This is a genomic window from Bifidobacterium amazonense (genome assembly GCF_018555435.2).
GTDB classification, from domain to species: Bacteria; Actinomycetota; Actinomycetes; order Actinomycetales; family Bifidobacteriaceae; genus Bifidobacterium; species Bifidobacterium amazonense.
Window position 1 is genome coordinate 57,672 of sequence record NZ_JAFEJT020000001.1, and the last position, 57,671, is coordinate 115,342.

Consider the following 57,671-nt stretch of genomic DNA (forward strand, 5'->3'; position numbering starts at 1 on the left):
AGCCGGACAATCCGGAGATCGTCGCCGCGCATCAGGCCGGCGCGCGCATCGTGCACCGCAGCGACATCCTCGCGCTGCTCATGAACGGCCGCCGCGCCGTGACCGTGGCCGGCGCACACGGCAAGACCACCACCAGCTCGCTGCTCGCGCACATCCTCGTGCATGCTGGCGAAGGCGCGCTCGCCGACCCGAGCTACGCGATCGGCGGCTCCATCCAGGGGCCCGACGGATCCACGCTCGACGGCGGACACGCCGGACACGGCGACGTGCTCGTCGCCGAGGCCGACGAATCGGACGGCAGCTTCGAAAAGTACCGTCCGACCATCGCGATCATCACCAACGCCGAACCGGACCATCTCGACCACTACGGCGACGCCGCCCACTACCATGCGGCATTCGCCGAACACGCCGGGCACGCGCTCGAGCACGTGATCATCTGCGTCGACGACGAGGGCGCGCTCGGCGTGCTGCGCTCGCTCGACCCCGCCGTCGCAGCCCGGGCGGTCGCCTACTCGACCCAACCGCGCGAGACGTTCGGCGACCTGAACGGCGCGACGTTCGTGCGCATCGAATCGGAGACCGAGGCCAGCGGCAGCGGCGCCGAACGGTTCACGATCGCGCTGCCGGGCACGCTGCTCGGCGGCGGCGACCTGCGCCTGCCCGTCTCGCTCATCGTGCCGGGCATCCACAACGCGCGCAACGCGACCGCGGCCATCACCGCCGCCGTGCTGCTCGGCATGGACCCGCACCGCGCGGCCGAGGCCGCCGGCACGTTCCTCGGCGCGGCCCGCCGGTTCCAGGTGCGCGGCACCGTGGCCGACGTGACCGTGGTGGACGACTACGCCCACCATCCCACCGAAATCGCGGCCCTGCTCGACGCCGCGCGCCGGCGCTACCCGAACGCCGTGATCCGCGTGCTGTTCCAGCCGCACCTGTTCTCACGCACCGCGTTCTTCGCCGACGAGTTCGCGCGGGCGCTCGCCAAGGCCGACGACGTGATCGTCTCCGGCATCTTCCCCGCACGCGAAAAGCAGGAGGACTTCCCCGGCGTGGGACCGCGTACGATCGTCGACGCGGCCGCCGGCCTCGCCCACGAGCCGGACGGCCAGTGGATCCGCGCGGTCGACGACATGCGCGTCGCCGCGCAGATGCTCGCCATGCGCGCGCATCACGGCGACGTGATCTTCACCGTGGGCGCCGGCGACGTCACGCAGATGGATGACGTGCTGCTGCACGCGCTCGAGGCGCATCGCGTGGCGGACGGGCGCTGATGGCGCGACGGATCGTCAGTTCCGGCGACAAGGACAAGGCCTCGGACGGCGGCGCACGCCGTCGCGCCGCGCGTTCCGTTGCCGGCTCGTCGGGTTCCTCCGTCCCCGGTGCGGCGAAGGACGGCGGCGGCAGGCGGGGCGGCGGCTCCCGCACGGTCTCGTCGTCCGGATCCTCCTCGTCCAACGCGGTGCCCGGATCGTCTGGCCGCGGCTCCGGCACGGCGCGCTCCGCCCGCTCGGCATCGGGTGCGGCGGGGTCGGCCGGTTCGTCCGGGTCGGCCGGTTCGGGCAAGAGGCCGGCGACCGGGTCGATGCCCGTGAGCCGTGCCTCGTCGTCGCGCCCGTCGCATGAGGGCACCGGGTCCACGCCGGCCATCCGCAAGTCGGTGCCGGCAAAGCATCGCACCGCTGCCGCCCGGGCCGCGTCCTCGAGCGGCGTGCGCAAGACGTCCGGCGCGCGGCGTGCGGGCGGTCGCGAACATACCCGCGCATCCGGATCCACGAACGTCGCCCCGCGCGCGGACGGGGGATTCATCGACGCGCGACGCATGCCCAGCGAGGACGTGGTCGCCAAGACGTTGCGGGAGACGTCCGGCGCGCTCGGCATCCCCACCAGACCCAAGGTCATCGACTTCAATGCCCGTCTCAAGGAGAAACGCAGGGCCGGAGCCCGTACGATCGCCCTGCGCGTGGTCGCCGTGGTCGCCGCGGTCGCCGCGGTGTGCTCGCTGGTCTGGCTGCTGTTCCTCTCCCCGGTGCTGCGGCTGGAGACCTCCCAGATCAGCGTGACCGGCGGCAACGAATGGGTCAGCGGCGACGACATCCTCGCCATCGCCGACAAGCAGTCCGGCAAATCGCTGCTGCTCGTCTCCGTGAAGGACGTGACGGCCCAGCTGACGAACATTCCGGGCGTCACCGAGGCGGACGTGACCAAGCGCTACCCGCACGGCCTGTCCGTCAAGGTCAGCGCGCAGCAGCCCGCCGCCATGCTCAAGGCCTCCGACTCGCAGATGGTGGCCGTGGACAGCAGGGCCCGCGTGCTCAACACCGTGGGGCACACCTCCACCAAGGGCATTCCGGTGATCGAGGTGAAGGACGTGGAGGCGTCGCTGAAGAACAAGTCGGTCAAGGAGGCGCTCAAGGTGCTCGGCGGGCTTTCGGATTCGATGCGCTCGTCGATCACCAAGGTGACCGCAAGCACGCAGGACTCGGTCACCACCGAGCTCAACGGCGGCGAGCATGTCGTGGTCTGGGGCGACTCGTCCGACCTCAAGCTCAAGATGGCGATCGTCGACAAGATCCTGTCCGATCCCGATGTGATCGGCGACAAGACGCAGGTGGACGTCTCCGCCCCGTCGCGGCCGATCATCAAATAGATCGCGGGATCGATCGCGGGGCGACGGGTCGTGACGACGGAGGTGGGTGAGGATCGGCACCCGCTGCCGTTCCCCCGTCGGACGGCCGTTGCGCAACCGTCGCGCCATCGCCGGCGACACGCTATGCCGTACGCGAAAACTTGCCGTTTCGCCGGTTCGGACGTATATTGAAAAGTCCGCGCAAGCGGAGGCTTGATAATTCAAGATTGGGGTCGATCGGTTTCGACGGTGACCTGTTCGTCGCAGGGAAGCGTGCCGAGAACGCCGGGTCCGCTCGTGGATGTCCCCGGCAAAAGAATAAGTGCTAAATCTAACCGCACTGAGTTCGCTCTCGCTGCCTGAGCTTCGCGCCAGGATTAACCAGTGAGCAGCCGCTCCGTTCACTCCTTCTCGTCTTTGGGAGGATGCTGAGCGTCGTTAAGAAGACTTGCTGATGCAGCTGCGTTGCAGGGCTGCATCGGGACTTTGACTGCGAATATGCCCGCCGTCCGTTGTCTGCGACATAGACGGGGGCAGAAAAACCGCCAAACGGCCAGCAGACTACGCACGTAGAAGACTGCGGGCTCGGTCACCGGACCGGGGTTCAATTCCCCGCGACTCCACCAACCAAAGCGCCACCCTCACAAGGGGTGGCGCTTTTTCATATGCGGCCCCGGCCGTCGCCGGGCGTGGCCGGCGCGTCAGGCGCATCCGGCATGTCCTCGAAACACGCGCGGCGGCAGGGGACTTGACATGTCCGCCGGCGATGTACAGAATGGTACTAAAGCGCTTTAGTTGACCGGCGGCCCCCGTACGATCGGCGAGCGCGCAGCCCAACCCCAAGCACGGGGGACACAACGACGTGGCCGCACGGCCTGCGACATCGGCAACCAAGGGGAGTGAAGACAGACAACCATGTTTCTGAAACCCGAACAGCAGCTCGAGCGCTGCAAGCGCATCCTGCGCCAGCGCGTCAGCCCGCACATCCATCCAAGCGTCGCGCGTCTGAGCGTCGAGGCGTTCGACATCCCGGGCGAGCCCATGCCGTCCGAGGAGTTCTTCGCCAAGCTCGGCCGCGGCGAGATCGAGTTCAAGCCGTTCGAACTCGGCCACGAATGGGGCACCACGTGGGGCACCGTCTGGTTTCGCCTGAGCGGCCAGGTGCCGGCCGGCTATCCGAAGCACGGCGAGGCGCTCGAACTCATCCTCGACCTCGGCTGGTACGAGCACTCCTGCGGCGGGCACATCGAAGGACTCGTCTACCGCCCCGACGGCACCGCCATCAAGGCCGTGCACCCGCTCAACATCTGGGTGCCGTTCATGGATGCCGACGGCACCGCGCACACGCCCATCGCCGAAGACGGCACGTTCACCCTGTATCTCGAGGCCGCAAGCAACCCGCTGCTGCTCGGCGTGCCGCCGTTCATCGAGACCGAACTCGGAGAGAGGGCCACCGGCCGCCCCGACGAGCCGTACGTGTTCCGTTCCGCCGACCTGACCTCGTTCAACCGCGAACTCGACGAATACCGCATCGACCTCGACGTCGCCTGCCAGCTCATGGAGCTCGCCGACAAGTCGTCGCCGCGCTACTGGCAGCTCGCCAAGGCGCTCCAGCGTTCGCTCAACGTCTACGACGAGCGCGACATCGACGGCACGGTCGAAACGGCGCGCGCCGAACTCGCCGGCGTGCTCGCCAAGCCCGCCAACGCGTCCGCCATGCAGGTGAGCGCCGTCGGCCACGCGCACATCGATTCCGCATGGCTGTGGCCGGTGCGTGAGACCCGCCGCAAGGTCGCCCGCACCGTCTCCAACGCGCTCGCCCTCATGGACGCCGACCCCGACTTCAAGTACGCGATGAGCTCCGCCCAGCAGTACGCATGGCTCGAGGAGGACCATCCCGACATCTTCGCGCGCATGCTCGAACGCATCAGGGAAGGCCGGTTCATCCCGGTCGGCGGCATGTGGGTCGAGGCCGACGGCATGCTGCCCGGCGGCGAATCGCTCATCCGCCAGGTCTCCTACGGCAAGCGCTATTTCAAGGAGAAGCTCGGCGTCGAACCCAAGGGCATCTGGCTGCCCGACAGCTTCGGCTACACCGGCGCCTGGCCGCAGATCGCCCGCCGCGCCGGCTACGAGTGGTTCCTCACGCAGAAGATCTCGTGGAACGACACCACCAAGTTCCCGCACCACTCGTTCCTGTGGCGCGGCATCGACGGCACCCCGATCTTCACGCACTTCCCGCCCTCCGACACGTACGCCGCATGGTGCAAGGCGCAGGAGCTCGACTACGCGGAGAAGAACTTCCAGGACAAGGACCTCGCCGACCGTTCACTGCTGCTCTTCGGCTTCGGCGACGGCGGCGGCGGTCCCACGCGCGACATGATGGACCACCTGCACCGCTACGAGAACCTCGAGGGAGTCTCCCGCGTGAGCGTCGAAGGTCCGAACGAGTTCTTCTCCAAGGCGCGCACGCAGCTCGAAGCGAACGCCGGCACGGAAATGCCCGAATACCAGGGCGAACTGTACCTCGAACTGCACCGAGGCACGCTCACCTCGCAGCAGGACATGAAGCGCGGCTGCCGCACGGAGGAGTCGCTGCTGCGCACGGTCGAATACCTCGGCGCCGCAGCCTCGCTCGCCGACCCGGCGTACACGTACCCGGCCGAGGAGATGGACCGCATCTGGAAGACGCTGCTGCTCAACCAGTTCCACGACATCCTGCCCGGCTCCGGCATCTCGTGGGTGCACCGCGAGGCCCGCGAGGACTATGCGCGCGACCTCAAGCGCCTGGCCGAGATCGCCGCCGACGCCTGCGCCGCGCTGCGCGCCGCCGATCCGACGGCCGACGTGCTGCCCGAGGCGCGCATCAGCCAATACCACGCAGACGGCTCGTCGTGGCGGGTGCTGCCGGCCGGCCATGTCACCGGCCGTGTCGCCGGCGCCGCCGCGCACGATGCCGCGACGATCGAAACGCTGCCGGACGGCGGCGTGCGCATCGCGAACGGCCATCTGACCGCGACGATCGGCCCGGACGGCACCGTCTCCTCGCTCGTCGATGAGATCCGTGGCCGCGAGCTCGTACCGGCCGGCGCCGCGCTCGGCCGATACGAGCTGATGAAGGACGAGCCGGCCGTCTGGGACGCGTGGGAGATCGAACGCGAGTCGCTGCTCATGGCCGGCGGACTGTCCGGCCGCGTGCTCGACGCACACATCGACGCGACCGGCACGGCGACCGTCGCCGTACGCACCGACGACGGCGACACGGTGATCGACACGACGATCACGCTGCGTCCGGGGGCCGCGCAGCTCGACTTCCACGCGGACATCGACTGGCACGAACGCGAACGCTTCCTCAAGGTCGACCTGCCGGTCGCGATCGCGGCGGAACGGGCGACCTACGACTGCCAGTACGGTCTGGTCACGCGTCCGATCGTCAAGAACAGCGCGTCCGACGAAGCCAAGTTCGAAAGCTGCACCAACCGGTTCGCGATCATCGCCGAACCCGGCTACGCGGCCGCCGTCGTCAACGGCTCGATCTACGGCTCCGACGCCGCGCCGATCAACGGACATGCGGCGGACGGCTCCGACCGCGGCACGATGTTCCGCCTGTCGCTGCTCAGCGCGCCCACCTATCCCGACCCGCGCACCGACATCGGCCGTCACGCGTTCGACTGGGCCGTCGTGCCCGGCGCGACGCTCGCCGGCACGATCGACGCGGCCTGCGCGATGAACGCGCCCGTGCTGCGCGACGCGCCCGCGATCGACCCGCTCGTCTCGCTCGATGTGACCTGCGGCACTGCGGTCGTCGACTGGATCAAGCTCGCCGACGACGGATCCGGCGACCTGATCGTGCGCGTGTACGAAACGGCCGGCGGACGCGCCGCCGCGACGCTGCACGTCGCCGACGCGCTGCGCGGCGCGAGCGTGCGCGAGACCGGCGTGCTCGAGGACAACGAGCTCGCCGACGACCTGCCCGTCGCGCTCGTCGGCGAGGCCGGACAGCCGGCCGACGGGGCGCGGCTCGACCTCGGCCCGTTCCAGCTGGCCACGCTGCGCATCGCACGATAGACGGGACGCGCCACCGGCCCATCGTCCTCCAATCTGCGGGGGAGCGGGCCGGCGGCATCCCATGCCCGGCCGTCGCGGCACGAACGGCGCGGCGACCGGGCGCACGCATGACCGTTCATCACCAACCGTCAATCCATCATCAACCATCATCAGCAAAGGAGCCGAACACCACATGTTCCTCATGCCCAACCAGCAGCTCGACCGCTGCGACCGCGTCATGTGGCAGCGCGTCGAACCGCACATCCACACCACGCTGAGCGCCTGCACGCTGCGCTCGCACGACAACCCCGGCGAGCCCGTGCCGTCCGGTGAATTCCTCGCCAAGGTGCGCGCCGGCGAGGTCGAGTTCAAGCCGTTCTCCATCCCCGGCACGTGGGGCACCACGTGGGGCACCACCTGGTTCGAGGTCAGCGGCCGCATCGACCGCGAGGCGACCAAGGGCCGCAAGGTCGAACTCATGGTCGACCTCGGCTGGCTCGGCCACCGCGGCCCCGGCTTCCAGTCCGAAGGCCTCGTCTACCGCGCCGACGGCACCGCCATCAAGTCCGCCAACCCGAAGAACCACTGGATCCCGCTCGTCTACGCCGACGGCACCAGCACCGTCGACCTCGACGCGGACGGCAACTTCACCGTCTACATCGAGGCGGCTGCCAACCCGTTCGTCGAAGGCCCCACCCCGTTCTCGCCCACCGAACTCGGCGAGGGTCCGACCGGCAGGTACGACTTCCCGTACACGCTGAGCCGCATGGACGTCACCGTGTTCGACGAGGACGTGTTCGCCTACTACATGGACCTCGAAACCGTCGAATCGCTGATGCGCGAGCTCAAGGACGACGATCCGCGCTACTGGCAGCTCGCCAAGGCGCTCCAGCGCTCCCTGAACGCGTACGACGAGCGCGACATCGACGGCACGCTCGCGGCCGCCCGCGGGGAACTCGCCGGCGTGCTCGCCGAACACGCGTCGTCCAGCGCGATCAACCACATCGCCATCGGCCACGCGCACATCGACTCCGCATGGCTGTGGCCGGTGCGCGAGACGCGCCGCAAGGTCGCCCGCACCGTCTCCAACGTGCTCGCCCTGATGGACGAGGACCCGGACTTCAAGTACGCGATGAGCTCCGCCCAGCAGTACGAGTGGCTCGAAGCCGAACACCCCGACCTGTTCCGGCGCATGAAGGAGCGCATCGCCGAGGGCCGGTTCATCCCGGTCGGCGGCATGTGGGTCGAATCCGACAACATGATCCCCGCCGGCGAATCGCTGGTGCGTCAGATCACGTTCGGCCGCCGCTACTTCAAGGAGCATCTCGGCGTGTCCCCGCGCGGCGTGTGGCTGCCCGACAGCTTCGGCTACACCGGCTCGTGGCCGCAGATCGCCCGCCGCGCCGGCTTCGACTGGTTCCTCACGCAGAAGATCTCGTGGAACGACTGCACCAAGTTCCCGCACCACTCGTTCATGTGGGAGGGCGTCGACGGCACGCGCATCCTCACGCACTTCCCGCCGTCCGACACGTACTGCTCGTCGATGAGCATGCACGAGCTCATGTACTCGCAGAAGAACTTCCTCGACAAGGACCTGTCGCGCAACGCGATCCTGCTGTACGGCTTCGGCGATGGCGGCGGCGGCCCCACCCGCGAGATGACCGCACGCATCCGCCGCGACCGCGACCTCGCCGGCGCCCCGAAGATCGACTTCGGCACGCCCGACGAGCTGTTCGACCGCGTCCGCAAGGACATCGTCGACGATGCGCGCGGCGAGACCCCGGTGTTCAAGGGCGAGCTGTACCTCGAACTGCACCGCGGCACGCTCACCGTCCAGCAGGACATGAAGCGCGGCTGCCGCAACGAGGAGGCCATGCTGCGCGTGGCCGAATACCTGTGCGCCGCGGCCCGCGTCAAGAACCCGGACTACGTCTACCCGCGCGAGGAGATGGACCGCATCTGGAAGACGCTGCTGCTCAACCAGTTCCACGACATCCTGCCCGGCTCCGCGATCGCGTGGGTGCATCGCCAGGCGCGCGCCGAATACGCGCGCGACATCGCCCGGCTGCGCGAGATCGCACTCGAGGCCGGTGCGGCGATCGCCGCGGTCGAACCGGCCGATGGCACGGTCGCGGACGCGGTGATCACACCGTACTCGCGCGAGGCGTGCGACGCGTGGACCGTACGTTCCGCGGCCGCCGTCGCCGGACCCGCCGATGCCGACGCGACGGCCGCCGCGGTGAGCGTGACGCGCGACGGTGAGACGACCGTGCTCGACAACGGCCTGCTGCGCGTGCGCGTCGAGGCCGACGGCACCGTCTCCTCGATGACCGACCTCACCGCGCAGCGCGAACTCGTGCCCGCCGGCACGCGACTCGGCCGCTACGAGCTGCTCAAGGACGAACCGTTCCACTGGGACGCCTGGGACATCCAGCGCGACGCGTTCCTGACCGCGAACGGGCTCGACGACTCTGCGGTCGAAGGCGTGGAGACCGCGACCGACGGCAGCGCGGTCGTCAACGTCCTCACCAAGGCGCCGAACGTGGCGATCCGCACGCGCATCACGCTGCGGCCGGGCGCCTCCTCGCTCGACTTCAACGCCGACGTGGACTGGCGCACCGCCGAACAGTTCCTCAAGGTCGACGTGCCCGTCTCGGTGCAGGCCGTCAACGCGCAGTACGAATGCCAGTACGGCATGGTCGAGCGGCCGATCAACAAGAACACGCGCTCCGACGACGCCAAGTTCGAAAGCTGCACGCACCGCTTCGTGCGCATCGCCGACTCCGGCTACGCGGCCGCCGTCGTCAACGCGTCCACATACGGCTCCGACGTGAGCCCCATCCACGAGGACGCCGCCTACGGCACCGGCCGCGGCACGATGATCCGCCTATCGCTGCTGTCCGCGCCGCTCTACCCGGATCCGCGTACCGATCAGGGCGAGCACGCGTTCGCATGGAGCGTGGTCGCCGACGCGCGCATGGACGCCGTGCTCGCCGAGGCGTCGCGCCTGAACAGCCCGGTCGTGGGGGAGCTGCCCGCGATCGCGCCGCTGGTCTCGCTCGCCGACGTGGCCGGCGCGCCGGTGCTCGACTGGGTCAAGCTCGCCGACGACGGTTCCGACGATCTGATCGTGCGCCTGTACGAGGCCGCCGGCGGCAACGCCACGGCCACGCTGCGGCTTGACGGCGCGCTCGCCGGCGCGACCGTCGAGGAGACGACCATCATGGAGGAGCCCGGACTGCCCGAGGACCTGCCGCGCGCGCTCGCCGCGGGCGACGGACCGGTGTCGGCCGAGGGCGCGGCGATCACGCTCGCCCCGTTCCAGCTGGCCACGCTGCGCATCCGCCGCTAGTCCCGTAGCGGTCGGTTCCTGAAGGCTCCCCTTTCCTGCGCGAGAGGGGAGCCTTCGGCGTTTTTCGCTGTGAACAACGGTGACCTGCCGTATGGCGACACGCCGGGACGGAATATGCCCGGCTGTCGATTTTGCGTTTTCGAGGATGAATGCTAATCTATAACTAAATCGCTTTAGTAATCGGCGATAGACCATGACGGTCTACTAAATCGCTTTAGTCTCAGCGAAGAGCAGAACCACAACAGAGGAGAGCCATGCTGCTGAAAGTCAATCGCGAGATCGACCGCTGCAAGCGCGTCATGCGCGAGCGCGTCTGGCCGCACATCCACCGCACGCTGGCGCAGTGCACCGTCGGCGCCGTCATGAACCCGGGCGAGCCGGAGATGCCGGCCGCGTTCATCACCCGCGCCGTGTCCGGCCAGGTCGACTTCAAGCCGCTCGCCGTCGGCGAACCGTGGGGCACCTCCTGGGGCACCACTTGGATGCGCGTCGAAGGCCAGCTGCCCGCCGACCTGCCGGCAGGCCTCGCCATCGAACTCGTCTTCAACCTCGGCTGGCTCGAATGGCCGGTCGGCGGCCACATCGAGGCCCTGGCCTACCGCGCCGACGGCACCGTCATCAAGGCCCTGCACCCTCGCAACCACTGGATGCCGCTCGTCTCCGCCGACGGCACGCGCGACCGCGTCGTCAACCCGGACGGCTCCTTCGTCATCTACGTCGAAGGCGCATACAACCCGAACGTCCCGTCCTTCACCGTCACCGAACTGGGCACCAAGCCCACCGGCAAGGCCGACGAACGCTACGAGTTCAGCTCCATCGACATCGCCGCGCTCGACCAGGACATGTTCGACTACTGGGCGGACCTCGACGTGATCACCGGCTCGCTCGAAAACATGAGCGACGCCGACCCGCGCTACTGGAAGCTCGCCAAGGCCATGCAGCGCTCCATCAACCTGTGGGACGAGAAGGACTACGCCACGCTCGCCCCGGCCCGCAAGGCCCTCGACAAGGTGATGGCCTCCCCGGCCAACGCCTCCGCGATGACCCTGACCGCGATGGGCCACTCGCACATCGACTCCGCATGGCTGTGGCCGGTGCGCGAGACCGAACGCAAGGTCGGCCGCACCGTCTCCAACGCCCTCGCCCTGATGGACATCGACCCGAACTTCACCTACGTGATGAGCGCCGCCCAGCACTTCGCCTGGCTCGAGGAGCGCCACCCCGACCTGTTCGAGCGCGTCAAGGACCGCATCAAGGAAGGCCGCTTCATCCCGGTCGGCGGCATGTGGGTCGAATCCGACGGCACCATGCCGTGCGGCGAATCCCTCATCCGCCAGATCTCCTACGGCAAGCGCTACTTCAAGGAGAAGCTCGGCATCGTGCCGAACGGCATCTGGCTGCCCGACAGCTTCGGCTACACCGGCGCCTGGCCGCAGATCGCCAAGCGAAGCGGCTACTCCTGGTTCCTCACCCAGAAGCTGTGCTGGAACGACACTACCCGCCTGCCGCACCACTCGTTCATGTGGGAGGGCGTCGACGGCTCGCAGATCTTCACGCACTTCCCGCCGGCCGACAAGTACGATTCCGACATGTCCGGCCACGACATGGCCTACGTGCAGCGCAACTACAAGGACAAGGACACCTCCGACCGCGGCATCCTGCTGTTCGGCTACGGCGACGGCGGCGGCGGCCCGATCCGCGAGATGGCGATGCGCGAGCACCGCTTCGAAAGCTTCGAAGGCATGCCGAAGGTCGAATACAGCACCCCGGACGACTTCTTCGCCAAGGCCGAATCCGAGATGAAGGCCGAGGCCGGCGACGAGATGCCGCGCTGGAAGGGCGAGTTCTACTTCGAGCTGCACCGCAAGACCCTCACCTCCCAGCAGGAGATGAAGCGCGGCTGCCGCAAGACCGAATCCGCGCTGCGCTCCGTCGAATACCTCGGCACGCTCGCCACGCTCGAGAACACGGAATACACGTTCCCGCAGGCCGAGATCGACCGCATCTGGAAGACGCTGCTGCTCAACCAGTTCCACGACATCCTGCCCGGCTCCGCGATCGAATGGGCCCACCGCGTGGCCCGCGAGGACTACGCCCGCGACTTGAAGCGCCTGCACGAGATCGCTCAGGAGGCCGTCGAGGCGCTCGCCGCCGCCAATCCAGACGCCGCGCGCATCGCCAAGGCCCGCATCAGCCAGTTCGCCGAGGTCGGCTCCTCGTGGACGCCGGCCAGCGTGGACGCCAGCGGCGAGCCGGTCGCGATCGACCGCCACGACGACGGCACCGTCACGCTCGACAACGGCCTGCTGCGCGCGCACGTCGCATCCAACGGCACCGTCGACTCGCTGGTCGACCTCAAGACCGGCCGTGAGATGGTCGCCAAGGACGCCTCGCTCGGCCGCTACGAGATCCTCAAGGACGAGCCCGGCGTGTTCGACGCCTGGGACGTCGAGCGCGACGCCTTCCTGTGCGCCACCCCGCTCGAGGACGGCACAATCGAATCGGTCGACACCGCCGCCGACGGCTCCGCCGTGATTCGCACCGCGAACCGCTTCCGCACCGACCGGATCGCCACGACGATCACCCTGCGCCCGGGCAAGAGCCAGCTTGACTTCCATGCCGACGTCGACTGGAACGTGCCCGAGAAGCTGCTCAAGGTCGACGTGCCGATGGCCCTGACCGCCACCCGCGCCCAGTACGAGTGCCAGTACGGCCTGATCGAACGCCCGATCGTCAAGAACACCGAAGGCGACGAGGCGATGTTCGAAAGCTGCTCGCACCGCTTCGTGCGCATCCACGACTCGTCGTACGGCATCGGCGTGGCCAACGGCTCCACCTACGGCTCCGACGTGAACTCGCTGCGCGACAACGACGGCGCGATCGCCGGCACGATGGTCCGCCTCTCGCTCGTCGCCGCGCCGACCGCACCGGACCCGCGCACCGACATCGGCCGTCACGAGTTCGACTGGACCGTGCTGCCGTGCGCCGAAGTCGCGCCGCTGGTCGCCGCGGCCGGGGAGATCAACGCCCCGGTGATCGACGACATGCCCGCCATCGGCTCGCCGGTCACGATCGAGACCGGTCAAGGCACGCCGGTCGTCGACTGGATCAAGCTCGCCGACGACGGCTCGGGCGACGTGATCGTCCGCCTCTACGAGGCGGCCGGCGCCAAGGCCGAGGCTACGCTGCACGCCGACGGACCGCTCGCCGGCTGGCAGGTGCGCGAGACCAACACGCTCGAGCAGGACGAATCCTACGCGGACGAACCCGCCGGACTCGTCGGCGGCAAGCAGGCGGCCGAAGGCGCCAAGCTCTCGCTCAAGCCGTTCCAGCTGACCACGCTGCGACTGTCCCGCGACTAGTCCCGCAGCCCCAAAATTTCGGTTCCGGGCCGCAAACGCCGGCCCGGAACCGGCGCAACCAACCAATCCGACAACTCACCATCACAACCACATAACTCAACATCAACCCGATCCGCGGCGCATCCGCCGCGGGTTTCACCCAACGCGGCCATTTCCGGCCGTATCACAACAAAGACGTTTCGACGAAGAAACAACACCAAGGAAAAAGGAGAACACCCCATGAAGGGAACCATCAAGAAGGCCGTGGCACTCGGCGCGGCGATCGCCATGATGGGCGGTCTGGCCGCCTGCGGCACCAGCTCGTCGAGCGGTACCACCGAGCTGAAGTTCCAGACCTGGAACCTCAAGAACGAGAAGTTCACCTCCTACTTCGAGGATCTCATCGCCCAGTTCGAGAAGGACAACCCGGGCGTCAAGATCAAGTGGGTCGACCAGCCGGCCGACAACTACGAGGACAAGCTGTCCACCGACGCCGCCGCGGGCGAGCTGCCCGACGTGGTCGACATGGGCCCGGAGCCGGCCTACACGCTGGCCAAGGCCGGCGTGCTGCTCAACCTCGCCGACGCCGCCCCGGAGGCCGAGAAGGACTTCCTGCCGGCCGCCTGGTCCGCCGCCACCTTCAAGGGCACTGACCTCGAGGAGGGCACCTACGGCTTCCCGTGGTACCTCAACTCCGGCCCGACCTTCTACAACAAGGCCGTGCTGTCCGAATGCGGCATCACCGTCGACCCGAACGACCCGCCGACCAAGCAGGACGACATCTTCGCGATGGCCGACACCTTCGGCAAGAACTGCGGCGGCAAGTACGCGCTGACCTCCGGCATCCCGTCCATCCAGGACTTCGGCATGTACGGCGTGCAGCTCATGAACGACGACCGCACCGAGTTCACGTTCAACAACGCCAAGGGCGTCGAGTTCGTCCAGCACTACATCGACATGTACAACGCGGGCGCCTTCACCGACGACATGCTCAACAGCTCCACCTCCGGCGAGTCCAAGAGCTTCAACGGCGGCTCCCAGGCGTTCATGAACGGCAACGCGTACAGCGTCGACGACATCCGCAAGAACGCGCCGAAGGTGTTCGAGAACCTCGCCATCACCGACTTCATCGCCAACACCAAGCCGAACATGTTCATGGAGATGCTCACCGTGAACGCCACCAGCAAGCACCAGGACCTGGCCATCAAGTTCGCCCGCTTCGTGACCAACTCCGACAACCAGCTCGCGTTCGACAAGAAGGCCAACGTCTTCCCGTCCTCCACCGGCACCATCGACGACGACTTCTTCAACCCGTCCGACGACACGATGGACGCCGAGGCCATGCGCATGTCCGCCGACCAGATCCGCAACGGCGAGATCTGGGGTCCGCCGCAGTTCACCTCCGCCTGCTCCACCATGCTGCGCGAGGAGATCGCCCAGGCGCTGCAGGGCAAGATCACCGCGAAGGAAGCCCTCGACGCGACCGTCAAGTACTGCAACGAGCGCATCTAAGCGATCAGCGAATCCGTAAGGAACCCCCATCATGGCAAAGACCAAGACCAAGAAGCGCGGCGGCGACGCCGCCGCGCAGGGGGTCGATCCCCGCTCCAGCGGCCGCATCGTCCCCTGGCTGTTCGTCCTCCCCCCGATCCTGTGGATCTGCACCTTCTCGCTGATCCCGTTCTTCAACACGATCCGCCTGTCCTTCACCGACTCCACGCTGCTCAAGCCCGGCAAGTTCGTCGGCCTTGAGAACTACGTGAACATGTTCACCGACCGGCGCTTCCAGACCGCGTTCTTCAACTCGTCGCTGTACGTGGTGTGCATCGTCCCGTTCATGGTGATCCTGCCGCTCATGCTCGCCGCGCTCGTCGCCGAGAAGACCCGCATCATGAACTTCTTCCGCACCGCCTTCTACACGCCGGTCATCATGTCCAGCGTCGTCGTCGGCCTCCTGTGGACCAACATCCTCGACAAGGACGGCCTGCTCAACGGCACGTTCAAGGCCCTCAAGTGGATCAGCACCCCGATCCCGTTCCTCACCGACCGCTGGCTGCTGCTGTTCAGCGCCATGGCCGTGACCATCTGGAGCGGCCTCGGCTACTACATGCTCATCTACTTGGCCAACATCGCCAACATCGACGGCACCCTGTACGAGGCCGCCTCGATCGACGGATGCGGCGGCATCCGCCAGTTCTTCCACGTGACCCTTCCCGGCTGCCGCGTGACGATGATCCTCGTCATGCTCCTGAGCTCCATGTCCGCGTTCCGCGTCTTCGGCGAGATCTACATGCTCTCCGGCGGCTCGGGCGGCGTGGGCGGCGCCGACCTGACGATGACCATGCTCATCAAGCAGGAAGGCACCGGCATCAACGCCCGCACCGGCTACTCCGGCGCACTCGGCATGGTCATGTTCGTGGTGCTCGGCTGCATCATCGGCATCGAATGGATCGTCCAGCGTAGGAGCGAAGACTGATGGCACGCGCAACGGTTATGGAAAACAAGTACAACCACGTCACCCCCGGCAAGGTCGTGCGCATCGTCGTGCTCATCGCCCTGCTGCTCTTCCTCGCGGCGCCGCTGCTGTGGCAGATCTCGCTCGCGTTCAAGGGCCCCAAGGACGACATGTACGCCGCGCCGTACCTGATCCCCGTCGACCCGACCATCGACAACTTCATCCAGGTGTTCAACCGCCTGCCGATCCTGTTCTACGTGTGCAACACGCTGATCGTGGCGGCCCTGAACATCGGCGGCAACATCATCTCCGGATGCTTCGCCGGCTACTCGCTGGCCCTCCTGCGCTTCAAGGGCAAGGGCCTGGTCATCGGCCTGCTGTTCCTGTCGATGCTGGTGCCCGGCGAGACGATCCTCATCTCGCAGTTCCTCATCATCCGCAACCTGCAGCTGCAGAACAACCTGATCGGCGTGGCCCTGCCGGGTCTGGTCAGCTCCATGAACATCCTCCTGTTCATGAACGCGTTCAACGCGATCCCGCGCGAGATGATCGAGGCGGCCGAGGTGGACGGCGCGAACATCTGGCAGCGCTTCTGGCGCATCTGCGTCCCGCAGGTCAAGGGCACGATGGCGCTCGTCGGCATCTTCTCCTTCATGGGCTCGTGGAACGACTTCCTCTGGCCGCTGATCGTGCTCACCGACGACTCGCACTACACGCTCACGCTCGGCATGAGCCGCCTGCAGGGCACCTTCGTGTCCGACCCGCGCGTCGTCGCCGCCGGCACCATCGTCGCCCTCATCCCGATCATGATCTTCTTCCTGGTCTTCCAGCGCTACATCTTCAACGGCCTGGAAGCCGGATCGGTCAAGGAGTAACCGGAGACCACCATGAAATTCGGAGTCAACTACACGCCCTCCGGCGAATGGTTCTACTCGTGGCTCAACCCCGACTGGACCGCGATCCGCCGCGACCTGACGCAGATCGCCGACCTCGGCGCCGACCATGTGCGCGTCTTCCCGCTGTGGACCCTGCTGCAGCCGAACCGCACGTGGATCAGCCCCAAGGCCATCGCCGACCTGCGCCGCATGGTCGAGATCGGCGGCGAAGCCGGACTCGACGTCTACGTGGACGTCATCCAGGGACACCTGTCGAGCTTCGACTTCGTGCCCTCCTGGCTCGTCTCCTGGCACGACGCGAGCATGTTCGCCGACGAGCCGGCCATCGAGGCACAGTGCGACCTCGTCAAGGCGATCTACGACGCGCTCGCCGACGTCAAGGCGTTCGCCGGGCTCACGCTCGGCAACGAGTGCAACCAGTTCACCGACCGCACGCATCCGCGCCGCATGTTCGCCACGCCCGACCAGATCGGCGCATGGCTCGACCGGCTCATCGGCTCGGTCGAAAACCGCGCCCACGAGGACGGCCGCGTGATCCTGCACAGCGAGAACGACGCCGTCTGGTACATGGACGGCCACGCGTTCCGCCCGCAGTACGCCTCGCGCAAGGGCGACATCACCACCGTGCACTCGTGGGTGTTCAACGGCACCGGCCAGCATTACGGCCCGATGTCGCTGGAAAGCACGCACCACGCCGCATGGCTCGTCGAACTGTCGAAGGCGTTCGCCTCGGACCCGCACCGTCCGGTGTGGGTGCAGGAGATCGGCGCCCCCGGCAACGTGGTCGCCCCCGAGGATGCGCCCGCATTCTGCCGCGAATCGATCGAGGCCATCGAGGATTGCCCGGACGTGTACGGCATCACCTGGTGGTGCTCGCACCGCATCCCGAAGACGTTCTCGGACTTCCCGTTCTTCGAGCACGAACTCGGCCTGTTCGACGTGGACGGCACGCTCACCGACGTGGGGGAGGCGTTCCGCGACGCCATCCGCTCCGCGAAGGAGGCTGCACCGGCCCCTGCGCCGCGCACCACGGCCATCGCCGTCCCCGTCGACGGGCAGGGCGACCCGACCCTGCGCGCCGCGCTCGCCCCGGCCGGATCCGTGTTCGAGGCGTGGATGGGCTTGACCCGACAGGGTGAACGCCCGTGTCTGATCACGTCCGCGGACGCCGCCGATCCAGCCAAGCTCGCCGCACGCGGCATCACGCGCGTCGAGCAGGTCGAAGCCGTCGCCGGCAACGCGTACAGCGCGGTCTCCGACCCGGCGTTCGCCGACAAGGGCGAATAGGCGACGCGACGAGGCGAGGGACCCCCGCGAGGGACAATGGGTGTGCGGCACTGCCCGCACGCCCGCCCCGGACGGTGGGCCACACACCAATCCAAGCAAGAAAGGCGGTCGTCATGGTCGACGCAACGCGGTTCACAGCCGAATCGAAGGCGGGCAACCCCCGCATGAACCCCCAATGCGTCGTCCAGGGCGACCGCTGGCGCATCGGCATCCTCACCGACTCGCTGGTGCGTCTCGAATGGTCCGACAGCGGCGACTTCGTCGACGATCGCACGCAGACCGTCGTCAACCGCGACTTCGGCGGCGTGCCGCACTTCGACGTGCGCCGCGACGCCGACGGCTGGATCGACATCGAAACCGACCACCTGCGCATCCAGTACAACGGCGAGCCGTTCAGCGCGGAAGGCCTCGCGATCACCGTCAAGGACTCGCCCTCGCAGCACAGCACATGGCGCTACGGCGACGCGCAGTCCGCCAACCGCGGCGGCACCACGCGCACGCTCGACCAGGTCGACGGCCCCACGCCGCTCGAACCGGGCCTCCTGTCCGGCGACGGCTGGGCGATCATCGACGACTCGGCCGACAATCTCGTGCGCGACATGCCGCAGGTGGGCGGCCGGACCAATCCGTTCGGCGAATGGGTCGCCGCCAAGCCGCACGCCACGCACGACCTGTACGTCTTCGGATACGCGGGCCGCATCCGCGAGGCGCTGCACGACTACTACCGGCTCACCGGCCCGGTGCCGCTGCTGCCGCGGTGGGCGTTCGGCAACTGGTGGAGCCGCTACCACCGCTATTCGGACGGCGAATACCGCACGCTCGTCGAACGCTTCGAACGCGAGGGCATCCCGTTCACCGTCGCCGTGATCGACATGGACTGGCACGTCACCGACGTGGACCCGAAATACGGCTCCGGCTGGACCGGCTTCACCTGGAACCGCGACCTGTTCGCCGATCCGGCCGGATTCCTCGGCTGGCTGCACGACCACGGCATGCGCACCACACTCAACCTGCACCCGCGCGACGGCATCCGCGCGTTCGAGGAATCCTACGGACGCGTCTGCAAGGCGCTCGGCAAGGACCCGAAGCAGGGCAGCGCCGTCGAATTCGACGCGGCCGACCCGGCGTTCATGAACGCCTACTTCGAGCAGGTGCTCCACCCGCTCGAGGACGAAGGCGTCGACTTCTGGTGGATCGACTGGCAGCAGGACGGCGTCACGCGCGTCAAGGGCCTCGACCCGCTGTGGATGCTCAACCATCTGCACTATCTCGACTCGGCCCGCCGCGGCGAACGGCCGATCACCTTCTCCCGCTACTCCGGGTACGGCTCGCACCGCTATCCGGTCGGCTTCTCCGGCGACACGGTCGTCACATGGGAATCGCTCAAATTCCAGCCGTACTTCACCGCCATGGCCTCCAACATCGGCTACGGCTGGTGGAGTCACGACATCGGCGGCCACATGTTCGGCTACCGCGACGAGGAGCTCGAGGCCCGCTGGTACCAGCTCGGCACGTTCAGCCCGATCAACCGCCTGCATTCGACCGACTCGCCGTTCAACGGCAAGGAGCCGTGGAACTTCCACGCCGAAACGCGCGCGGCCATGACGGACGCGCTCAGGTTGCGCCACCGGCTCATCCCGTACCTGTATGCGATGAACCACCGCGCCGCCGTCGACGGCGAACCGCTCGTCGAACCCATGTACTGGGAGTATTCGGGCGGCAACGTGCCCACCGAATTCCGTTTCGGCACCGAGCTCATCGTCTCGCCGATCCTCGAGGCCGGCAGCTGCGAGACGCAGCGCGCCAAGGCCGACGTGTGGTTCCCGCACGGCGACTGGTTCGACTTCTTCGACGGGCGTCATTACGCGTCACGGCCGGAAAGCGGCCGCACGATGCAGGCCTGGCGCGGCATCGACCGGATGCCCGTGTTCGCCAAGGCCGGCGGCATCGTGCCGATGCAGCGGCTCGCCGACGACGCGGCGGACGGTCCGGTCAACTCGACCGACAATCCGGCCGCGCTTGACGTGCTCGTCTTCCCCGGAACGGACGGCTCGTTCGCGCTGTGGGAGGACGACGGCGGCGTCGACGAACGCAATCACTGGACGCGCACCGATCTCACGTTCGATTGGACGCACGGCACGTTCACCGTCGCCGCGGCGGCGGGGGAGCGCCTCGCGATCCCCGCACGTCGATCGTGGCGCATCGTCTTCCGCGGCGTCGCCGATCCGGCCGCCGATCGCACGCACGACCTGTCCGGCATCGTCACCGCGACGGTCGACGGCCGTACGGTCGACTGCGACGCGACGTACGACGAGTCGACGCTCAGCCTGACCGTCGACGTCGCCGACGTGCCGATCACGGACGACCTGTGCGTGAGCGTCGCCGGAGGACTCGCGATCGCGCCGCAGCCGACCGAACGCGACGCGTTCGCCGTGCTGCGCGACGCGCAGATGCTCTACTTCACCAAGGAACGCGCGTGGGATCTCGTGCGGCGCGAGGGCGCGAACGCGCTCGCCTCGCTGCACACGCTCGAAATGCCCGCGGGCGACTACGGGGAACCGCAATGGTTCTCCTCGCACATGCCGCAAAGCGTCGTCGAGGCGCTCGCGGAAGTGCTGCTGCGCGGCTGAACCAATCTCCGTTTTTCCCTCCGACAGCCGGCCCATGCGGCCGGTCGGGCGCAAGCATGCCCAAAAACCGGGCGATGGCCCGTGAACCCCCAGATGTGCCGGCGCAAGGCAGAGCCGGCGACAGGAAAGGAAACCGATGAACAAGAAGACACTGATGTCCGTGTCGCGCCGATTCATGGCGGCGGCGCTGACCGGCGCGATGCTCGCATCGATGGCGGCGTGCACGGCCACCGGCGGCGCATCGGCCGTGAAGTACACGGTCACGCCCGAAAACGAGAACGAGGAGCTGATCCTCAAGAACCAGCCGGAATCCTCCTACTGGTTCCCCGAAAGCCTGCTCGAATGGAACGCCAAGGACGATCCGGACCTCGCGTACAACGTGAGCACCGTGCCGCTCGCCAAGCGCGTCGACAAGAAGGACCTCAAGGCCGTCAACGACACGCAGAACGCCGACACCAAGGTGATGGCCATCTCCATCATGAACTCGTCCACGTCGGGCAATGCGCCGCACGGCCTGAACAACGCGAACGCCAACACGTTCTCCTACTGGCAGTACGTCGACGAGCTCGTCTACTGGGGCGGCTCGTCCGGCGAGGGCATCATCGTGCCGCCCAGCCCGGACGTCACCGACATGGCGCACACCAACGGCGTGCCCGTGCTCGGCACCGTGTTCTTCCCGCAGAACGTCTCCGGCGGCAAGGTCGAATGGCTCGACCAGACCCTCCAGCAGAACGAGGACGGCTCCTTCCCGGTGGCCGACAAGCTCATCGAGGTCGCCAAGACCTACGGCTTCGACGGCTGGTTCATCAACCAGGAGACCGAGGGCGAGAACGAGACCTCGCTCGGCGCCGAATATGCGACCAAGATGCAGGCGTTCATCAAGTACATGAAGGAGAAGGCGTCCGACCTGCGCGTCGTCTACTACGACTCGATGACCAAGGACGGCACGATCGACTGGCAGAACGCGCTGACCGACGAGAACAAGATGTTCATGACCGACGGCTCGAACCAGGTCGCCGACGAGATGTTCCTCAACTTCTGGTGGACCGAGGACGAGCTCGCGGACAAGAACCTGCTCGAGGCGTCCGCCGACAAGGCCAAGGAGATCGGCGTCGACCCGTACTCGCTGTACGCGGGCGTCGACGTGCAAGCCAACGGCTACGACACGCCGATCAAGTGGGACCTGTTCGCCGGCTCCGACGGCACGACCCACACCTCGCTCGGCCTGTACTGCCCGAGCTGGACCTACTGGGCGGCCGGCAACCCGACCACGTTCCGCGCCAACGAAAGCCGCCTGTGGGTCAACAAGGCCGGAGATCCGAGCCAGAGCGAATCCTACGACGGCGACGAGTCGTGGCAGGGCGTGTCCAACTACGTCGTCGAGCAGTCCGCCGTCACATCGCTGCCGTTCGTCACCAACTTCAACAACGGCTCCGGCTACAGCTTCTTCCGCGACGGCGAGCAGATCTCCAAGATGGACTGGAACAACCGCTCCGTCTCCGACATCCAGCCCACCTACCGCTGGATCGTGACCGACGAGGGCGGCAACAAGACCAAGGCCGACTACTCCGACGCCGACGCATGGTACGGCGGCTCGTCGCTCAAGTTCTCCGGCGTGGCCAAGAAGGGCGGCACGACCAACGTGCGCCTGTATTCGGCCGACGTCAAGCTGGCCGACAAGACCGAACTGTCGATGACGGCCAAGGCGAACGCGTCCACCGAACTCGACGCCGTGCTCACCTTCGCCGACGGCTCGAGCGAGACCGTCGCGCCGAAGTCGGACAAGAAGATCGGCGAGGACTGGACGACCGTCACGTACGACGTCGCCAAGTACGCCGGCAAGTCGCTGACCGGATTCGACATCGCGTACAAGAGCGACGAGGACAAGGCCGGCTACCAGCTGCTCCTCGGCAACATCACGCTCAAGGACGGCGCCGAGCAGACCTCGGCCGGCAAGGTCACGTCGGTCAAGGTCGACGACAAGCAGTTCGACGACGACGCGATCTACGCCGGCGTGCGCCTGTCGTGGAAGGCCGACGACGCGGCCGAGGCCTACGAGGTGTACAAGATCAACGAGGACAAGTCCCGCTCCTTCCTCGGCATCTCCAACGTCGACAACTTCTACGCCGCCTCGCTGACCCGCACCGGAGAGACGAACAACACCACGTTCGAGGTCGTGCCGGTCGACCGCTACGGCAACCAGGGCACGTCCGCCACGACCGACATGGAGTGGCCCGACAACAGCAAGCCGAAGGCCGCCGCCACCGCCTCGCGCACGCTGATCGGCGTGGGCGACGAGGTCACGTTCACCTCCGCCAGCTCCAAGAACACCAAGAGCGTCTCGTGGTCGCTGCCCGGCTCCAGCCAGGAGCAGGCGACCGGCGACAAGGTCACCGTCACCTACGACAAGGAGGGCGTGTACGACGTCGAGATCACCGCGAAGAACGACAGCGGCGAGGCCACGACCAAGCTCGCCGGCGAGATCGTCGTCTCCTCGAAGATCAAGTCCGGCGCGGATCTGACGCTGCTGTCGCAGGGCAAGGCCACCGAGGCCGACGGCTTCACCAACGGCAACGAGAAGCCCGACTTCGCGGTCGACGGCGACACGTCCAAGAAGTGGTGCGTCACCGGCCCGGCCCCGCACGAGATCACGGTGGACCTCGGTGACGTCAAGACCGTCAGCCAGGTCGACATCGCCCACGCGCAGGCCGGCGGCGAGGACGCGAGCATGAACACGCAGGCGTACTCGATCGCCGTGAGCGAGGACGGCAAGGAGTTCACCACCGTGGCGACCGTCAAGGGCAACACCGCCGGCAACACGTCCGACGCGTTCGCCCCGGTCAACGCCCGCTACGTCAAGCTCGTCGTCGACAAGCCGACGCAGGGCAGCGACACCGCGGCCCGCATCTACGAGATGCAGGTGCTCGGCGCGGACGGCGCGATCCTGTAGCGCGCCGACGGGCGTGTCCCGGACATGATCCCGTGGGACGGACATACGGTCCGTCCCACGGGATCGTCCCATATGTTGTCAATGTGTCAACGATTGGCGCGGCGTTGCACTATACTGAGATAAACCGGTTTAGTTAATCCTGTCAACGCTATGATGAGGGTGATACGCCGCTGTACGAATGGAAGTGAATCAATGGTGACGAAAAGCCCCGACGAGGCCGGGGGCGGCGCTGGCCGGCCCTCGGGAAAGGCCCGACGCGTGGGCCTCAAGGACATCGCCGACGAACTGGGCATCTCCCAGACCGCGGTGTCGTTCGCGATCAACGACCGCCCCGGCGTCTCCGAGGAGACCAAGCGCAAGGTCAAGCAGGCGGCGGCCAAACTCGGGTGGAGTCCGGTATATGCCGCACAGGCGCTCGGCTCGTCCAAGACCATGACCGTCGGCTTCGCCCCGACGCGATCGACCGACGGCCTGCAGGACGAGACCTTCATGCTGCACTTCATGTCCGGTCTGCACGAATCGTTCAGCCGCAAGGGCTACGGCCTGCTCTACCGTCCCTGCTCATCTCAGCGCGAGGAACTGTCCGTCTACAAGGACTGGGCGCGACGCAAGCGCGTCGACGGCGTGGTGCTCGTCGACCTGCGCGCCGACGACCCGCGCCCGACGCTGCTCGCCGACCTCGGCGTGGCCGCGGTGCTCGCCGGCGGCCCCGATCCGAGCGGGCTCATGCCGTCCCTGTCGATCGACGATTCGGGCACGATGGAAACGGTGCTCAGGCACCTGCTCGATCAGGGCCACCGCCGTATCGCCTACCTGTCCGGCGACTCCACGCTCGACTACAGCAAGGACCGCGAGGCGTCGTTCCGCGCGTTCGCCAAGAAAAAGCGGCTCGAATCCATCCACGTGGCCTTCACTGATTTCGACACGGCCAAGGCCGCCGAATTGACGCTGCAGATGCTGCGCCTGCCCGTGCCTCCCACCGCGTTCATCTACGAAAGCGAGACGCTCGCCGCCGCCAGCCTGCACGCCATCACCGAACGGCTCGTCGACGAGGATCTCGCCGGGCTGTCGGGGGAGCGGCGCTATCCGGGCGGCCTGCCCGCCATCGTCAGCTTCGAGGACAGCTTCGTATGCGAGGCGGCCTACCCATCCATCACGTCGGTGCACCGCGACGCCGGCGAATACGGCGCCAAAGTGGCCAAACTGCTGCTCAAGGTGCTCTCCGGCGAGCAGGTGAGCGGTAACCGCAAGATCCTCACGCCGACGCTCGTCGTGCGCGACAGCACGCTCAAGTCCATCTGAATCCGACGGGCGGCCGCCGGCCGTTCCGTTGCGTCAGGGCCCCGGCGAAGACCATGGGTGACATATATGGAAACGGAAAAAGGCTCCCCACGGGGAGCCTTTTTCCATGTCGCCCTATGACCGGCATGACGCCGGGTCGGCGGGTCGCGTCACTCGGCGTTCTTGACCGCGGTGGCGATGGACGTCGACGGGTCGAGGAACGGGATGAGCGTGGACTGGAACGCGTGGTACAGGTCGGACTTGCCCGGCCACACGGTGCCGATCACATGGTTGTCCTTGTCGAGCTGGTGGAACCAGGATCCGCCCTGGTGGTCGATGACGTGCTCGTCCACGTACTGCGCGAACGTGGCGTACCACTGCGCGTACTCGTCCTTGCCGGTCGCCGCGTACAGCGTCGCGGAGGTGTTGAGCGCCTCGGCCAGCGTCCAATGCATGCGGTCGGTGACCACCGGCTTGCCGTTCCAGTCGGTCGTGTAGGCGAGGCCGACGGTGCCGTCCGCGTTCCACGCGTCGGCCACGGCGCGCGCGAACAGATGCTCGGCGGCCTCGACGTACGGGGCGGCCACGTCCGCGTTCGGGAAGGAGCTCAGCGCCCACTGGGTGATCAGGCGGGCCCATTCGATGCCGTGGCCCGGGGTGGCGCCGTACGGCTTGAACTGGTCGTCCTTCTTGTCGGCGTTGAACTCGAGCTCGACGGTCCAGTCGGAGCCGAAGTGTTCCGGGATGCGCCACTCGTTGTTCTCGGCCCAGCCGAGCACGTGTTTGATGATGCGGCCGGCGCGCACGCGGTAGGAGTTGTCGCCGATGGCGTCGGCCACGGCGAGGAACGCCTCGACGGTGTGCATGTTCGCGTTCAGGCCGCGGTACGGGTCGAGCTCGGTGAACTCGGTGTTCCACGTGTCGACCGCCAGGCCGATCTTCTCGTCCCAGAAGTGCCTGTCGTAGGTGGCCAGGGCCTCGTCGAGCAGCTCCTTGGCGCCCGGGCGTCCCGCGAGCAGCGCGGAGGAGGCGGCGAGGATCACGAACGCGTGCGCGTAGCAGACCTTGCCCGGCTCCGGCGTGCCGTCCTCGTGCACCTGCGGGTACCAGCCGCCGTTCTTGTCGTCGTGCAGGATGCCGGTCAGGCCCGCGAGCGCCTTGTCGGCCAGTTCGCCGGCGCCCGGATAGCCGAGCATCTCGCCGATCGAGTAGACGTGCGCCATGCGGCTGGTGATCCACGTCTCCTCGCCGTGGGAGGGGTCGAGGGTGCCGTCGGCGTTCAGCCAGCCGGAGCCGCCGCACGGTGCAGGAAAGCCCTTGCCGAAGTTCAGTAGCTCATACGTTTCGGAGGCCATGAAGATGCGGTTGGCCTCGGTGCCGAGTACGTACTTGGGATTGGTGGTCATGATGTTCCTTCCTTGGGTTTGGTCGGCCGTGGCCGAAGGGTTGCGTTATCGGAAAGTATTTGGAAAGCGCTTACCGTCCTATGGATAGTATACGCACGTTTCGCGTCAGCGCTTGACGCGAATGTCGAAGTAGTCCATCACCAGCTCGCAGAACATCATGTTCGACCAGCTGAACCATTCGCGCGTGTACTTGGTCGGGTCGTTCACGTCGATGCCCTCGTGCATCAGGTGCGTGCCCGCGTCGGTCGCGACGAGCCGGTCGAGCACCTGCGCCTTGTAGTCATGGTCGTCGCCGGTCATCGCCTCGATGGCGAGTGCGATCGGCCACACATAGTTGGCGGGAGTGTGCGGCGAGCCGATGCCGCGCAGATATTTGCCCTCGTAGTAGTACGGGTTCTCGTCGCTGAGCAGCGTGCGGCGCGTCGCCAGATACGTCGGGTCGTCCGGCTCGCAGAAGCCGAGATACGGCGCGGCCATCAGGCTCGGCACGTTGCTGTCGTCCATGACGTTGTAGTGGCCGAGTCCGTCCGTCTCGTACGCCCAGATCGTCTCGCCGTCGCGGTTGGTCGTCGTCGCGTGCCGTGCGATGCCGTCCGTGATCGACCGGCGCAGATCGGCGGCGCGGGCGACGATCGTGGGATCGTCCAGCACGTCCCCGCCGAAGATGCGTTCCAGATAGCCCATGACCACGGCCGCGAACATGTTCGACGGCACCAGATAGTGGTAGGTGCATGCATCGTCGCTCGGGCGGAAGCCGGACCATGTCATGCCAGTGACGGCGACGGGGGAGCCCTTGCCGTTGTTCTCCAGCGATTCGGTGGGCAGGTCGCAGTCGCGTTCGAAGAAGTACGGCGAGTCCGTGTGGTCGCGTTCGGTCTCGAACACGTCGAGGATGCGCCGGACTCCGGCGACGAACTCGTCGTCGAACTGCGACGTGCGGCCGGTGTTCGCATACAGCAGCCAGGCGAGCTGGATCGGGTAGCACAGCGAGTCCACCTCGTACTTGCGCTCCCACAGCCACGGGCTGGAGAAGTCGGAACGGTCGTCCTTGTCCCAGCTTGCGCCGGACGGCGTCTCGTTGAACGCGTTCGCATACGGGTCGATGGTGATGAAACGGAACTGCTGGCGCACCAGGCCTTCGATCATCGCGGCCAGATCGTCGTCCCCGGCGGCGATGGGCAGGTACGGGCGCAGCTGGGCGGTCGAATCGCGCAGCCACATCGCCGGAATATCGCCGGTGAGCAGGAACGTCGTGCCGTCGTCGTGGCGGTTGACGGTGGTGGTGAGCGTGTTCGCGAAGCATGCGTTGAAGTTCTCCGCCCATCCGGCGTGCTCCTCGCCGCACAGGTCGGTGATGCGCCGCATGAACGCCGCCACGCTGGAGGGGATCTCGGTGTATGCCATGATGGTCTGCCTAACTTCTTTGTTAACGGTGTTAATCAATGTTGTCGGGACTATTCTAAATCGGTTTAGTTCCCGACACGCCAAGCACGCGGAGAGAAGCGGACGGGCACGGGCGCAACGCGGCGGAGAGACGAAGGAGGCATGAAAAAGGGCCCCGCCGAAGCGGGGCCCGTGTCCCTGGAAAGAAAGACTGGGAATCGATTCCGGAGGGAGCCGTCAGTTGGCGATCTCGCCGTCCTCGGTCATGGCCTTGAGCTGGGCCGGGGTGTACTTGTCGCGCTTGAACTCGGAGACGAAGTACAGTCCGACGATGAGCAGCTCGATGGCCGGCAGGATGAACGAGAACTGCATGTTCACCGCATCGGAGAGCGCGCCCTGCGCCATCGGCAGAAGCGCGCCGCCGACGAGCGCCATCACGATGATCGCGCCGGCGGTCTCGGTGTGGCGGCGGTCCTCGACGGTCTTGAGCGTGCGCGAGTAGATCGTCGGCCAGCCCGGGCCAAGGAAGAGCGAGACGAGCACGGCGAGCCAGACGGAGGCCATGCCGGGCACGAACGCAGTGCCGATGAGCACCACGCAGCCGACGATCATGTACACCGCCAGCACGCGCGTCTCGCGGAACTTCGACAGCAGGTAGGATGCGGAGATACGGCCGACGAAGAAGATGATGTAGCTGATCATCATGTAGTTCGCCGACTCGCGGTCTGAGATCGGGGCGCCGGCCTGCTCGGACACGTTCAGCGCCAGGCGCATCGTGAACGACCAGATGCCGGTCTGCGCGCCGATGTAGATGAACTGGACGGCGATGCCCTGCCAGAAGCGGCCGTTATGGCCGAGGTAGCTCATCGTCTCGCCGAGCGTGGCCTTCGCGACGTCGCCCTCCTTGGTCTGCGGGCGGCACTTCGGGAACCTGACGACCGCGAACAGCACGATGAAGACGAGCATGACGATCATGACCACGATGTACGGCTGCAGCGTGCGGCCGAGCTGTTCGGAGGCGAGGTCGAGCGCGCCCTGCGGATCGGTCTTGCGCAGCTTCTCCATCTCGGTGTGCAGGTTGGAGTCCTGGAACACGAAATACTTGCCGAGCAGCACGCCGGTGAGCAGGCCGAGCGCGTTCATGGTCTGCGCCACGTTGAGTCGCAGCGTGCTCAGGCGCTTCGGACCGAGCAGCGTGGCGTACGTGTCGGCCGAGGTCTCGAGGAAGCTCAGGCCGATCGCCTCGACGAAGATGGCGAACAGGAAGATCTCGTACGTGATCAGGCGCGAGGCGGGGAAGAAGATGAAGCAGCCGAGCGCGAAGAACGCGAGGCCGGTCATGATGCCCACCTTGTAGCTGGTCTTCTTGATGAACAGCGATGCGGGAATCGCGATGATGAAGTAGCCGGCATAGAACGCGGACTGCACGAGCGCGGTCTGCATGTCGGTCAGCTCGAACACCGGCTTGAACTGCGTGATCAGCACGTCGTTGAGGCTCGAGGCGATCGCCCAGAAGGCGAACAGCACCGAGGTCATCGCGAACTGCAGGACCGGCGTGCGGTCGAGGTATCCGTCGGGGCTTTCCACCCACGGCGTGGTCTTGTCAGCGGTCTTGCCCATGAATAAGTCCCCCTTTTTGAACGTTAGGCAATGATTTCCGATAGCTGACGTCGGCGGCCCTATGACCTCCCGGCCGCCTGGAAAGTCACATGATCTGGCAGAATTCGATGACCTCGTGGTTGGGGCCGAGCACGTTGAAGTAGCGGATGCCGTGCTCCCAGAACGTGTCGATGTGCTGGATGGAACCCTCGACGAAGTCCAGGCCGAGCTTCTGGGCCTCGGCGAACGAGGCCTCGATGTCGGTCGAATCGAGTGCGAAGTGGTTGATCGCGCCGTTTTCCATCGGGGTCGGATCCATCGTCCACACCTCGAGCGTGAGGTTGTTCAGGCGCAGGAACGTGCAACGGTCCTCGCCGTTCGGGTAGATGCCGAGGCATTCGAATCCGAGCCTCTCGTAATAGGCGATGGTGCCCTCGAGGTCGGTGGTGGGGATGCCGACGTGCTGCACGCCGGTGACGGTGTCGCGAATGCTCATGGGTGTCCTCCTTCGGAAAATGAGCTTGTCGGCCGTCCTTCCGCCGCGCATCCATGCGTGGCGTGGAAGAGACGACCTCGTCAAGTATATGTCGAACCGGTTCTATCGGCGGAATTCGGCGGTTCCTCCCGCGTGTCCGGTATGTCGTTAGCGCGCACATCCGGAGATGCACGGACGCCGCCCCTCGCGGCCCGGCGGTGTATCGCGCTGGGCCGCGAGGGGCGGCGTCCGATGGGGTCGAGCCGGCCGGCAGATCGACGGATCGGCCGGCCGAATCGATCACTCGCCGGCTTCGGCGAGGTAGTCCGGCATGACGTCCGGGTACTTCGGCCAGGCGCCGGCCTGCGTGCACACGAACGCGGCGGTGTTCACGGCGGCGCGGTGCGCCTCGGCGAGGGTGTTGCCGAGCAGGATCTTCGCGGTGAACGTGCCGGAGAAGGAGTCGCCGGCGCCCACGGTGTCGTTGACCTCGACGTGCGGGGTGTTCAGCGTGGAGGATTCGCCGTTCTTGGAGATGATGGTGGAGAAGGTCGAGCCGCCGGTCAGGATCACGTAGTCGAGGCCGTACTCGGACATGAACCAACGGCAGGCCTCGTCGTCGGACGTACCGCGGATGTTGAACATGTCGCGCAGGAGCAGCAGCTCGGCGTCGTTGATCTTGAACACGGTGGCGTATCCGAGCAGCTCCTCGATGAGCTCCTTGGAGTAGTGGTCGCCACGCAGGTTGATGTCGAAGAACTTCATCGCGCTGGCCTTGGTGTGCTTGAGCAGCTCGACGATGGTGTCGTGCGACTCCTGGGAGCGCAGGCCCAGCGTGCCGAAGCACACGGCGTCGGCCTGCTCGGCGACCTCGATGAGCTGACGGGTGAGCAGCAGGTGATCCCATGCGACGCCCTTGACGATGGTGTACTCCGGGATGCCGTTCTTCAGGGCCACCTCGACGGTGGAGGTCGGCCACGCGTTGCGCTGGATGATGGTGTGGATGCCGGCCTTCTCCGCCTCCACGAGCAGTTCATCGCCGAGCGCGTCCTCGCCGACCGCGCTGATGGACCAGCCTTCGGTGCCGTTCATCATCGCATGGTAGGCGAAGTTGACGGGGGCGCCGCCCGCGCGCTTGCCGGTGGGCAGCATGTCCCACAGCAGTTCTCCAAGGGACAGGACGATGGGCTTGGCCATGATGGTTCCTTTCTTGTTTGTCGCCCTCGACCGTGCGGTTTCGGGCACTTGCTCTTTTGATTGTAGTTGCAAATCCTGTTGGCGCGCCGTTCAGGCGCTTTCGAGAAACGCCGACGGCTGTTCGAGGAAGCGGTCGATCGCCACCGCCGCCGCGCCGCCGAGCGCCGCGTCCGAGGGCAGCGACGACAACGTGATGGAGGTCGACTCATTGAGCTCGGGCAGCACGTGCCGGTCCACCGTCTCGTGCACGACGTCGAGCAGCAGGTCGCCGGCCGCCGCGCCGATGTCGCCGATGACGATCCGTTGCGGGTTGAACATGTTGATGATGGTCACGCAGCCGAAGGCGACGTAGCGCGCCGCCCGGCGCACGATCGCGGCCGCGCGCGCGTCGCCGCCGGCGGCCATGGCGAACAGCTCGCGGCATGCCTGCGCGTGCGTGAGCCGTGCCGCACCGTCGATCAGGCCGCCATCCTCGACGATCATGCGGTGGATGGCGGTGGCCGAGCAGTAGCGTTCGAGGCAGCCGACGTTGCCGCATTCGCACGGCAGTCCGTTGACGACGTCGACGCTGACGTGGCCGAGTTCGCTGGCCGCGCCGAGATGGCCGTCGATGATGCGGCCCCGTTCGACGACGCCCAGTCCCACGCCCTCGCCGATCAGGTAGTAGGCGAGCGAGTCGGCCCCGGCGTTGTCCGGGTCGAACAGGCACTGGGCGAGCGCGCCGGCGCGGGCGTCCTGCTCGACGAAGACGGGCACGCGGAACGCATGCGCGAATTCGTCGAGGAAGTTGACCTGCTTCCAGCCCTGCATCGAGGAGACGACCGCGGTGCGGCCGGAGTCCTTGAGGTAGGGGCCGGGCACGGCCATGCCGACGGCCACGATCGCCGCGTCCGATGCGAGCATGTCGCCCACCGCGCGGTGGATGGCGGCAAGCGTGGCGGGGATCGTCTCCTCGGTGACCTTGTCGATCTCGCGCACATCGAGCGGCGTGCCGGCGAGGTCGAACAGGCCGATCTGCACGATGCTGCGCGCGAACTTGACGCCGACGACGTGGAACGATCCGACGTTGAGCCCGAGTCCGATGGAACGGCGGTTCTTGCGCCCCTCCATGCCGCCGGTCTCGCGGATCACGCCGGTTTCGATGAGTCGCGCGGTGATCTTGGTGACGGCCGCGGGGGTGAGGGACAGCGCCTCGGCGATCTGTGCGCGGGAACACACGCCGTTGCGGTACAGGTGACGCATGATGCGCGAGCGGTTCGCTTCGGAGACGGATGCGATGGACGTTGCGGTGGTGCCGTTGTCTGCCATGTCCTGCTCCTTTGCCGGCTCGGTCGCGTCGTCGCGTGGCGCGTGCTGATGTATGGTGCTGTATCGTCGTGCTTGTATCGGCGGTGATGTGTCTCGTCGTTGAAGCTGAACGATGTTTATATATTAACGCCGTTAATCAATGGCTGCAAATCGATTGACGTCCCGGCGTGTCGCCGATTTGCCTCGGGTGCGGGTAATGCGACAATCTGGACGTGACGCGTCCGGTTTCGATGTGTGCCGCGCGTAGCCGAACGAGAGAACATCGAAGGAGATGGCATGACACTGGAAATCGCGGTACAGGACGTCTCGGGGGCGGTGATCGCGCTCGAGGAGGGTGCGGATCGCATCGAGCTGTGCATGGCGCTCGGCGCCACCGGGGGAGTGACCCCCAGCTTCGGACTCATCCAATCGTGCGCGCATGTCGGCGTGCCGCAGGGCGTGCAGGCGCTGATCCGCCCGCGCGGCGGCGCGTTCGTCTTCGACCCCGGCGAGCTGCACGTCATGGCGGTGGACGTGCGTTCGGCCATCCTGGCCGGCGCCTCCGGCGTGGTGGTCGGCGCGCTCAAACCCGACGGCACGGTCGACGTGGCGGCCGCCGAGCGTCTGGCCGACGAGGCGCGCGCGGAGGCGGAGCGTTGCAACCGCAGGGTGCAGATCACCTTCCATCGCGCGTTCGACATGGTGCCCGACCAGTTCGCCGCGCTCGACACGCTCATCGAGCTCGGATATACGCGCGTGCTCACCTCCGGCGGTGCGGCCACCGCGCCGCAGGCGCTGGACCGTCTGCGTGACCTGGTGGCCCATGCGGCCGGGCGCATCCAGATCGAGGCCGGCGGCGGCGTGACGGTCGGTTCGATCCCCGCGTTGCGCTCCACCGGCGTCGACGCCATCCACATGAGCGCCAAGACCACCGTTCCCTCGCCGGGAGGCCCCGGCGGAGGCGGCGCTGATGCCCGCATCGAGAAGACGGACCGCGACGTCGTGCGGGCCGCCGTCGCCGCCATGCGCTAGCGGATCCAAGCCGCTTCCATTCCGCTCCCGACTTCTCGTGAAGTCGGGAGCTTTTTGTTAAGAAGATTTACCAAATGGTAGTTGCATGGGTTGTTGCCCATGGGAAAATGGCCGAATTTCAATGATGTCAGGTAGGACACGCGGTTAATGTAAAGGTAGTTGACATTTAAGCTCCGGAGACGTAGTCTAAACACAGTTGCCACGCCGAGGTGGCAGCCAGACAACTCGAAGAGGAGTGGAACCATGGTGAACAAGAAGAGGCTGATGGCGGGATTCTCCGCGCTTGCCGCGCTGTCGATGGGACTTGCAGGCTGCGGGTCCGACACCAGCACCAACACCAACGCGTCCGACGGCGGCTCGTCCGACGGCGGCGTGGTGAACATCACCTACATGCACCGCCTGCCCGACAACGACGGCATGGTGCTCGTCAACGACATCGTCGCCAAATGGAACAAGGAGCATCCCGAGATCCAGGTCAAGGCCACCAAGTTCGACGGCAAGGCCTCCGAGATGATCAAGAAGCTCGAGACCGACGTCAAGAACGACAACGCGCCCGATCTGGCGCAGGTCGGCTACGCGGAGCTGCCCGAGGTCTTCACCAAGGACATGCTGCAGGACGTCACCGAATACGCCGAGCAGTACAAGGACCACTTCGCGTCCGGCCCGTACTCGCTCATGCAGGTCGGCGGCAAGTACTTCGGCCTGCCGCAGGACACCGGCCCGCTGGTCTACTTCTACAACAAGGCCGAATTCGACAAGCTCGGCATCTCCGTGCCGACGACCGCCGACGAGATGATCGCCTCCGCCAAGAAGGCCGCGGCCGCCGGCAAGTACATCATGTCCTACCAGCCCGATGAGGCCGGCAACATGATCTCCGGCCTGGCCGGCGCCTCCGGCGGCTGGTACAAGGTCGAGGACGACGCATGGGTCGTCAACACCGAGACCGACGGCTCCAAGGCCGTGGCCGACCTCTACCAGCAGCTGCTCGACGCGAAGGCCGCCACCACCAACGCCCGTTGGGACGCCTCCTTCGACGCCTCGCTGCAGGACGGCTCGCTGATCGGCACCGTGGCCGCCGCATGGGAGGCCCCGCTGTTCATGGGCTCCGCGGGCGAGACCGGCGCCGGCGACTGGCAGGTCGCCCAGCTCGGCGACTGGTTCGGCAACGCGGGCAAGACCGGCCCCGACGGCGGCTCCGGCGTCGCGGTGCTCAAGACCTCCAAGCACCCCAAGGAGGCCATGGAGTTCCTCGACTGGTTCAACACCCAGATCTCCGACCTCGTCTCGCAGGGCCTCGTGCCGGCGGCCACCACCGCGGACGCCGAAACCCCCGAGGACTGGGCCAAGTTCTTCGGCGGCCAGGACATCATGGCCGAGTTCAAGACCGCGAACAACAACATGGGCGACTTCACCTACATGCCGGGCTTCTCCGCCGTCGCCGCCGCGATGAACACGACCGCGGCCAAGGCCGTCGACGGCTCCGGCAAGGTCGAGGACATCTTCTCCGTGGCGCAGACCACTTCGATCGACACGCTGAAGAACCTCAACCTGTCCGTCAAGGAGTAGAGGGAAGCCTCTGACCGGTTCTTTCCCGGCAGATGACAGCCGTTGCAACACCATCTGAGAAAGGCCGGAGTCCAAGGCTCCGGCCTTTTCTCGTGAATCACATCGTTTCCATCCGTTATCGTCCGAAAGCAAGGTCGTTCCCATGTCCGCAACCACGCACACGACGAAGGCCCCGGGCGCCGGGGCGGCGGCCAAGCCGAAGCGCTCCGACGCGGCCAAACGCGAGAACCGCACCGGCTGGGCCTTCATGGCGCCGTTCGCCATCCTGTTCGCGCTCGTCTTCATCCTGCCCATCGTCTGGGCCATCTACTCCAGCTTCTTCCGCCAGGTCGCCGAAGGCGGCGGCGCATACGGCGGCGGCAAGCTCGTCAACAAGTTCGTGGGGCTGCAGAACTTCCAGTTCGTCGTCACCTCGTCCGCGTTCTGGTCCGGCATCGGCCGCGTGCTGCTCTACACGCTCATCCAGGTGCCGTTCATGATCATCGCGGCGCTCGCGCTCGCCATGCTGCTCGACTCGTTCATCGTCAAGCGCGTCACCGTGTTCCGCCTCGGCTACTTCCTGCCGTACGCCATCCCCGGCGTCGTCGCCTCGATCATCTGGGTGTTCCTGTACAACGGCCAGATCTCGCCGATCGTCAAGGGACTCGCCGCGATCGGCATCAACGTCGACTTCTTCGCCAAGAACATCGTGATCGGCTCGATGGCCAACATCACCACATGGACGTTCACCGGCTACAACATGCTGATCTTCCTCGCCGCGCTGCAGGCCATCCCGCACGACCTGTACGAGGCCGCGCGCATCGACGGCGCGAACGGCTTCCAGATCGCCATGCGCATCAAGCTGCCCAACGTGCGCGCCGCCGCGCTGCTGGCCATGCTGCTGTCCATCGTCGGCACCATCCAGCTGTTCAACGAGCCGGAGATCATGTCCGTATCCGATCCGAGCATCTCCAAATCGTTCACGCCGATGATGATGGCCCTGTACACCTCACGCGGCACGCTCACGCCGTCCGGCGACGGCCCCGCCTCCGCGGTCGCCATCGTCATGGCGCTCATCGCCGGCATCCTCGCCGCGCTCTACGCCCTCGCCGAAAGGAAGGTGAACCAGGAATGAGCCTCGCCGAAACTCGGAACATGAGCAAGGAGGAGCGCGCCGCCCTGCGCGCCCGCAAAAAGGCCGACCGCATCCGCGACCTGCACGCCAACGACCTGCCCCGTTCCATGCAGCCGTCCGCGCTCGTCAAGACCGTCACCATCATCGTGCTGGTGTTGACGCTCATCTACTTCCTCTTCCCGATCTACTGGGCGATCATCGCGTCCACCAAGACGCCGGCGCAGATGACCGGCAGCAACGGCCTGTGGTTCGCCGTCGGCATCGCCGACCTGCCGAACGCGATCGCCACCAACTACGGCAAGCTGCTCGGCTGGACGCGCGGCAACTTCTGGCGCTGGGTGCTCAACTCCCTGATCTACTCGGGCGTCTCCGCCGCCGTGGGCACGCTCGTCGCCGTCATGGCCGGCTACGCCACCGCCAAGTTCAACTTCCGCGGCAAGAACCTCGCCATCGGCGTCATCATGGGCTGCATGCTCATGCCGGCCGCGCTGCTGACCATCCCGCAGTACTCGATCTTCCACGCGATGCACCTGACCGACACGATGCTCGCCGTGATCATCCCCTGCTGCGTCTCGCCGTTCGGCTTCTTCCTGGGCCGCGTGTACGCGCAGACCTCCGTGCCGAACGAGCTGCTCGAGGCCGCGCGCATCGACGGGGCGAGCGAGGCGAGGATCTTCTTCACCATCGTGCTGCGCATCCTGGCCCCCGCGATGGTGACGATCTTCCTGTTCCTGTTCGTCGCGACATGGAACAACTTCCTGCTGCCGCTCATGATGATCTCCGCCGACACGTTGAAGCCCGTCACGCTCGGCCTGTACGGCATGGTCTCGCTCGCCACGTTCAACGACCGCGGCGCCCTGATGATGGGCGCGCTGCTCGGCGTGCTGCCCGTGATCATCCTCTTCCTCGCCCTCCAGCGCTACTGGCAGGCCGGCCTCGCCGCAGGTGCGGTTAAAGGCTGACGCGTTAAGCGGGAAGCCCGGTGGGCTTCCCGTAGCGTCAGCCTGAGCGAGCCGATAGGTCGAGCGAAGGCAGCATTGAGCCTCGCGCGCAGCGCGAGTCCGTAATTGCAATATCGAAAAACCATATTTACTCTGAAAACGTACAAAGGAGTACCACTTTCATGACCACCACCGGACGATTCACGCTTCCGAGCGAATCGAATTTCGCCGAGAAGACCAGGGAGCTTGCCGAACTGTGGGGCGCGGATGCGATCCGCAACTCGGACGGCACGCAGCTCGACGACGCCGTGCGCGCGCTGGGCAAGAAGATCTACAGCGCGTATTTCCCGACGCGCGCCCATAACGAGTGGATCACGCTGCATATGGACGAGACCCCGCAGGTGTATCTGCTCACCCAGCGCGTGCTCGCGGAGACGGATCGCGTGTCGATCGACCTGATGGAGGGCTTCTTCGCGGAGCAGCTGACGCCGAACTACGATGCGAACCCGGCCAAGTACTGGGAGGTCATCGACCGCACCACGGGCGAAGTGGTCGACCCCGAACGGTGGGAGGTGCATACCGACACCCATACGGTCACGGTGTGCGGCGCGACCCCGATGCACGAGTACACGGTCTCGTTCCTCGCGTACATCATCTGGGATCCGGTCGAGATGTACAACCATCTCACCAACGACTGGGGCGACAAGGAACACGAGATCCCGTTCGACATCTACCATCCGGCCACGCGCAGGTTCGTGTTCGACACGTTCGAGCGGTGGCTCGAAGCCAATCCCGACACCGACGTGGTGCGTTTCACGACGTTCTTCTACCAGTTCACGTTGATCTTCGATCCGAAGCACCGGGAGAAGATCGTCGACTGGTTCGGCTGCTCGTGCACCGTGTCGCCGCGCGCGCTCGACGATTTCGAAGAGCGGTACGGCTACCGGCTTCGCGCGGAGGATTTCGTGGACGAGGGCTGCTACAACTCCGCATGGCGCGTGCCCGGCAAGGCGCAGCGCGACTGGATCGACTTCCTGTCCGGCTTCGTGCGCGAGAACGTGAAGAAGCTGGCCGACATGTCGCATGCGGCCGGCAAGGAAGCCATGATGTTCCTCGGCGACCAGTGGATCGGCACCGAACCGTACAAGGACGGGTTCGGGGATCTTGGCCTCGACGCGGTCGTCGGTTCGATCGGCGACGGCACCACCACGCGCATGATCGCCGACATCAAGGGCGTGAAATACACCGAAGGCCGTTTCCTGCCGTATTTCTTCCCCGACACGTTCTATGAGGGCAACGATCCGAGCATCGAGGCGTGGGACAACTGGCGCAAGGCCCGTCGCGCGATCCTGAGGAGCCCCATCGCCCGCATGGGCTATGGCGGCTACCTGTCGTTGGCCGCGAAGTTCCCCAAGTTCGTGGACGCGGTCACGCACATCGCCGACGAGTTCCGCGACATCCATGATCGCACCGGCGGTGAGCCGGCCGAAGGCGAGCTGAACGTCGCGATCCTGAACAGTTGGGGCAGGATGCGGTCGTGGATGGCGTACACGGTCGCGCACGCCCTGCCCAACAAGCAGACGGTCTCGTATTACGGCATTCTCGAATCGTTGTCCGGTATGCGCGTCAACGTGCGGTTCGTCAGTTTCGACGACGTGCTCGAGCACGGCGTGGATGACGATGTCGACGTGATCATCACCGGCGGTCCGGTCGATACCGCGTATTCGGGCGGCGACGTCTGGGCGAAGGATCCGCGGCTGGCCGAGACGCTGCGCGCGTGGGTGCGTTCCGGCGGCGCGCTGGTCGGCGTGGGCGAGCCGAGCTCGCAGTGGTTCCAGGGCCGGTTCTTCCAGCTGGCCGACGTGCTCGGCGTGGACGAGGAGCGTTTCCAGACCCTGTCGGTCGACAAGTACTTCCCGCCCGTCGTGGCCGACCACTTCATCACCGCCGACGTGCCCGTCGATCCGGCCGTACGCGCGGCGTGGGAGTCGGCCGGCTATCGCATCCCGCTGTCGGGCTGCGGCGGCGGGCAGGGCAGGGTTCCGCTCGGCGGCATCGATTTCGGCGAGCCGATCCTGAACACGTTCCCGGTCAACGAACGGGTGACCCTGCTGCGCGCGGACCACGGCCAGGTGCAGCTCGCGGTCAACGAGTACGGCAAGGGGCGCGGCGTGTACGTGTCCGGCCTGCCGTATTCGGCCGCGAACGCCAGGCTTTTGGAACGCATCCTGTTTTATGCGAGCCGGCACGAGGACCGGTACGCGGCGTACAGCACGTCGAACCCCGAATGCGAGGTCGCTCGCTTCCCCGAGTCCGGCTGGTACTGCGTGATCAACAACACCGACCGCCCGCAAGCCACGGACGTGACCCTGCCCGACGGCACCGGCGAGCACTTCGACCTCGAACCCAGCGCCATCGCCTGGCGCAGGCTCTGACGGCCCGCGTTTCGGACCGGTCCGTCCCGCGCGTCGTTCCCACTCCCGACGCGCGGGCGGACCATACTTACTCCCTGTATGCAAGAACACATGGAAAAAGAGGACATCATGACGGACCATGACGCCGCACTCGCCAACATCGCCGCCCATTTCCAGCTTGAAGGAACGGTCGAAAGCGTCGAACCATACGGCGACGGCCACATCAACACCACGTATCTGGCGACCACCGACCGGCGACGCTACATCCTGCAGAAGATGAACACGTCCATCTTCCCCGACACGGTGCACCTCATGCGCAACATCGAGCTCGTCACCGGCTTCCTGCGCGAACGGGGACAGGAGACGCTCGACCTCGTGCCCACGCGCGACGGGGCTACCTGGATCCGCACCGACGACGGGGGAGCGTGGCGCGTCTTCGATTTCATCGAACGCACCGTCTCCTACAACCTCGTGCCGAACGCCGACGTGTTCCGTGAATCGGGAGCCGCGTTCGGCGCGTTCCAGAACAGCTTGGCCGACTTCGACGCGTCCGAGCTGACCGAGACTATCGCCCACTTCCACGACACGCCCCACCGTTTCGAGGACTTCAAGGCCGCCGTCGCCGCCGACGCGAGCGGCCGGGCCGCGACCTGCCCCGACGAGACCGCGTTCTATATGGGCCACGCCGACGTGTACGCGACCATCACCGACGGACTTGCCGACGGCACGGTCCCGCTGCGCGTCACCCACAACGACACCAAGCTCAACAACATCCTCATGGACGAGGCCACCGGCAAGGCGCGCGCCATCATCGACCTCGACACCGTGATGCCCGGCTCCATGCTCTACGACTTCGGCGATTCGATCCGATTCGGCGCCTCCACCGCGCTCGAGGACGAGCCCGACCTCGACAAGGTGCACTTCAGCCCCGACCTGTTCCGTGCCTACACGGAAGGGTTCGTCGGCGAACTGCGCAGCAGCATCACGCCGCGCGAGGCCGAACTGCTGCCCATGGGCGCGATGATGATGACGCTCGAATGCGGCATGCGCTTCCTCGCCGACTACATCGCCGGCGACGTGTACTTCGCCACCAAATACCCCGAACACAACCTCGTCCGCTCGCGTACGCAGATCAAACTCGTGCAGGAGATGGAGGAGCGGCTCGACGAGATGCACGCCATCGTCGCCGACGTCATGGAAGGGGGCGCGCGATGACGGCCGACGCGACCGCCGCGACCGGCTTCGCGGAACGCGATCGCGACGCGCAAACGGCCGTATACGCGGCCATCGACGCGCTCGTCGACCATGCGCGGCTGCGGCTCGAACTGGATCCACGCGACGTCGACTGGACCCGCAACCGCGTGTTCGCGCGGTTCGGGCTCGACTCCTACCGGCCGACCGGTGAGACGGCGAACGGCAGGAGCATCGACGAACTGCTCGCCGGACTGCGCGACGCGCTCGCCGCGGCCGGCCTGTGCGACGACGTCGACTGGCCCGACGCGGCCGACGACGTCATGGGCGCGCTCGATGCCGCGCCGTCCGTCATCCAACGCCGATTCGCCGCGATCGAACGCGCCGGCAACACCGTGACGGACGACGACGAACCCGCGGGCGCCGTCACCGCGCGCGGCGGCATGGACGCGATGCGCTGGTTCTACGACTACTGCGTGAACGGCAGCTACGTCAAAAAGGCCGTGCTCGACCGCAACCCGCGCTTCGACTCGCATGGCCTGACCGTGACCATCAACCTCGCCAAACCCGAATTCAAGAACATGAAGAAGGCCGCCGCGGGCAACGCCGTCGCCGGCGGATACCCGGCATGCACGATCTGCCACGAGAACGAAGGCTTCGCCGGACGCGCCAAACGCACCCTGCGCACCGTGCCGGTCACGCTCGGCGGCGAGCCGTGGTTCTGGCAGTTCTCCCCGTACGGCTACTTCGACCAGCACGGCATCTGCGTGAACATGCGGCACACGCCCATGCACGTCGACCGCGACACCTTCGGCCACCTGCTCGACTTCGTAGACCGGTTCCCCGGCTACTTCCTCGGCTGCAACGCGGCCCTGCCGCGCATCGGCGGCTCCGTGCTCGCCCACGACCACTACCAGGGCGGCGGCGAGATCCTGCCCATGTTCAAGGCCGCGACGTGGGCCACGCTCACGCCGCCGGACCATACGGACGCGGTCGTCGAAATCCTCGACTGGCCGGGCACCGAGGTGCGCGTCGTCTCCCGTTCGCGCGAGGCGATCGTCGACGTCGCCGACATGATCCGCAAGGCGTGGATCGACTACGACGACACGGAAGCCGGCATCGCCAGCCACGATGCGGACGGCAACCGCCAGTCCGCGCTCTCGCCCAGCGCGATCGTGACCGGACGCGGCTACGAAATGAGCCTGATCTTCCGCAACAACGCGGTCAGCGACGACTATCCGGAAGGCGTGTTCCATGCGCATCCCGAATTCTGGCCGGTCAAGCAGGAGCCGATCGGATTGATCGAGGCGCAGGGCCTGTTCATCCTGCCCGGCCGTCTCGTCGGCCAGCTCGGCCTGATCGAGGACGCACTCGCCGAAGGACGCGACCTGCCGGACGAGGTGGGCGAGTTCACGCTCGTATGGGGCGAACTGTGCGCCGCGCTGGGCGAGTCCCGCGACCGCGACGCGATCCGCGCCGCCGTGCGCGACGAACTGGGGAGCATCTGCGAGCGCATCCTCGGCAACACGGCCGTGTTCAAACGCAAGGAACAGACGCTGGCGTTCCTCGAAGGGGCCGGTTTCACCCGCGTGTGACGACGCGTCGACGGCATACGACAATCGAAGAAGCATCAATCAAGGAAGGGGAGTGCAATGACCGACATCGCAGCAACTGACGCCGTGGCGGGGCGCGCCGGATATCTGGTCGGCGTGGACATCGGCGGCACCAAGATCGAGGCCGTGCTCATCGGCCCGGACGGGCGCGTCGTCGCGTCCCGCCGCGTGCCCGCGCGCCGTGGAGGCGACAACGTGCTCGACGACGTCGCCTCGCTGGTGCGAGGCGTGGCGGGCGACCGGTTCGCCGACGTGGCCCACGTGGGCATCGGCACGCCCGGACGGGTCGATGCGGCGACGGGGCGGATCGCCAACGTCGTCAACCTCGACATCGACGAACTGGATCTCGGATCGCTCGTCTCCGGCCGTCTCGGCGGCATCCCAGTCCACGTCGACAACGACGTGAACGCGGCGGCCGTGGGCGCGGCGCGCGTGCTGTGCGGCGACGATCTGTCCGGCACCGTCGCCTTCCTCAACTTCGGCACGGGACTTGCGGCCGGCGTGCTCGTCGACGGCGTGCTGCAGCACGGCTACAGCGGCGCGGCCGGCGAGGTCGGACATGTGCCGGTCGACCCGAACCGGTTCGACTGCCCGTGCGGTCAGCGCGGATGTTTGGAGACCGTATGCTCCGGCGCGTCCGTGGCGCGATTGTGGCCGACGGCTGACGGCCGGCCGCCGATGCCCGATCTCATCGCTGCCACCCGCCGCGGCGACGGCGAGGCGCGGCGCGTGCTCGCCATGGTGACGCACGCGATCGGCGACACGCTGCAGATCGTCGCCCAATCCGTCGACCCGCGGCTGATCGTCATCGGCGGCGGCATGGCGAAGACCGGCGGGCCGCTGCTCGAGGTGATCCTTGACGAACTGCACGCGCGCGAGTCGGCCTGTCCGTTCCTGAAAGGGCTGGATCTGGGCGCCCGATTGCGGCTGGCGCCGGTGGATGCGCCGGTCGGCGCGATCGGCGCCGCCTGGGCGTCGTAGTCGCGAAACATCGCCGGCTCCGGCTTCTCAGATGTGCGGTGAAGTGGATGTGACCGCGGCGCATTCATTTCGATCGTTCTCGTTGAGACGGCTCCCTCTTCGGTTGAAGAGGGAGCCGTCATCTCATATGTGGTGTTGCGGTCAGTGCGATTCGATGTGGTTGCGCACCACGGCGATCGCGCCGCCGCGCAGCGTGATGTCCGCGCCGCACTGGCACCGGCGGATGACGGTGCGCGCATGGAACGTCGACTCCGTGGTCAGATCGAGCCGGTGCTGCGCGGCCTCGAGGAACGTGTTGTTGACGATGTCCGGCGGGCCGTACACGCACACGTCGGCGATGTCGAGCAGTCCGACCGGCATCGCCAGGGCGGCGGCGAACCGTTGCGCCGCGTCCCGGATGACGTCCGGCCGCTCGTCCTTCGCCACGGCGCGCATCCGCTCGCGCAACGCATCCACCGACAGCATCATCTCCATGCAGCCGCGTTTGCCGCACGGGCACAGCGGCCCGTTCTCCGGATCGATCGAGATGTGGCCGATCTCGCCGCCGGCATGGTGCTCGCCGACCACCGTCACATCGTCGATGAGCGTGGCCGCGCCGATGCCATGGTCGAACTTGACGAACAGCAGGTTGGGTCCGGCCTGGCCGAAGAACCGCTCGGTGAGCATCTCGCTGATCACGTCGTTGGTGATGACGACCGGCACGTCGAAGCGGGCCTCCAACAGGCCGCGCAGGTCGACGTCGTGCCAGCCGAGCGCCGAGGACTCGCGGATCACGCCCGACTGGATCACGCCCGGCACGGCGATGCCGATGCCGATGACCGCCTCGAGCGTGTCGGTGGCCAGCTGGTCGACCAGCTGGATGATCGCGTCCGCGTCGATGCGGTTGTCGGGTCCGAGTGCGATCTCCATGCGCTGCTGGGGCAGGCCGAGCAGATCGGTGACCGCGCCCTGGATCAGATGCGCCTGCGACAGGTCGAGGCTGATGATGCGCAGCCGCGTGGTGTCGATGCTCAGCAGCGTGCCGCGCTTGCCCTTGCCGGTGGACGTCTCGTGGCCGCTCTCGCGGATCAGGCCCTCGGCGAGCATGTCGTTGACCACGTCGGAGACGGCCACGCGCGACAGGCCGGTGAGCCGGCCCAGATCGGCGCGCGAGTACCGGTTCGTGGGGAAGAGCAGACTGAACATGAGCGAACGGTTGTTGCGCCGCACGTCGGAGGGGCTGGCCTTGGCGGTCTTTCCCGGCGTATGCAGCGGGAATGCCGCGTGGATGTGGTCGTTCATGGTGCCGCCCCTGTCCGTGTTGTATGCGCCGCGTATTTCGCCGTGCGACGTCTATGGTAGGTCATCTTTGACAAACTGTCTTTCTATTGTAGCCTCTCCGACCTTTGCGACAGTCCGACAAACGCCGATAGATGGCGGATTTTCAATTATGTAAGTATCATTAACAATTAAGGATGTCGATGATGCCATTGCAGGTCGGCAACCCCACGCAAACAGTGGAATAAGTACCGGTGTCGCATGCCCAGGCGCGTCCGTGCATGATCGGACGGCACCGCAGGAAGGAAAGGATGCTCCAATGACGGAAGTCATCATCGTCAAGAACGAGGACGAAGCCGGCGCGATCTACGGCCGCTGCGTCGCGGACCTCATCAAGGCCAAGCCCGACGCGGTGCTGGGTCTCGCCACCGGCTCCAGCCCGCTGGCCGCCTACAAGGCGCTCGCCAAGATCGTCAAGGACGAGTCCATCGACGTGAGCCAGGTGCGCGGCTTCGCGCTCGACGAATACCTCGGTCTGCCGCTGACCCACCCGGAGTCCTACCACTCCACCATCCACCGCACCGTCGTCGAGCCCCTCGGCCTCGACCCGGCCAAGGTCCACGTGCCCGGCGACGTGCTTGAGGGCGCCCCGCTGGAGGACGGCGACAAGATCGCCGCCGCCGGCCCGGCGTATGATGCGGCGATCGAGGCCGCGGGCGGCATCGACGTGCAGATCCTCGGCATCGGCACCGACGGCCACATCGGCTTCAACGAGCCCGGCTCCTCCCTCGCCTCCGGCACGCGCGTGAAGACCCTGGCCGAGCAGACCCGCGTCGACAACGCGCGCTTCTTCGACGACGACATCAACCAGGTGCCCACCCACTGCATCACGCAGGGCATCGGCACGGTGCTCAAGGCCCGCCATCTGGTGCTGCTGGCGTTCGGTTCGGGCAAGGCCGAGGCCATCGAGGAGACCATCGAGGGAGGCGTGTCCGCATTCTGCCCGGCCAGCGCGCTCCAGCTGCACCCGCACGCGACCGTCATCATCGACGAGGACGCCGCGTCGCGTCTGCGCCACAAGGACTACTACCGCTACGCGTTCGAGCACAAGCCGGCCTGGCAGGGCATCTGATACCTGATGCGATCCGTGCGTTGACGGGCTCCTTGCGGGGAGCCCGTTTCGCGTACGCGGAAAGTTATGACCTACATGGAAAGGGAGTCGCATGACTGAAACACGAGAACAGACCGTCGCCCGCGTAACGGCCGCGCTGACCGGCAAACCGTCGCCCGTCGCGATCCATCGTGCGCGCAAAATCGACGCGCGTGGCGTACAGGACCACTACTGGGTCGTCGCCGACGCTCAGGGCGTGATCGTCGCCACCGGCACCGACGAGGAATCGTTCGAATCCGCCTGCCGCTCGGTCGGCATCGACCCGGCCGACGAGAACGCGATCATCGACGCCGATGGACGCGTGCTCACGCCGGGTTACGTCGACATCCACGCGCACGGCGCATGGGAGAAGTCGTTCGACGACGGCCCCGACGGCATCGACGTCGCGCGGGCCGGCCACGCCGTGCACGGCACGACCCGACAGGTGCTCTCGCTGATCACCAACCCGGTCGGCGTGATCCGCCGCAACCTCGGCAACGTGCGGGCCAAGATGGACGAGCGTCCCGACATCCTCGGCGCGCATCTGGAAGGCCCGTTCCTCGCGCTCGCGCGCAAGGGCGCGCATGACCCGGAATGCCTCAAGGACCCGGTGCCCGAACTCGTCGACGAGCTGCTCGAATCCGCCGACGGCTGCATCCGGCAGATCACCATCGCGCCCGAACTGCCGCACGGCATCAGCGCGATCAAACAGTTCGCCGCGGCCGGCGTCGTGCCGGCGGTCGGCCACTGCGACGCCGACTACGAGACCGCCAAGCAAGGCTTCGACGCGGGCGCCGGCATCATGACGCACATGTTCAACGCGATGAACGGCCTGCATCACCGCGAACCCGGCCCGATCCCGGCCGCCGCCGAGGATCCGCGCGTCACGATCGAGCTCATCAACGACGGCTTCCACGTGCAGAACCCGATGGTCCGGCTGGGCTTCGGACTGGCGCCGCACCGCATCGCGTTCGTCACCGACGCGATGGCCGCCACCGACTGCCCGGACGGCGCGTACAAGCTCGGCGCGCTCGACGTGAACGTGGTCGACGGCCACGCCCGGCTCGTCTCCAACGGTGCGATCGCCGGATCGACGCTGCTGCTTGAGGTCGCCGTGCGGCGTGCGGTGCTGGAGCTCGGCTTCGACGCGCCCGCCGCCGTGGAGGCCGCGACGCTCACCCCGGCCCGCGTGCTCGGTCTCGACCGGCCGAACGCGATCACCGGCGCGCCGCTGGGCCTGATCGCCCCCGGCTACGCCGCCGACCTGCTGCTCACCGACCCGGCCGCCTGGACGGTCGAACAGGTGTGGTGCGCCGGCCGCAAGCTGAAGTAGGTCCGTATGCAGCCGCGTGCGTGGCTGCAGTAAGGGCGACAGGGGAGGGGCGTCCCGCACGCGGGGCGCCCCTCCCGTCGTATCGGATAATGCGGCTTTTCGTATTCTGATGTGTGGGGATTCGTCGTCGTAGTGGTCGTTCGCTTGTCTCGGCCTCGCGCGCATCGCGATACCGGGACCACGTGGACGTCCGTGATAATAAACTTACGCGTGTCAAATGCGGAGGGGTGGTATGAGGCCGTTGTCTCATGAGGGCGTCTCAGCATGTGGGCATGTTGGCGGAAGTGTTTTTGGATTCCTCAAAAGGTTGCAATTCCGCCATTGTTAAGGTCGAGCAGAAGCGGTTTAGTAACGAGCGATGTCTGGAATGGAAACCGAAAGTTAACACGAGAGCTTCATAGTCGGCTCCAATCCAAGTCGCCCCAATGGTAAGGGGCGGCCATGAAGAGAGGATTCGAAGTGAAGAACAAGAAACTGCTCGCGGCCGTCGCATCGGTCGCGGCCGTCGCGTCCCTCGCCGCGTGCGGCGGCGTGAAGGACGACGGCTCCACCACCGCCGCAAGCGGCAACGCCATCACCGTCGGCACCACCGACAAGATCGTCAGCGTCGATCCGGCCGGCTCGTACGACAACGGCTCGTACGCCGTGCAGATCCAGATCTTCCCGTTCCTGTACGCGCAGGACTACAACACCTCCGAGCTCAGCCCGGACATCGCCGCCGACGACGGCACCTGGAACGACGACGGCACCGAGTTCACCGTCAAGCTCAAGTCCGGCCTCAAGTTCGCCAACGGCCACGACCTGACCTCCTCCGACGTCAAGTTCTCCTACGACCGCGTCAAGACCATCAACGACGAGAACGGCCCGAGCTCGCTGCTGGCCAACATCGAATCCGTCGAGGCCCCCGACGACACCACCGTCGTGTTCAAGGACTCCGTGCCGTTCGACGTGACCCTCAAGCAGGTGCTCTCCAGCCCGGCGGGCCCGATCGTCGACGAGGAGGTCTTCGACGCCGACAAGCTCACCGACGCCGACACCATCGTCAAGGGCAACGCCTTCGCCGGCCCGTACAAGCTCACCTCGTTCAAGATGAACGAGACCGCCGGCTACGAGAAGAACGACTCCTACGAGGGCCTGACCCCGGCCAAGAACGACGCCGTGCAGGTCAAGTACTTCGCCGACGCCTCCAACCTCAAGCTCGCCGTGCAGCAGGGCCAGATCGACGTGGCCTACCGCTCCCTGACCCCGACCGACATCGAGGACCTGTCCAAGGACTCCAAGGTCAAGGTCGTCAAGGGCCCGGGCGGCGAGGAGCGCTTCATGGTCTTCAATTTCAAGATCCAGCCGTACGGCGAATCCCAGCCCGACGCGGACGCCGCCAAGGCCAAGGCGGTGCGCCAGGCCGTGGCCAACCTCATCGACCGCGAGGAGCTGAGCGAGAAGGTCTACAAGGGCACCTACACGCCGATGTACTCCTTCATCCCGGACGGCCTCGCCGGCCACGAGGACACCCTCAAGTCCGCCTACGGCGACGGCAACGGCAAGCCCAGCGCCGAGAAGGCCAAGAAGGTCCTCGAGGACGCGGGCGTCAGCACGCCGGTCGACCTCAAGCTCCAGTACAACCCCGACCACTACGGCTCCTCCTCCGCCGACGAGTACGCGGCCATCAAGACCCAGCTCGAAGAGGACGGCCTGTTCAAGGTCGACCTGCAGTCCACCGAATGGACCCAGTACAGCTCCGAGCGCAACGTCACCGACGATTCCGACGGCTCCTACCCGGTCTACCAGCTCGGCTGGTTCCCGGACTACTCCGACCCGGACAACTACCTGTCCCCGTTCTTCCGCGAAGGCAACTTCGTCAACAACGGCTACTCCAACCAGGAGGTCAACGACCTGATCGTCAAGCAGGCCGGTGAGAAGGACGCCACCGCCCGCGAGGAGATCCTCAAGCAGATCCAGCAGATCGAGACCGACGATCTGTCCACCCTGCCGCTGCTGCAGGGCGCGCAGGTGGCCGTCACCGGCGCCGACGTCAGCGGCGTCGTGCTCGACGCCTCCTTCCGCTTCCGCTACGCCTCGGTGACCAAGTAAGGCAACGGGCCCACAGGCCCCGCCCCAGCCACCATTCAGGCTCATGTTGGCTCCCCTTCGCCACGAAGGGGAGCCAACCCGTCTTGCGACCACACCCTCGACCAAGGAGCAACGCGTGTCAGACAACGCCACAGCGGCCTCCACCACGTCGGCGAAGAAACCGAAGAAGAACCGCCTGTCCGGCGGGTTCTTCCGATTCGTGCTGACGCGGTTCCTGCTGATCATCCCCACAGTATTCATCCTCGTCACCATCGTGTTCTTCGTGATGCGCGCCACCGGCGATCCGATCTCCGCCGCGCTCGGCGGACGACTCACCCCCGCCGAACTGCAGAAGCGCATCCATGCGGCCGGCTACGACCGCCCGCTCATCGTGCAGTACCTCGACTATCTCGGAGGCCTGCTGCACGGCGACCTGGGCACCACGCTCACCGACAACCAGCCGGTCATCACCATCCTCGTACGCTACGGCGCGGCCACGTTCGAACTCGCGTTCCTCAGCCTGATCGTCGCGCTCATCGTCGGCATCGGACTCGGCCGTCTCGCCGCCAAGCACCGCGACCACGCCGCCGACGCCGGCATCCGCGTGTTCGCCATCCTGTGCTACGCCACGCCGGTCTTCTTCCTCGGCCTCGTGCTCAAGCTCATCTTCGCCGTCTGGCTCAACCTGCTGCCGACGTCCGGCCGCTCGAACCTCGCCAGCGAAATGCAGTTCCAGCGCCTCGTCTCGCCGACCGGCTTCTACATCATCGACGCGCTGCAGCTGGGCGACATGACCGTGCTCGTCGACGTGCTGCGCCACGCCGTGCTGCCGGCGCTCGCGCTCGGCCTGCTCACCGCCGGCGTGTTCATCCGCCTCGTGCGCACCAACGTGATCTCCACCTACACCTCCGGCTATGTGGAGGCCGCACGCTCCCGCGGCGTGTCCGAAAAGCGCCTGCTCGACAAGCACGCCTGGCGCCCCGCGCTCATCCCGATCATCACCGTCATGGGCATGCAGATCGCGCTGATGCTCGCCGGCGCCGTGCTCACCGAAACCACCTTCGAATGGAAGGGCCTGGGCTTCATGCTGTCCAACTACCTCAAGGCGCGCGACTTCGTGGCCGTGCAGGGCATCGTGATCCTCATCGCCATCATCGTGGCCGTGGTGAACTTCATCGTCGACGTGATCAGCGCGCTGATCGACCCGAGAGTGAGGTACTGACATGACCGAAAGCACCGCAACCAAAGTCGGCGTGCCCGGCGACCAGCGGCTCGGCGACCTCAAGGTCAACAAGCCGACCCCGTGGTACGAGAAGCTGCCCGTCGTGCGCGACCTCAAGATCGCCGTCGGCTGGCAGAAGGGCATGCTCGTCACCGGCCTCGTGATCACCGCCGCGTTCATCCTGCTGGCGCTGTTCGCGCCAGTCATCGCGCCGTACGGATACGCGCAGATGAAGGACGCCTCCGGCAGGTCGTTCCCGACGCAGTCCGCGCCGAGCGCCGAGCACATCTGGGGCACCACCGTCGGCGGCTACGACGTGTTCAGCCGCACCGTGTGGGGCGCGCGCACCGCGATCATCGCCATCATCATCGCCGTCGTGCTCTCCATCTTCGCCGGCGTGCTGCTGGGCCTGGTCTCCGGCTACTTCGGCGGCTGGGTCGACCGCGTGCTCGTCGTCGTGGCCGACGCCATCTACTCGTTCCCCTCGCTGCTGCTCGCCATCCTCATGGCCATCATGATCTCCGGCGGCCAGTCCGGCCTGTGGAGCGGCATCCTCGCCTCCGGCATCTCCATCACCGTGGTCTACATCCCGCAGTACTTCCGCACGATCCGCGCCGAAGTGGTGCGCATCAAGAACTCCGCCTACGTGGAGTCCGCGAAGGTGGTGGGCGCCTCCACGTGGCGCATCATGACCCGCCACCTGCTCAAGAACTCGACCCGAACGCTGCCGGTCATCCTCACGCTCAACTCGTCCGAGGCGATCCTCACCCTCGCCGGACTCGGCTTCCTCGGCTTCGGCATCGAACCGACCGCCGCGGCCGAATGGGGCTACGACCTCAACCGCTCCGTGGCCGACGTGACCGCCGGCATCTGGTGGACGGCCGTCTTCCCCGGCATGGCGATCGTGCTCATCGTGCTCGGCATCACGCTGGTCGGCGAATCCCTCAACGACCTGGCCGATCCGCGACTGCGCGCCCGCAAGTCCGCGGGCGAGGTCATCGGATCGATCGAGGACACGTCCGTCGACCCGAACCAGAAGCCGTCCGCGCGCAACGAGGTCGTCGCCGAACTCGACGCGGCCAAGAACCCGCTGGCCGCCACGCACGAGGCGGCCACCGTGACCGACCGGGACCCGTCGTTCGTCGCCTCCGAATGGACCGGCGAAGGCAAGGCCGGCGAGGGCAAGGAGCAGCAATGAGCCAGCAGACAACCACCATGCAGGACGAGGCCGCGAACCTCGCCGAAATCAAGGATCTGAGCGTCTCGTTCATGACGGACGCCGGTTCCATCAAGGCCATCGACAAGGTCAGCTTCACGATCCCTCGCAAGACCGTGGTCGGCGTGGTCGGCGAATCCGGTTCCGGCAAGTCCGTCACCGCGCGTTCGATCATCAAGCTGCTGCCGGAGACCGCCACCACGTCGGGCGCGATCTGGCTGTCCAGCCGCAACGGCTCCGAACGGTTCGAGGCGCTCTCCCTGAGCGGCGAGGACCTGCGCCGCATGCGCGGCTCCGAGGCCGCCATGGTCTTCCAGGAGCCCAACTCGGTGCTCAACCCGGTCTACACGATCGGCTGGCAGATCGAGGAGGGCCTGCGCGCCCACGGCATGAAGGACAAGAAGGAGCTGCGCGCCAAGTCCATCGACATCCTCAAAAAGGTCGGCATCCCGGACGCCGAGACGCGCATCGACTACTATCCGCACCAGTTCTCCGGCGGCCAGAAGCAGCGCATCGTCATCGCGATGGCGCTGGTGCTCAACCCCGGCCTCATCCTCGCCGACGAGCCCACCACGGCGCTCGACGTGACCGTGCAGGCCGAGATCCTCGACCTGCTGCGCCTGGCGCGCGACGAATTCGACGCGTCGGTGCTCATCATCACGCACAACATGGGCGTGATCGCCGACATCGCCGACCAGGTCGTGGTCATGTACCGCGGACACGTCGTCGAGCAGGGCGACGTCGAGCAGATCTTCCACCATCCGCAGGATCCGTACACTCGTCGCCTGCTCGCCGCCGTGCCGCGCATCGGTCAGAAGCTCGTCGTGCGCGACGACAAGGGCGCGCCGATCGAACGCACGGTCGACTGGCGCAAGCAGCCCGTCGCCGTCGAGGCGAAGGGCCTGACCATCACGTATCCGGGCCATCTCATGCAGCCTGACTTCGTGGCCGTCGACGGCGTGGACTTCACGATCCACCGTTCCGAAGTGCTCGGCCTCGTGGGCGAGTCCGGTTCCGGCAAGTCCACCACGGGCCGCGCGATCGCCGGTCTGCAGCGCATCTCCGGCGGCTCGCTCAACGTGCTCGGCGTGGAGATGAACGGCTTCAAGGAGCGCGACTTCAAGCCCAAGCGGGCCGACATCGGCTTCGTGTTCCAGGATCCGGGCAGCTCGTTCAACCCGCTGATGACCATCGCGGAGAACGTGGCCGAGCCGCTCATCGTGCACCGCAAGTACTCGTCCGTGGCCGACGCGAAGGACTACGTGGGCGACCTGCTCGAAATGGTGCAGCTGCCGCGCGCCTACATGACGCGCTTCCCGCACGAGCTGTCCGGCGGCCAGCGCCAGCGCGCCTCGCTCGCCCGCGCGCTCGCGCTCAAGCCGAGCCTGCTCATCGCCGACGAGCCGACGAGTGCGCTCGACGTGTCGGTGCAGGCCAAGGTGCTGGAGCTGTTCAAGAAGCTGCAGGTCGAGATCGGGTTCGCTTGCCTGTTCATCACGCACGATCTGGCCGTGGTCGACATGCTCGCCGACCGGATCATGGTGATGCACAAGGGCCGCATCGTCGAGCACGGCGAGGCTGACGACATCATGCAGCGGCCGCAGAACCCGTACACGAAGAAGCTGCTGGCCTCACTGCCGGTGCCGGATCCGCGCGAGCAGCGGATTCACCGCGCGCACCTGCACGAGCTGCTGGAGGCGGAGCGGTAGTTCCGCCAGGTCGTGCCGGCCGAACCGCCGGTCGATACGTCGATATGATGAGGGGGCTCCCTTTCCTTGCCGGAAGGGGAGCCCCCTCATCATATATGCGTGACAGCCATGTGCATACGTGCGACGGCCGGGATCGCGCCGGCCGCCGCACGTCGGTCAGTGCAGTGCGCCTTCGGTGACGAAGAAGGCGTGCGCGTCGCCCCGCCGCTTGTTCTCGAGGTAGCGGCGGAACAGCGCGAGACGCTCGACGGTGCTCTTGGCGAGCGGCTGGGGGAGCTCGTCGAGATCGAACCAGCCGACGTTGAGGCTTTCCTCGTCGCCCACGAACGGATCGGCGTTGCCGCCCGGCTTCAGCGCGCACAGGAACGAATGGTCCATGTACATCGTGTTGTCGCCGTTCGCGTACGTGGTGACCTTGTCGGAGGAGACGACCGCCACCAGATCGGTGACGACCGCGTCCACGCCGGTCTCCTCCTTGATCTCGCGGACCACCGTGTCGGCCGGCTGCTCGCCCGGCTCGTTGATGCCGTAGACCATCGCCCATTCGCCGGTGTCGGAGCGGCGGCCGAGCAGGATACGGCCCTGGCCGTCCAGCACGCAGCCGGTCACTCCCATGAGCCATAAGAGATCATGGCCGATCTTCTTGCGCAGCTCGAGTACGAAGTCCGGAGTAGGCATCGGATCACATCCCTCAGTACGCCGGAGCGGCGGCCGCACGGTCGGCCATCCAGGCCTCGACCTCGTCGATCTGCTTCGGAATGCCGGCGGACAGCCATTCGGGGCCGTGCTCGGTCATGAGCACGTCGTCCTCGATACGGATGCCGATGCCGCGCATCTCCGGCGGCAGCAGCAGGTCGTTCTTCGCGAAGTACAGGCCCGGCTCGATGGTGAAGATCATGCCCGGCGTGATCTTCGCGCCCTGATACGACTCGTAGCGGGCCTGCGCGCAGTCGTGCACGTCAAGGCCGAGGTGATGGGCTACGCCGCAGGCGAGCCAACGGCGGTGCTGTTGGCCTTCGGGGGAGAGGGACTCCTCCACGCCGACCGGGAGGATCCCCCACTCGTGCAGGCGCTCGGCGATCACGCGCATGCAGGCGTGATGGATGTCGGAATAGGTCGCGCCCGGCTTGGCCGCCTCGAAACCGGCCTGCTGGGAGTCGAGCACCGCCTGGTACAGGCGCTTCTGCAGATCGGTGAACCTGCCGCCGACCGGGAACGTACGCGTGATGTCGGCCGTGTACAGGCTGTTGACCTCGACGCCCGCGTCGATGAGCAGCATGTCGCCCTGACGCACCACGCCCGTGTTGCGCATCCAGTGCAGGATCGGCGCATGCTCGCCCGACGCGATGATCGTGTCGTAGCCCAGGCCGTTGCCCTCCTCGCGTGCGTTCGAATTGAACGCGCCTTCCAGCATGCGCTCCGAACGCGGCTGGTCGACGACCTTCGGCAGCGTCGTCAGGATCCGGTCGAAACCGTCCTTGGTCGCGGCGATCGCCTTGCGCATCTCGCCGATCTCATAGGAGTCCTTGATCATGCGGGCCTCGGCGGAGAACTCGTGCAGCTTGTCGTCGGCCGCGGAATTCGCGTCCGGATCGGCGAAGCCGTTCGCCTCACGCACCGACTCGACCATCGACGTGACCTGCGGGTCGGCGTCGGCGATCACGCGCACGCGCACGGCGCCCGCCTCCGAACCGACGTCCTTGCCGAGCGCGTCCGCAAGCTGCGCGATGTCGTGCGTCTCCAGACCGGTCATCGCGGCCAGCTCCTTGAGTCCGGCGCGCGGACCCACCCAGTACTCGCCGTAATGCGGGTCGCGGTAGTAGTCCTCGGTCGAATTGTCGGCGCGCGGCGCCACGAACAGTTCGGCCGTATGCGTCTTGCCGGCCTTGGCCTCCTCGGAATCCGGGTCGACCGGGTTGAGCACGAGCACGGCGCCCGCCTCGTAGTCCTCGCCGAGACCCGTGTAGTAGGCGAACGACGTGTCCGGACGGAACATGTAGTCGCAGTCGTTGTTGCGCACCTTCGGCTGGCCCGCCGGGATTACCAGGCGCTCGCCCGGGAACGCCCTGCCGAGCGCCTCGAGGCGCGCCGGCGTGAACTTCGAGGACTCGAGCGGTTCGACGGCCGGCTCCTGGTTGTCCCAGCCGGTCGTCATGAACTCCTTGAACGAGCCGCTGTTCGGACGCAGCGAACGGTTGTTCACACGGTCGCTCATCGGCTGGTCCGGACCGGGCGCGGACTTGCTCTCCTCGGCCTCGTACTCCTTGTCCTTTTCGGTGATGACTTCGCTCATCGGCACTCCCTTGATGCAAAGGATCGATTGTTACCGCTCCCATCCTAGTTCGTCCTCGGCGCACTCGGGACCACGGCCGTGCCGTACGGCCATGGGGCCGCTAGAATGGAGTGGTTTGAGCCGGGACCGGCCGCACAACATCACACACCGCCCGGTCCGCCGACCGATACGACCAAGCAGAACGAGGGTAAGCCAAGCATGTCATTCGAGCATCCGAACCGCAACAACGAGACCATGCGCGAGGTGGAGCGCGACATCATGAACCGTCCGCCGGAGCACAACGTCACGAATCTGGATCTCGACCGGATGAACCTGATCCTCGACCTGTTCGGCCACCCCGAGGAGTCGTTCCGCGTCATCCACGTCACCGGCACGAACGGCAAGGGATCCACCGCGCGCATGGCCGAGGCGATCTGCCGCGCGTACGGCATGCGCACCGGCCTGTACACCTCGCCGCATCTCGAACGCATCAACGAGCGCATCGCCATCGACGGCCAGGAGCTGTCCGACGACGACTTCATCGACACGTGGGACCAGGTCAGGGACCTCGTGGCGCTCGTGGACGCGAAGATGGAGGAGCAGGGCAAGCCGAAGATGAGCTTCTTCGAAGTGCTCACCGCCATGGCCATCTGGAAGTTCGCCGACGCGCCGGTCGACGTGGCGATCGTCGAGGTCGGCATGGGCGGCCTGCAGGACGCCACCAACGTGCTCGACGCCGACGCGGCGATCATCGGCCCGGTCGACATGGACCACATGCAGTGGCTCGGCGGCACCGTCGAGAAGATCGCCGAACAGAAGGCCGGCATCATCAAGCCCGGCTGCACCGCGGTCATCGGCGCCCAGCCGCACGAGGACGAGGTGATGCCCATCCTCGAGGAGGCCGCGCGCCGCAACGACGCCACGCTCGTGCGCGACGGCTACGAGATGGAGGTCGTCTCGCGCGCCCCCGCCGTCGGCGGCCAGGTCGCCACGCTCGTCACCCCGCGCGGCCGCTACGAGGAGGTCCCGATCGCCAAGTTCGGCGAACATCAGGCGCACAACGCGCTCGCCGCGCTCGCCGCCGCCGAGGTCGTCCTGCCCGTCTCCGGCGTGCTCGACGGCGACCTGGTCGGCGAGGCGTTGAGCGGGGTCAAGGTGCCGGGCCGCATCGAACAGGTGCGCACCTCGCCGACCATCATCGTCGACGGCGGCCACAACGTGAACGCGGCCGAGGCGCTGCGCGCGGCCATCGAGGAAAGCTACGACTTCAACCAGCTCGTCGGCGTGATCGCCATGATGGGCGACAAGCAGGTCGAGGAGTATCTCGGCGTGCTCGAGCCGATCCTCGACAAGGTGGTCGTCACCGAAAACTCGTGGCGCGAGCGCGTCATGCCCGCCGAGGAGCTTGAAAAGGTCGCCGTGCGCGTGTTCGGCCGCGACCGCGTCACGCGCGAGGACGCGCTGCCCGACGCGATCCAGAAGGCCGTCGACATGGTCGACTCCGAGGACGAGACCGGCGTCGGCTACGGCCGCGGCGTGCTCATCTGCGGCAGCTTCGTGACCGCCGGCGACGCGCGCGTCCTGCTCAAGGAGCGTATGAACCCGGATCTGGCCAAGCCGAAGCATGAGCGCGTCGAACCGAACCTCGGCGGGGACGCGAAGACGACGGCCGGCGAATCCGATGCGATCGACCAGGACGCCGCCGACCGCGATTTCGAAACGGACGCGAACCCGGACTTCGACAACGACGACTTCGGCGATTTCGGTCTGAACAAGATCGCACGCGAGGCCGCGGAGGACGACGAAGCGCACGACGACGGCCAGGACGCCGAATAGCGGCGTCCGCCGCGTGCGCAGGCGCCGCAAGCCGGCTCCGGAACGGCCGCGCGGCAGACCGTGACAGACCACAATAGATCTCAGACAGGCAGCAACCAGCACAAGCATGTATCTCAAGGAACTGACCCTGCGCGGCTTCAAATCGTTCGCTTCGGCGACCACGCTGCGCTTCGAGCCGGGCATCACCGCCGTGGTGGGGCCGAACGGCTCGGGAAAATCGAACATCGTCGACGCGCTCGCCTGGGTGATGGGCGAACAGGGCGCGCGCAACCTGCGCGGCACCTCCATGGAGGACGTGATCTTCGCCGGCACGTCGTCGCGCCCCGCGCTCGGCCGCGCGCAGGTCTCGCTGACCATCGACAACACCGACCACGCGCTCGACATCGACTATACGGAAGTCACGATCTCACGCACGATCTTCCGCAACGGCGGATCCGAATACGCGATCAACGGCAGTCCGTGCCGGCTGCTCGACATCCAGGAGCTCCTGAGCGACACCGGCCTCGGCCAGCAGATGCACGTCATCGTCGGCCAGGGCCGTC

The 57,671-nt window shown here is 66.6% G+C and carries 37 protein-coding genes and 1 other RNA gene (2 of these 38 cut by a window edge); 29 read left to right on the top strand and 9 right to left on the bottom strand.

Annotated elements, in window-relative coordinates; translation table 11 throughout:
• From murC to JS533_RS00305, 13 genes are all read left to right on the top strand, one after another.
• On the top strand, positions 1–1,271 hold the 3' portion of the coding sequence (gene murC / locus JS533_RS00245; RefSeq protein WP_241512640.1) for a UDP-N-acetylmuramate--L-alanine ligase. The gene continues 319 nt to the left of window position 1, outside the view; 1,271 of the gene's 1,590 nt are visible here — the last part of the coding sequence; its start codon lies beyond the left edge, outside the window; it ends in the stop codon at positions 1,269–1,271.
• 311 nt (positions 1,272–1,582) lie between these two features.
• Positions 1,583–2,647 carry a cell division protein FtsQ/DivIB gene (locus JS533_RS00250; RefSeq protein WP_420838602.1) on the top strand — a complete coding sequence of 355 codons (1,065 nt, stop codon included), beginning with the start codon at positions 1,583–1,585 and terminating at the stop codon, positions 2,645–2,647.
• A 208-nt stretch (positions 2,648–2,855) separates the two neighbouring features.
• Positions 2,856–3,252: a transfer-messenger RNA gene (gene ssrA / locus JS533_RS00255) on the top strand.
• A gap of 289 nt (positions 3,253–3,541) precedes the next feature.
• Positions 3,542–6,694: an alpha-mannosidase gene (locus JS533_RS00260; protein ID WP_241512569.1), complete on the top strand. Its 3,153-nt coding sequence runs from the start codon at positions 3,542–3,544 to the stop codon at positions 6,692–6,694.
• A gap of 172 nt (positions 6,695–6,866) precedes the next feature.
• On the top strand, positions 6,867–10,025 hold the full coding sequence (locus tag JS533_RS00265; protein WP_241512570.1) for an alpha-mannosidase: 3,159 nt from the start codon (positions 6,867–6,869) through the stop codon (positions 10,023–10,025).
• Between the two features lie 254 nt (positions 10,026–10,279).
• Positions 10,280–13,387 (top strand): alpha-mannosidase, encoded by a 3,108-nt coding sequence (locus tag JS533_RS00270; protein WP_241512571.1) that lies wholly within the window; start codon positions 10,280–10,282, stop codon positions 13,385–13,387.
• 219 nt (positions 13,388–13,606) lie between these two features.
• The gene (locus tag JS533_RS00275; protein ID WP_241512572.1) at positions 13,607–14,878 is read left to right on the top strand and encodes an ABC transporter substrate-binding protein; all 1,272 of its coding nucleotides are present in this window, start codon (positions 13,607–13,609) and stop codon (positions 14,876–14,878) included.
• A gap of 31 nt (positions 14,879–14,909) precedes the next feature.
• Positions 14,910–15,842, top strand: coding sequence for a carbohydrate ABC transporter permease (locus tag JS533_RS00280; protein ID WP_241512573.1), 933 nt, complete (start codon positions 14,910–14,912; stop codon positions 15,840–15,842).
• 17 nt (positions 15,843–15,859) lie between these two features.
• Positions 15,860–16,696 (top strand): carbohydrate ABC transporter permease, encoded by an 837-nt coding sequence (locus tag JS533_RS00285; RefSeq protein WP_241512642.1) that lies wholly within the window; start codon positions 15,860–15,862, stop codon positions 16,694–16,696.
• Positions 16,697–16,708: 12 nt separating this feature from the next.
• Complete coding sequence (locus JS533_RS00290) at positions 16,709–18,004, top strand: glycoside hydrolase 5 family protein (RefSeq protein ID WP_241512574.1); 1,296 nt, start codon at positions 16,709–16,711, stop codon at positions 18,002–18,004.
• A 113-nt stretch (positions 18,005–18,117) separates the two neighbouring features.
• Positions 18,118–20,634, top strand: a complete 2,517-nt coding sequence (locus tag JS533_RS00295) for a glycoside hydrolase family 31 protein (RefSeq protein ID WP_241512575.1) — start codon at positions 18,118–18,120, stop codon at positions 20,632–20,634.
• Between the two features lie 136 nt (positions 20,635–20,770).
• On the top strand, positions 20,771–23,584 hold the full coding sequence (locus JS533_RS00300; protein ID WP_241512576.1) for an endo-beta-N-acetylglucosaminidase: 2,814 nt from the start codon (positions 20,771–20,773) through the stop codon (positions 23,582–23,584).
• Between the two features lie 192 nt (positions 23,585–23,776).
• Complete coding sequence (locus JS533_RS00305) at positions 23,777–24,886, top strand: LacI family DNA-binding transcriptional regulator (protein ID WP_241512577.1); 1,110 nt, start codon at positions 23,777–23,779, stop codon at positions 24,884–24,886.
• Between the two features lie 149 nt (positions 24,887–25,035).
• Here JS533_RS00305 and JS533_RS00310 read toward each other — a convergent pair whose 3' ends face one another.
• The 6 genes from JS533_RS00310 to JS533_RS00335 form a co-directional block, all read right to left on the bottom strand.
• Entirely contained in the window at positions 25,036–26,271 is a 1,236-nt protein-coding gene (locus tag JS533_RS00310; protein ID WP_241512578.1) for an AGE family epimerase/isomerase, read from the bottom strand.
• A 105-nt stretch (positions 26,272–26,376) separates the two neighbouring features.
• Positions 26,377–27,675 carry a glycoside hydrolase family 125 protein gene (locus JS533_RS00315; RefSeq protein WP_241512579.1) on the bottom strand — a complete coding sequence of 433 codons (1,299 nt, stop codon included), beginning with the start codon at positions 27,673–27,675 and terminating at the stop codon, positions 26,377–26,379.
• Between the two features lie 216 nt (positions 27,676–27,891).
• Positions 27,892–29,274, bottom strand: coding sequence for an L-fucose:H+ symporter permease (gene fucP / locus JS533_RS00320; protein ID WP_241512580.1), 1,383 nt, complete (start codon positions 29,272–29,274; stop codon positions 27,892–27,894).
• A gap of 85 nt (positions 29,275–29,359) precedes the next feature.
• Positions 29,360–29,749, bottom strand: a complete 390-nt coding sequence (locus JS533_RS00325; RefSeq protein ID WP_044088794.1) for a VOC family protein — start codon at positions 29,747–29,749, stop codon at positions 29,360–29,362.
• A gap of 279 nt (positions 29,750–30,028) precedes the next feature.
• Positions 30,029–30,925 (bottom strand): carbohydrate kinase family protein, encoded by an 897-nt coding sequence (locus JS533_RS00330; protein ID WP_241512581.1) that lies wholly within the window; start codon positions 30,923–30,925, stop codon positions 30,029–30,031.
• Positions 30,926–31,015: 90 nt separating this feature from the next.
• On the bottom strand, positions 31,016–32,233 hold the full coding sequence (locus JS533_RS00335; protein ID WP_241512582.1) for an ROK family transcriptional regulator: 1,218 nt from the start codon (positions 32,231–32,233) through the stop codon (positions 31,016–31,018).
• A gap of 276 nt (positions 32,234–32,509) precedes the next feature.
• Between JS533_RS00335 and JS533_RS00340 the strand changes: the two genes are divergently transcribed.
• The 8 genes from JS533_RS00340 to JS533_RS00375 all read left to right on the top strand — a co-directional run bounded on the left by JS533_RS00340 (position 32,510) and on the right by JS533_RS00375 (position 43,064).
• On the top strand, positions 32,510–33,244 hold the full coding sequence (locus JS533_RS00340) for a copper homeostasis protein CutC (RefSeq protein WP_241512583.1): 735 nt from the start codon (positions 32,510–32,512) through the stop codon (positions 33,242–33,244).
• Between the two features lie 243 nt (positions 33,245–33,487).
• Positions 33,488–34,810 carry an ABC transporter substrate-binding protein gene (locus JS533_RS00345; RefSeq protein ID WP_241512584.1) on the top strand — a complete coding sequence of 441 codons (1,323 nt, stop codon included), beginning with the start codon at positions 33,488–33,490 and terminating at the stop codon, positions 34,808–34,810.
• A gap of 142 nt (positions 34,811–34,952) precedes the next feature.
• The gene (locus JS533_RS00350) at positions 34,953–35,924 is read left to right on the top strand and encodes a carbohydrate ABC transporter permease (protein ID WP_241512585.1); all 972 of its coding nucleotides are present in this window, start codon (positions 34,953–34,955) and stop codon (positions 35,922–35,924) included.
• Positions 35,921–36,886, top strand: coding sequence for a carbohydrate ABC transporter permease (locus JS533_RS00355; protein ID WP_420838598.1), 966 nt, complete (start codon positions 35,921–35,923; stop codon positions 36,884–36,886). Before JS533_RS00350 ends, JS533_RS00355 begins: the two co-directional genes overlap by 4 nt.
• Before the next feature lie 161 nt (positions 36,887–37,047).
• Complete coding sequence (gene gnpA, locus JS533_RS00360) at positions 37,048–39,300, top strand: 1,3-beta-galactosyl-N-acetylhexosamine phosphorylase (protein WP_241512586.1); 2,253 nt, start codon at positions 37,048–37,050, stop codon at positions 39,298–39,300.
• Between the two features lie 108 nt (positions 39,301–39,408).
• A complete protein-coding gene (locus tag JS533_RS00365; protein WP_241512587.1) occupies positions 39,409–40,494 on the top strand; it encodes a phosphotransferase enzyme family protein in 1,086 nt (361 codons plus the stop codon).
• A complete protein-coding gene (locus JS533_RS00370; protein ID WP_241512588.1) occupies positions 40,491–42,065 on the top strand; it encodes a galactose-1-phosphate uridylyltransferase in 1,575 nt (524 codons plus the stop codon). The genes JS533_RS00365 and JS533_RS00370 overlap by 4 nt, the downstream gene beginning before the upstream one ends.
• A gap of 57 nt (positions 42,066–42,122) precedes the next feature.
• Positions 42,123–43,064, top strand: coding sequence for an ROK family protein (locus JS533_RS00375; RefSeq protein WP_241512589.1), 942 nt, complete (start codon positions 42,123–42,125; stop codon positions 43,062–43,064).
• A gap of 141 nt (positions 43,065–43,205) precedes the next feature.
• On the opposite strand, the gene JS533_RS00380 is transcribed toward JS533_RS00375, so the two are convergent.
• Complete coding sequence (locus tag JS533_RS00380; RefSeq protein WP_241512590.1) at positions 43,206–44,345, bottom strand: ROK family transcriptional regulator; 1,140 nt, start codon at positions 44,343–44,345, stop codon at positions 43,206–43,208.
• A 295-nt stretch (positions 44,346–44,640) separates the two neighbouring features.
• Here JS533_RS00380 and nagB point away from each other — a divergent pair, with 295 nt between their 5' ends.
• From nagB to JS533_RS00410, 6 genes are all read left to right on the top strand, one after another.
• Entirely contained in the window at positions 44,641–45,453 is an 813-nt protein-coding gene (nagB, locus tag JS533_RS00385) for a glucosamine-6-phosphate deaminase (protein ID WP_241512591.1), read from the top strand.
• Positions 45,454–45,544: 91 nt separating this feature from the next.
• Positions 45,545–46,804 carry an N-acetylglucosamine-6-phosphate deacetylase gene (locus JS533_RS00390; protein ID WP_241512592.1) on the top strand — a complete coding sequence of 420 codons (1,260 nt, stop codon included), beginning with the start codon at positions 45,545–45,547 and terminating at the stop codon, positions 46,802–46,804.
• 459 nt (positions 46,805–47,263) lie between these two features.
• Positions 47,264–48,895, top strand: a complete 1,632-nt coding sequence (locus JS533_RS00395; protein ID WP_241512644.1) for an ABC transporter substrate-binding protein — start codon at positions 47,264–47,266, stop codon at positions 48,893–48,895.
• Between the two features lie 115 nt (positions 48,896–49,010).
• Positions 49,011–50,096: an ABC transporter permease gene (locus JS533_RS00400; protein WP_241512593.1), complete on the top strand. Its 1,086-nt coding sequence runs from the start codon at positions 49,011–49,013 to the stop codon at positions 50,094–50,096.
• A gap of 1 nt (position 50,097) precedes the next feature.
• A complete protein-coding gene (locus tag JS533_RS00405; protein ID WP_241512594.1) occupies positions 50,098–51,294 on the top strand; it encodes an ABC transporter permease in 1,197 nt (398 codons plus the stop codon).
• A gap of 17 nt (positions 51,295–51,311) precedes the next feature.
• Positions 51,312–53,021, top strand: coding sequence for a dipeptide ABC transporter ATP-binding protein (locus JS533_RS00410; RefSeq protein WP_420838603.1), 1,710 nt, complete (start codon positions 51,312–51,314; stop codon positions 53,019–53,021).
• 156 nt (positions 53,022–53,177) lie between these two features.
• Here JS533_RS00410 and JS533_RS00415 read toward each other — a convergent pair whose 3' ends face one another.
• Both JS533_RS00415 and JS533_RS00420 read right to left on the bottom strand, forming a co-directional pair.
• On the bottom strand, positions 53,178–53,699 hold the full coding sequence (locus JS533_RS00415) for an NUDIX hydrolase (RefSeq protein WP_241512596.1): 522 nt from the start codon (positions 53,697–53,699) through the stop codon (positions 53,178–53,180).
• Positions 53,700–53,712: 13 nt separating this feature from the next.
• Entirely contained in the window at positions 53,713–55,314 is a 1,602-nt protein-coding gene (locus tag JS533_RS00420) for an aminopeptidase P family protein (protein WP_241512597.1), read from the bottom strand.
• A gap of 198 nt (positions 55,315–55,512) precedes the next feature.
• On the opposite strand from JS533_RS00420, the gene JS533_RS00425 reads away from it, so the two are divergent.
• Both JS533_RS00425 and smc read left to right on the top strand, forming a co-directional pair.
• A complete protein-coding gene (locus JS533_RS00425) occupies positions 55,513–57,129 on the top strand; it encodes a bifunctional folylpolyglutamate synthase/dihydrofolate synthase (protein WP_241512598.1) in 1,617 nt (538 codons plus the stop codon).
• Positions 57,130–57,235: 106 nt separating this feature from the next.
• Positions 57,236–57,671 carry the 5' portion of a chromosome segregation protein SMC gene (smc, locus tag JS533_RS00430; RefSeq protein ID WP_241512599.1) on the top strand. It continues 3,275 nt past the right edge of the window, so the window shows 436 of its 3,711 coding nt (coding positions 1–436); the start codon lies at positions 57,236–57,238; its stop codon lies off the right edge, out of view.

Excerpts from the sequence above, each read along its gene's own strand:
- JS533_RS00350 (WP_241512585.1), top strand. The coding sequence starts at position 34,953 with ATGTCCGCAACCACGCACACGACGAAGGCCCCGGGCGCCGGGGCGGCG.
- JS533_RS00265 (WP_241512570.1), top strand. The coding sequence starts at position 6,867 with ATGTTCCTCATGCCCAACCAGCAGCTCGACCGCTGCGACCGCGTCATG.
- JS533_RS00420 (WP_241512597.1), bottom strand. The coding sequence starts at position 55,314 with ATGAGCGAAGTCATCACCGAAAAGGACAAGGAGTACGAGGCCGAGGAG.
- gnpA (WP_241512586.1), top strand. The coding sequence starts at position 37,048 with ATGACCACCACCGGACGATTCACGCTTCCGAGCGAATCGAATTTCGCC.
- JS533_RS00390 (WP_241512592.1), top strand. The coding sequence starts at position 45,545 with ATGACTGAAACACGAGAACAGACCGTCGCCCGCGTAACGGCCGCGCTG.
- JS533_RS00305 (WP_241512577.1), top strand. The coding sequence starts at position 23,777 with ATGGTGACGAAAAGCCCCGACGAGGCCGGGGGCGGCGCTGGCCGGCCC.
- JS533_RS00340 (WP_241512583.1), top strand. The coding sequence starts at position 32,510 with ATGACACTGGAAATCGCGGTACAGGACGTCTCGGGGGCGGTGATCGCG.
- JS533_RS00415 (WP_241512596.1), bottom strand. The coding sequence starts at position 53,699 with ATGCCTACTCCGGACTTCGTACTCGAGCTGCGCAAGAAGATCGGCCAT.
- JS533_RS00345 (WP_241512584.1), top strand. The coding sequence starts at position 33,488 with ATGGTGAACAAGAAGAGGCTGATGGCGGGATTCTCCGCGCTTGCCGCG.
- JS533_RS00270 (WP_241512571.1), top strand. The coding sequence starts at position 10,280 with ATGCTGCTGAAAGTCAATCGCGAGATCGACCGCTGCAAGCGCGTCATG.
- JS533_RS00410 (WP_420838603.1), top strand. The coding sequence starts at position 51,312 with ATGCAGGACGAGGCCGCGAACCTCGCCGAAATCAAGGATCTGAGCGTC.
- JS533_RS00315 (WP_241512579.1), bottom strand. The coding sequence starts at position 27,675 with ATGGCATACACCGAGATCCCCTCCAGCGTGGCGGCGTTCATGCGGCGC.
- JS533_RS00405 (WP_241512594.1), top strand. The coding sequence starts at position 50,098 with ATGACCGAAAGCACCGCAACCAAAGTCGGCGTGCCCGGCGACCAGCGG.
- JS533_RS00355 (WP_420838598.1), top strand. The coding sequence starts at position 35,921 with ATGAGCCTCGCCGAAACTCGGAACATGAGCAAGGAGGAGCGCGCCGCC.
- JS533_RS00325 (WP_044088794.1), bottom strand. The coding sequence starts at position 29,749 with ATGAGCATTCGCGACACCGTCACCGGCGTGCAGCACGTCGGCATCCCC.
- JS533_RS00380 (WP_241512590.1), bottom strand. The coding sequence starts at position 44,345 with ATGAACGACCACATCCACGCGGCATTCCCGCTGCATACGCCGGGAAAG.
- JS533_RS00285 (WP_241512642.1), top strand. The coding sequence starts at position 15,860 with ATGGAAAACAAGTACAACCACGTCACCCCCGGCAAGGTCGTGCGCATC.
- JS533_RS00280 (WP_241512573.1), top strand. The coding sequence starts at position 14,910 with ATGGCAAAGACCAAGACCAAGAAGCGCGGCGGCGACGCCGCCGCGCAG.
- JS533_RS00290 (WP_241512574.1), top strand. The coding sequence starts at position 16,709 with ATGAAATTCGGAGTCAACTACACGCCCTCCGGCGAATGGTTCTACTCG.
- JS533_RS00310 (WP_241512578.1), bottom strand. The coding sequence starts at position 26,271 with ATGACCACCAATCCCAAGTACGTACTCGGCACCGAGGCCAACCGCATC.
- JS533_RS00375 (WP_241512589.1), top strand. The coding sequence starts at position 42,123 with ATGACCGACATCGCAGCAACTGACGCCGTGGCGGGGCGCGCCGGATAT.
- fucP (WP_241512580.1), bottom strand. The coding sequence starts at position 29,274 with ATGGGCAAGACCGCTGACAAGACCACGCCGTGGGTGGAAAGCCCCGAC.
- JS533_RS00275 (WP_241512572.1), top strand. The coding sequence starts at position 13,607 with ATGAAGGGAACCATCAAGAAGGCCGTGGCACTCGGCGCGGCGATCGCC.
- JS533_RS00335 (WP_241512582.1), bottom strand. The coding sequence starts at position 32,233 with ATGGCAGACAACGGCACCACCGCAACGTCCATCGCATCCGTCTCCGAA.
- JS533_RS00250 (WP_420838602.1), top strand. The coding sequence starts at position 1,583 with ATGCCCGTGAGCCGTGCCTCGTCGTCGCGCCCGTCGCATGAGGGCACC.
- JS533_RS00295 (WP_241512575.1), top strand. The coding sequence starts at position 18,118 with ATGGTCGACGCAACGCGGTTCACAGCCGAATCGAAGGCGGGCAACCCC.
- JS533_RS00300 (WP_241512576.1), top strand. The coding sequence starts at position 20,771 with ATGAACAAGAAGACACTGATGTCCGTGTCGCGCCGATTCATGGCGGCG.
- JS533_RS00330 (WP_241512581.1), bottom strand. The coding sequence starts at position 30,925 with ATGGCCAAGCCCATCGTCCTGTCCCTTGGAGAACTGCTGTGGGACATG.
- JS533_RS00260 (WP_241512569.1), top strand. The coding sequence starts at position 3,542 with ATGTTTCTGAAACCCGAACAGCAGCTCGAGCGCTGCAAGCGCATCCTG.
- nagB (WP_241512591.1), top strand. The coding sequence starts at position 44,641 with ATGACGGAAGTCATCATCGTCAAGAACGAGGACGAAGCCGGCGCGATC.
- JS533_RS00425 (WP_241512598.1), top strand. The coding sequence starts at position 55,513 with ATGTCATTCGAGCATCCGAACCGCAACAACGAGACCATGCGCGAGGTG.
- JS533_RS00365 (WP_241512587.1), top strand. The coding sequence starts at position 39,409 with ATGACGGACCATGACGCCGCACTCGCCAACATCGCCGCCCATTTCCAG.
- JS533_RS00370 (WP_241512588.1), top strand. The coding sequence starts at position 40,491 with ATGACGGCCGACGCGACCGCCGCGACCGGCTTCGCGGAACGCGATCGC.